Annotated in this window: 54 protein-coding genes (2 of these 54 only partly in view); 28 read left to right on the top strand and 26 right to left on the bottom strand. The window is 72.7% G+C overall.

All coding sequences use genetic code 11. The features are described 5' to 3' along the window. From ITJ48_RS15395 to ITJ48_RS15450, 12 genes are all read right to left on the bottom strand, one after another. A protein-coding gene (locus ITJ48_RS15395) for an HU family DNA-binding protein (RefSeq protein ID WP_043595940.1) crosses the window boundary here: on the bottom strand, positions 1-71 show its beginning. 217 nt of this gene lie to the left of the window's left edge; the window shows 71 of its 288 coding nt (coding positions 1-71); its start codon is at positions 69-71; its stop codon lies beyond the left edge, outside the window. A 138-nt stretch (positions 72-209) separates the two neighbouring features. Beyond that, complete coding sequence (gene rpsN, locus ITJ48_RS15400; RefSeq protein ID WP_056058637.1) at positions 210-515, bottom strand: 30S ribosomal protein S14; 306 nt, start codon at positions 513-515, stop codon at positions 210-212. A 2-nt stretch (positions 516-517) separates the two neighbouring features. Continuing rightward, positions 518-685, bottom strand: coding sequence for a 50S ribosomal protein L33 (gene rpmG, locus ITJ48_RS15405; protein WP_043595944.1), 168 nt, complete (start codon positions 683-685; stop codon positions 518-520). Beyond that, a complete protein-coding gene (rpmB, locus tag ITJ48_RS15410) occupies positions 685-921 on the bottom strand; it encodes a 50S ribosomal protein L28 (protein WP_123548488.1) in 237 nt (78 codons plus the stop codon). Before rpmB ends, rpmG begins: the two co-directional genes overlap by 1 nt. A 252-nt stretch (positions 922-1,173) precedes the next feature. After that, a complete protein-coding gene (locus tag ITJ48_RS15415; protein ID WP_194614317.1) occupies positions 1,174-1,611 on the bottom strand; it encodes a transcriptional repressor in 438 nt (145 codons plus the stop codon). Positions 1,612-1,650: 39 nt separating this feature from the next. After that, positions 1,651-2,571 (bottom strand): metal ABC transporter permease, encoded by a 921-nt coding sequence (locus ITJ48_RS15420; RefSeq protein WP_194614318.1) that lies wholly within the window; start codon positions 2,569-2,571, stop codon positions 1,651-1,653. Beyond that, positions 2,568-3,374: a metal ABC transporter ATP-binding protein gene (locus ITJ48_RS15425; protein ID WP_370544969.1), complete on the bottom strand. Its 807-nt coding sequence runs from the start codon at positions 3,372-3,374 to the stop codon at positions 2,568-2,570. Before ITJ48_RS15425 ends, ITJ48_RS15420 begins: the two co-directional genes overlap by 4 nt. Positions 3,375-3,445: 71 nt before the next feature. Continuing rightward, complete coding sequence (locus ITJ48_RS15430; protein ID WP_194614319.1) at positions 3,446-4,453, bottom strand: metal ABC transporter solute-binding protein, Zn/Mn family; 1,008 nt, start codon at positions 4,451-4,453, stop codon at positions 3,446-3,448. 75 nt (positions 4,454-4,528) lie between these two features. Beyond that, a complete protein-coding gene (locus tag ITJ48_RS15435; RefSeq protein WP_194614320.1) occupies positions 4,529-6,046 on the bottom strand; it encodes a dihydrolipoamide acetyltransferase family protein in 1,518 nt (505 codons plus the stop codon). Positions 6,047-6,059: 13 nt separating this feature from the next. Continuing rightward, positions 6,060-7,025: an alpha-ketoacid dehydrogenase subunit beta gene (locus ITJ48_RS15440; RefSeq protein WP_228507425.1), complete on the bottom strand. Its 966-nt coding sequence runs from the start codon at positions 7,023-7,025 to the stop codon at positions 6,060-6,062. A gap of 92 nt (positions 7,026-7,117) precedes the next feature. Further along, a complete protein-coding gene (locus tag ITJ48_RS15445; RefSeq protein ID WP_194614322.1) occupies positions 7,118-8,275 on the bottom strand; it encodes a thiamine pyrophosphate-dependent dehydrogenase E1 component subunit alpha in 1,158 nt (385 codons plus the stop codon). Positions 8,276-8,305: 30 nt separating this feature from the next. Then, a complete protein-coding gene (locus tag ITJ48_RS15450; RefSeq protein ID WP_194614323.1) occupies positions 8,306-9,376 on the bottom strand; it encodes a histidinol-phosphate transaminase in 1,071 nt (356 codons plus the stop codon). Positions 9,377-9,406: 30 nt separating this feature from the next. On the opposite strand from ITJ48_RS15450, the gene ITJ48_RS15455 reads away from it, so the two are divergent. From ITJ48_RS15455 to purB, 3 genes are read left to right on the top strand one after another with little or no spacing between them, the layout of a single operon-like run. After that, positions 9,407-9,811 carry a phage holin family protein gene (locus tag ITJ48_RS15455; protein WP_123548496.1) on the top strand — a complete coding sequence of 135 codons (405 nt, stop codon included), beginning with the start codon at positions 9,407-9,409 and terminating at the stop codon, positions 9,809-9,811. Positions 9,812-9,861: 50 nt separating this feature from the next. Continuing rightward, positions 9,862-10,311 carry a low molecular weight protein-tyrosine-phosphatase gene (locus ITJ48_RS15460; RefSeq protein ID WP_194614523.1) on the top strand — a complete coding sequence of 150 codons (450 nt, stop codon included), beginning with the start codon at positions 9,862-9,864 and terminating at the stop codon, positions 10,309-10,311. After that, positions 10,308-11,690 (top strand): adenylosuccinate lyase, encoded by a 1,383-nt coding sequence (gene purB, locus ITJ48_RS15465; protein ID WP_194614324.1) that lies wholly within the window; start codon positions 10,308-10,310, stop codon positions 11,688-11,690. The genes ITJ48_RS15460 and purB overlap by 4 nt, the downstream gene beginning before the upstream one ends. A 346-nt stretch (positions 11,691-12,036) precedes the next feature. Here the strand turns inward: purB and ITJ48_RS15470 are convergent, their stop codons facing one another. Continuing rightward, positions 12,037-12,282, bottom strand: a complete 246-nt coding sequence (locus ITJ48_RS15470; protein ID WP_123548498.1) for a hypothetical protein — start codon at positions 12,280-12,282, stop codon at positions 12,037-12,039. Next, positions 12,279-13,061: a DUF308 domain-containing protein gene (locus ITJ48_RS16365; protein ID WP_370544954.1), complete on the bottom strand. Its 783-nt coding sequence runs from the start codon at positions 13,059-13,061 to the stop codon at positions 12,279-12,281. Before ITJ48_RS16365 ends, ITJ48_RS15470 begins: the two co-directional genes overlap by 4 nt. A 322-nt stretch (positions 13,062-13,383) precedes the next feature. Here ITJ48_RS16365 and ITJ48_RS15480 point away from each other — a divergent pair, with 322 nt between their 5' ends. Continuing rightward, a complete protein-coding gene (locus ITJ48_RS15480) occupies positions 13,384-14,499 on the top strand; it encodes an acyl-CoA desaturase (protein WP_192043001.1) in 1,116 nt (371 codons plus the stop codon). A gap of 73 nt (positions 14,500-14,572) precedes the next feature. On the opposite strand, the gene idi is transcribed toward ITJ48_RS15480, so the two are convergent. Next, positions 14,573-15,151, bottom strand: a complete 579-nt coding sequence (gene idi, locus ITJ48_RS15485) for an isopentenyl-diphosphate Delta-isomerase (protein ID WP_194614325.1) — start codon at positions 15,149-15,151, stop codon at positions 14,573-14,575. 18 nt (positions 15,152-15,169) lie between these two features. Here idi and ITJ48_RS15490 point away from each other — a divergent pair, with 18 nt between their 5' ends. The 6 genes from ITJ48_RS15490 to ITJ48_RS15515 are packed head-to-tail and all read left to right on the top strand — an operon-like array spanning position 15,170 to position 20,567. Next, entirely contained in the window at positions 15,170-16,285 is a 1,116-nt protein-coding gene (locus ITJ48_RS15490; protein WP_194614326.1) for a polyprenyl synthetase family protein, read from the top strand. Continuing rightward, complete coding sequence (locus ITJ48_RS15495) at positions 16,282-17,184, top strand: phytoene/squalene synthase family protein (protein ID WP_194614327.1); 903 nt, start codon at positions 16,282-16,284, stop codon at positions 17,182-17,184. The genes ITJ48_RS15490 and ITJ48_RS15495 overlap by 4 nt, the downstream gene beginning before the upstream one ends. Continuing rightward, complete coding sequence (crtI, locus tag ITJ48_RS15500; RefSeq protein ID WP_370544955.1) at positions 17,181-18,863, top strand: phytoene desaturase family protein; 1,683 nt, start codon at positions 17,181-17,183, stop codon at positions 18,861-18,863. The genes ITJ48_RS15495 and crtI overlap by 4 nt, the downstream gene beginning before the upstream one ends. Continuing rightward, entirely contained in the window at positions 18,863-19,228 is a 366-nt protein-coding gene (locus ITJ48_RS15505; protein ID WP_194614328.1) for a lycopene cyclase domain-containing protein, read from the top strand. The genes crtI and ITJ48_RS15505 overlap by 1 nt, the downstream gene beginning before the upstream one ends. After that, positions 19,225-19,668, top strand: a complete 444-nt coding sequence (locus ITJ48_RS15510) for a lycopene cyclase domain-containing protein (protein ID WP_194614329.1) — start codon at positions 19,225-19,227, stop codon at positions 19,666-19,668. Before ITJ48_RS15505 ends, ITJ48_RS15510 begins: the two co-directional genes overlap by 4 nt. After that, on the top strand, positions 19,665-20,567 hold the full coding sequence (locus ITJ48_RS15515; RefSeq protein WP_194614330.1) for a prenyltransferase: 903 nt from the start codon (positions 19,665-19,667) through the stop codon (positions 20,565-20,567). Before ITJ48_RS15510 ends, ITJ48_RS15515 begins: the two co-directional genes overlap by 4 nt. Before the next feature lie 12 nt (positions 20,568-20,579). On the opposite strand, the gene ITJ48_RS15520 is transcribed toward ITJ48_RS15515, so the two are convergent. After that, on the bottom strand, positions 20,580-21,107 hold the full coding sequence (locus ITJ48_RS15520) for a MarR family winged helix-turn-helix transcriptional regulator (protein ID WP_194614331.1): 528 nt from the start codon (positions 21,105-21,107) through the stop codon (positions 20,580-20,582). A 61-nt stretch (positions 21,108-21,168) separates the two neighbouring features. Here ITJ48_RS15520 and ITJ48_RS15525 point away from each other — a divergent pair, with 61 nt between their 5' ends. The 5 genes from ITJ48_RS15525 to ITJ48_RS15545 all read left to right on the top strand — a co-directional run bounded on the left by ITJ48_RS15525 (position 21,169) and on the right by ITJ48_RS15545 (position 25,311). After that, positions 21,169-22,719, top strand: coding sequence for a glycosyltransferase 87 family protein (locus ITJ48_RS15525; RefSeq protein WP_194614332.1), 1,551 nt, complete (start codon positions 21,169-21,171; stop codon positions 22,717-22,719). 125 nt (positions 22,720-22,844) lie between these two features. Next, positions 22,845-23,201, top strand: coding sequence for a YtxH domain-containing protein (locus tag ITJ48_RS15530; RefSeq protein ID WP_194614333.1), 357 nt, complete (start codon positions 22,845-22,847; stop codon positions 23,199-23,201). After that, positions 23,194-23,634 carry a phage holin family protein gene (locus tag ITJ48_RS15535; RefSeq protein WP_194614334.1) on the top strand — a complete coding sequence of 147 codons (441 nt, stop codon included), beginning with the start codon at positions 23,194-23,196 and terminating at the stop codon, positions 23,632-23,634. The genes ITJ48_RS15530 and ITJ48_RS15535 overlap by 8 nt, the downstream gene beginning before the upstream one ends. After that, the gene (locus ITJ48_RS15540) at positions 23,634-23,909 is read left to right on the top strand and encodes a DUF3618 domain-containing protein (protein ID WP_194614335.1); all 276 of its coding nucleotides are present in this window, start codon (positions 23,634-23,636) and stop codon (positions 23,907-23,909) included. Before ITJ48_RS15535 ends, ITJ48_RS15540 begins: the two co-directional genes overlap by 1 nt. Positions 23,910-24,078: 169 nt before the next feature. Next, on the top strand, positions 24,079-25,311 hold the full coding sequence (locus tag ITJ48_RS15545; protein ID WP_228506936.1) for a YihY/virulence factor BrkB family protein: 1,233 nt from the start codon (positions 24,079-24,081) through the stop codon (positions 25,309-25,311). An 82-nt stretch (positions 25,312-25,393) separates the two neighbouring features. Here the strand turns inward: ITJ48_RS15545 and ITJ48_RS15550 are convergent, their stop codons facing one another. From ITJ48_RS15550 to ITJ48_RS15570, 5 genes are all read right to left on the bottom strand, one after another. Beyond that, positions 25,394-26,191, bottom strand: a complete 798-nt coding sequence (locus tag ITJ48_RS15550) for an isocitrate lyase/phosphoenolpyruvate mutase family protein (RefSeq protein WP_194614336.1) — start codon at positions 26,189-26,191, stop codon at positions 25,394-25,396. A 118-nt stretch (positions 26,192-26,309) separates the two neighbouring features. After that, positions 26,310-27,419 (bottom strand): DUF4190 domain-containing protein, encoded by a 1,110-nt coding sequence (locus ITJ48_RS15555; protein WP_194614337.1) that lies wholly within the window; start codon positions 27,417-27,419, stop codon positions 26,310-26,312. A 282-nt stretch (positions 27,420-27,701) separates the two neighbouring features. After that, positions 27,702-28,304, bottom strand: coding sequence for a nitroreductase family protein (locus ITJ48_RS15560; protein ID WP_194614526.1), 603 nt, complete (start codon positions 28,302-28,304; stop codon positions 27,702-27,704). A 213-nt stretch (positions 28,305-28,517) separates the two neighbouring features. After that, on the bottom strand, positions 28,518-30,608 hold the full coding sequence (gene acs / locus ITJ48_RS15565; RefSeq protein ID WP_194614338.1) for an acetate--CoA ligase: 2,091 nt from the start codon (positions 30,606-30,608) through the stop codon (positions 28,518-28,520). 176 nt (positions 30,609-30,784) lie between these two features. Then, positions 30,785-31,729 carry a hypothetical protein gene (locus ITJ48_RS15570; protein ID WP_194614339.1) on the bottom strand — a complete coding sequence of 315 codons (945 nt, stop codon included), beginning with the start codon at positions 31,727-31,729 and terminating at the stop codon, positions 30,785-30,787. A 342-nt stretch (positions 31,730-32,071) separates the two neighbouring features. On the opposite strand from ITJ48_RS15570, the gene ITJ48_RS16370 reads away from it, so the two are divergent. The 7 genes from ITJ48_RS16370 to ITJ48_RS15605 all read left to right on the top strand — a co-directional run bounded on the left by ITJ48_RS16370 (position 32,072) and on the right by ITJ48_RS15605 (position 42,823). Continuing rightward, positions 32,072-34,669: a S8 family serine peptidase gene (locus tag ITJ48_RS16370; RefSeq protein WP_370544956.1), complete on the top strand. Its 2,598-nt coding sequence runs from the start codon at positions 32,072-32,074 to the stop codon at positions 34,667-34,669. A gap of 144 nt (positions 34,670-34,813) precedes the next feature. Continuing rightward, complete coding sequence (locus ITJ48_RS15580) at positions 34,814-36,094, top strand: LacI family DNA-binding transcriptional regulator (RefSeq protein ID WP_194614340.1); 1,281 nt, start codon at positions 34,814-34,816, stop codon at positions 36,092-36,094. A 101-nt stretch (positions 36,095-36,195) separates the two neighbouring features. After that, positions 36,196-37,875: an ABC transporter substrate-binding protein gene (locus ITJ48_RS15585; protein WP_194614341.1), complete on the top strand. Its 1,680-nt coding sequence runs from the start codon at positions 36,196-36,198 to the stop codon at positions 37,873-37,875. 14 nt (positions 37,876-37,889) lie between these two features. Beyond that, positions 37,890-38,870: an ABC transporter permease gene (locus ITJ48_RS15590; protein WP_194614527.1), complete on the top strand. Its 981-nt coding sequence runs from the start codon at positions 37,890-37,892 to the stop codon at positions 38,868-38,870. Further along, entirely contained in the window at positions 38,867-39,829 is a 963-nt protein-coding gene (locus ITJ48_RS15595; protein WP_194614342.1) for an ABC transporter permease, read from the top strand. The genes ITJ48_RS15590 and ITJ48_RS15595 overlap by 4 nt, the downstream gene beginning before the upstream one ends. Beyond that, on the top strand, positions 39,826-41,589 hold the full coding sequence (locus ITJ48_RS15600; protein WP_194614343.1) for an ABC transporter ATP-binding protein: 1,764 nt from the start codon (positions 39,826-39,828) through the stop codon (positions 41,587-41,589). Before ITJ48_RS15595 ends, ITJ48_RS15600 begins: the two co-directional genes overlap by 4 nt. 49 nt (positions 41,590-41,638) lie before the next feature. Further along, the gene (locus ITJ48_RS15605; RefSeq protein ID WP_194614344.1) at positions 41,639-42,823 is read left to right on the top strand and encodes a glycoside hydrolase family 1 protein; all 1,185 of its coding nucleotides are present in this window, start codon (positions 41,639-41,641) and stop codon (positions 42,821-42,823) included. A 73-nt stretch (positions 42,824-42,896) separates the two neighbouring features. Here the strand turns inward: ITJ48_RS15605 and ITJ48_RS15610 are convergent, their stop codons facing one another. After that, complete coding sequence (locus ITJ48_RS15610) at positions 42,897-44,180, bottom strand: GNAT family N-acetyltransferase (protein ID WP_194614345.1); 1,284 nt, start codon at positions 44,178-44,180, stop codon at positions 42,897-42,899. Between the two features lie 100 nt (positions 44,181-44,280). Next, positions 44,281-45,663, bottom strand: a complete 1,383-nt coding sequence (locus ITJ48_RS15615; protein WP_194614346.1) for an MFS transporter — start codon at positions 45,661-45,663, stop codon at positions 44,281-44,283. 277 nt (positions 45,664-45,940) lie between these two features. Here ITJ48_RS15615 and dnaK point away from each other — a divergent pair, with 277 nt between their 5' ends. The 5 genes from dnaK to ITJ48_RS15640 all read left to right on the top strand — a co-directional run bounded on the left by dnaK (position 45,941) and on the right by ITJ48_RS15640 (position 51,327). Further along, positions 45,941-47,821, top strand: coding sequence for a molecular chaperone DnaK (gene dnaK / locus ITJ48_RS15620; RefSeq protein WP_192043057.1), 1,881 nt, complete (start codon positions 45,941-45,943; stop codon positions 47,819-47,821). Between the two features lie 12 nt (positions 47,822-47,833). Then, positions 47,834-48,550 (top strand): nucleotide exchange factor GrpE, encoded by a 717-nt coding sequence (locus ITJ48_RS15625; RefSeq protein ID WP_194614347.1) that lies wholly within the window; start codon positions 47,834-47,836, stop codon positions 48,548-48,550. A 120-nt stretch (positions 48,551-48,670) separates the two neighbouring features. Then, entirely contained in the window at positions 48,671-49,681 is a 1,011-nt protein-coding gene (locus tag ITJ48_RS15630; protein WP_192043055.1) for a DnaJ C-terminal domain-containing protein, read from the top strand. A gap of 5 nt (positions 49,682-49,686) precedes the next feature. After that, the gene (locus ITJ48_RS15635) at positions 49,687-50,094 is read left to right on the top strand and encodes a heat shock protein transcriptional repressor HspR (protein WP_123548604.1); all 408 of its coding nucleotides are present in this window, start codon (positions 49,687-49,689) and stop codon (positions 50,092-50,094) included. Between the two features lie 75 nt (positions 50,095-50,169). Then, entirely contained in the window at positions 50,170-51,327 is a 1,158-nt protein-coding gene (locus tag ITJ48_RS15640; RefSeq protein WP_194614348.1) for a methyltransferase, read from the top strand. Positions 51,328-51,357: 30 nt separating this feature from the next. On the opposite strand, the gene ITJ48_RS15645 is transcribed toward ITJ48_RS15640, so the two are convergent. The 3 genes from ITJ48_RS15645 to ITJ48_RS15655 all read right to left on the bottom strand — a co-directional run bounded on the left by ITJ48_RS15645 (position 51,358) and on the right by ITJ48_RS15655 (position 54,543). Next, positions 51,358-51,759 (bottom strand): pilus assembly protein CpaE, encoded by a 402-nt coding sequence (locus tag ITJ48_RS15645; protein WP_194614349.1) that lies wholly within the window; start codon positions 51,757-51,759, stop codon positions 51,358-51,360. A 107-nt stretch (positions 51,760-51,866) separates the two neighbouring features. Beyond that, positions 51,867-52,295: a DUF3060 domain-containing protein gene (locus tag ITJ48_RS16810; protein ID WP_194614350.1), complete on the bottom strand. Its 429-nt coding sequence runs from the start codon at positions 52,293-52,295 to the stop codon at positions 51,867-51,869. Positions 52,296-52,407: 112 nt separating this feature from the next. After that, positions 52,408-54,543 carry a hypothetical protein gene (locus ITJ48_RS15655; protein ID WP_194614351.1) on the bottom strand — a complete coding sequence of 712 codons (2,136 nt, stop codon included), beginning with the start codon at positions 54,541-54,543 and terminating at the stop codon, positions 52,408-52,410. Between the two features lie 162 nt (positions 54,544-54,705). Here ITJ48_RS15655 and ITJ48_RS15660 point away from each other — a divergent pair, with 162 nt between their 5' ends. Further along, a protein-coding gene (locus ITJ48_RS15660; protein ID WP_370544957.1) for an ATP-dependent Clp protease ATP-binding subunit crosses the window boundary here: on the top strand, positions 54,706-56,055 show its 5' portion. The gene runs 843 nt beyond the window's last position; the window shows 1,350 of its 2,193 coding nt (coding positions 1-1,350); the start codon lies at positions 54,706-54,708; its stop codon lies beyond the right edge, outside the window.

The following is a 56,055-nucleotide window of genomic DNA, read 5'->3' on the forward strand; positions in this document are numbered from 1 at the left end:
GCCTGGCTCTGGCCGGACTCGGAAGCGACAGCTGCGACGAGCTCGGTGCGGTTCAGTGACTTGTCAGCCATGTGGTGTCCTCCTCGGACTTCGTTCGGTGAGACATGACACGGCGTTCACCGTGCCTGTTCGGATCAGACGGCAGGGCCGAGGGCCCTCCGCCCGTGTAGCTCAGCCCCGGGGCCTGAGCCCCGGGAAACGGCTCGAACCTACCAGGAAGACTTCGTGATGCCCGGAAGCTCACCACGGTGCGCCATGTCGCGGAAGCGCACGCGGCTGATGCCGTACTCCTTGAGGTGGCCGCGGGGGCGACCGTCGATCGCGTCGCGGTTGCGGAGGCGGACCGGCGACGCGTCGCGCGGCAGCTTCTGGAGGCCGAGACGAGCGGCCTCGCGGCTCTCGTCGGTGCCGGCCGGGTCGACCAGGGCCTTCTTCAGCTCGAGGCGCTTCTCGGCGTAGCGCGCGACGATGACGGCGCGCTGGTCGTTCTTGGCGATCTTGCTCTTCTTGGCCATGCTTAGCGCTCCTCGCGGAATTCGACGTGCTTGCGGATGACCGGGTCGTACTTCTTGAGAACCAGGCGGTCGGGGTTGTTGCGACGGTTCTTCTTGGTCACGTACGTGAAACCGGTGCCCGCCGTCGAGCGGAGCTTGATGATGGGACGGACGTCCTGCTGACGAGCCATTAGATCTTCTCCCCACGAGCGAGCAGGTCCTTGACGACCGACTCGATGCCACGAGCGTCGATGACCTTGATGCCCTTGGCGCTGAGCTGGAGGGTCACCTTCCGGCGCAGCGACGGCACGTAGTACGTCTTCTTCTGGATGTTCGGGTCGAAACGACGCTTGGTGCGTCGGTGCGAGTGCGAGATGTTGTGGCCGAAACCAGGAATGGCTCCGGTCACCTGGCAGGTTGCTGCCATGATTTCCTCCGTAGGTACCGTAGGAGCTCGCCGTCCGGGGACGACCGAGTCCTACCCAAGGTCACTTGTCGGCGCGCGTCGCCCCGCTCGGTCCGCATGACGGGCCGTGGTGCTCGGGGTTCGGTGCACATGGGCGCAGAGAGCGCCCAACCAAAGGAAGAGCTTACGCGACACGCTCGACCCGGGTCAACTGCGGGCCTGGTGGGCAGAGAAGGCCCAGGACGCCGCGAGCACGAGCCCAGGAGGCGCGGCTCAGCCGGCAGCCCCGCCGCGCGTCACGGCAGGGTCGCGTCCCGCGGCCTTCTCGGCCGTGCACGCCGCGCAGGTGCCGAACACGTCGACGATGTGCTGCGCCTCGGTGAAGCCGTGCTGGGCGGCGACCTGGCGGGCCCAGGTCTCGACCGCGTCGGCCTCGATCTCGACCGTGGTGCCGCAGGTGCGGCAGATGAGGTGGTGGTGGTGCGTGCCCGGCGTGCAGGCTCGGTAGAGGCTCTCGCCCTCCTGCTGCAGCGAGTCGGCGGCGCCGTCGGTGGCGAGGTCCGCGAGCGCGCGGTAGACGGTGGCGAGCCCGATCGGCGACCCCGTGTCGCGGAGCTGCCCGTGCAGCGACTGGGCGCTGACGAAGCCCTCGCTGCGGCCGAGCGCCTCGCGCACGGCCTCGCGCTGCCACGTGTTCCGCTTCGCTACCACTGCGCACCTCCGTGCATCGCTCGGAGAAGTCCGACCACGTCAGGCCGCCTTCGTCGTCGTCGAGGGTACCGGCGCGGCCTGGGGGCGCCCGGTGCCGCCTCCTCGGCCTGTCCGCCCGCCTCCTCGGCTCTCGCGCCGCCCGCCGACGATGCGGCAGACGAGCCAGATGAGGAACGAGATGGTCGTGACGTACGGGCTGATCGGCAGGCCGCCGCCGAGCGCCAGCAGGATGCCGCCCACCACGGACACGACGGCGAAGACGACGCTGAGCACGGGCACGAGGCGCGGGTCGACGGTGAGCCGCAGGGCCGCCGCCGCCGGGGTGACCAGCAGCGCGAGCACGAGCAGGGCGCCCACGATCTGCACCGAGACCGCCACCGCGAGCCCGAGCACGAGCATGAAGACGAGCCCGAGCGCCCGCACCGGGATGCCCGCCGCCGCGGCGACGTCGGGGTCGACGCTCGCGAAGGTCAGCGGTCGCCAGATCACGAGCAGCACCACGATCACGACGGCCGAGATGGCGATGAGCCAGCCCAGCTGCGGGTTGTCGACCGACACGATCTGACCGGTCAGCAGGCCGAACTTGTTCGCCGACCGCCCGCGGTACAGGGCGAGGAACAGGATGCCGAGGCCGAGCCCGGCGGGCATGAGCACCGCGATGATCGAGTTCCGCTCGCGCGCCCGCGACCCGAGCAGGCCGATCAGCAGGGCGGCGACGACGCTGCCGACGACGGAGCCGCCCACGACGTTCGCGCCGATCAGCAGGGCCGCCGAGGCCCCGGCGAACGAGAGCTCGCTGATCCCGTGCACGGCGAACGGCAGGTTGCGGGTGATGACGAACGGGCCGATCAGGCCGCCGACGAGGCCGAGCACGGCGCCCGCGACGATCGAGTTGCGCACCAGCACGACGAGCTCGCCGAAGTCCTGGAACGAGAACAGCTGGGTCCAGAGGTCGGTCACCGCACGAGTCCTTCGTCGTCGTCGTGCTCGTCGGCGTGGTGGTCGTCGTGGCCCTGGCCGCCGACGATGACGATGCGCCCCATGGTCCGCACCACGTCGACGGGCGTGCCGTAGAGCTCGCTGAGCACGGGTGCCTGCAGCACCTCGTCGGGGGTGCCGACGCGGAACTTGCCGCCGGCGAGGTAGAGCACCCGGTCGACGACGTCGAGGATCGGGTTCACGTCGTGGGTCACGAACACGACGGCCGCCCCGCGTGCGCGTCGCTGGCGGTCGATCAGCTCCGTGACCCCGCGCTGGTGCCGCAGGTCGAGCGAGATGAGGGGCTCGTCGCAGAGCAGCAGGGCGGGCTCGGCCGCGAGGGCCTGGCCCACGCGGGCGCGCTGCTGCTCGCCGCCCGACAGGCTGGCGACGGGGGCCGAGGCGAACGAGGAGGCGCCCACCTCGTCGACGAGGGCGTCGATCGTCGCGCGCTCGGCGGCCGACTCGCGGCGCAGGCCCCAGCGGTGCCCGGTGACGCCGAGGGCGATCATGTCGCGGGTCCGCAGCGGGGTGCCCGCCTCCATCAGCCGCTGCTGCGGCACGTACCCGATGCGACGGTGCCCGCGGCCGACGGGGCGGCCGAGGAACTCGAGGGTGCCCTCGGTGAGCTGCTGCTGGCCGAGCACGGCGCGCAGCAGCGTGGTCTTGCCCGCGCCGTTGGGCCCGAGCACGGCGAGGAACTCGCCCGGGGCCACGTCGAGGTCGAGCCCCGACCAGAGCGTGCGGTCCCCGAACGAGACGCCCGCGCCGCGCAGGCGCAGCACGGCGTCGCCGCCGCCCCCGGCCGAGGAGGCGCGGTGGGCGGCGGCGACGGAGGCGTCGGTCGTGCCGGGGGTCACTTGTCGAGCGCCGCCGTGATCGCGTCGATGTTGCTCTGCTGCCACGAGACGTAATCATCCCCTGTCGGGAGCAGCTCCGTCACCGGGACGATCGCGACGCCGGCGTCGGTGGCCGCCTTCTCGACCTGCTCGGTCTCGGGGCTGGAGGTCTGCTCGTTGTAGGCGAGCAGGTCGACGGTGCCGTCCGAGAACAGCTGCAGGGTCTCGTTCAGGGCGGCGGGCGACACGTCGTCGCCCTCCTCGATCGCCTCGGAGAAGTCGGACGGGGTCACGTTCACGAGGCCCATCGCGTCGAAGAGGTACCCGGGCACCGGCTCGGTGTAGGCGACCGACTCGCCGTCGTGGGCGGTCTCGACCTCGGCGGCCTGCGCCTCCAGGTCGGCGATCTGCTCGCCGAACGAGGCGGCGTTCGCGGTGAACGTGTCGGCCTGGGCAGGGTCGACCGCGCCGAGCTCGTCGGCGATCGCGGTGGCGAGGGCCGCCATCGAGGGGAGGCTGTAGAAGACGTGCTCGTTGAACTCGCCGTGGTCGTGCCCGTGGTCGTCGGCCTCGGCCGTCTCGTCGGCGTGCGCCTCGGCCGACTCGTCGGCGTGGGCCTCGTCGCCGTGCTCGTCCGCGTCGAGGCCGCTCACCTCGACGGCGTCGATCACGGCCGCGTCCGACCCGCTGGCGTCGAGCAGCGTGTGCATGAACTCGTCGTAGCCGCCGCCGTTCTGGACCACGACGTCGGCCCGCGAGACGGCGAGCTGCGTGCGGGCGTCGGCCTCGTACGAGTGCGGGTCCTGCGAGGGGTCGCTGATGACGCTGGTGACGTCGACCGCGTCGCCGCCGACCGTCTTCGCGATGTCGCCGTAGACGTTCGTCGAGGCCACGACGGCGATCGCGCCCCCGTCGTCCGACGACGACCCGCCGGCACCGGCGCCGTCGCCCGAGGCGCAGCCGCTCAGCACGAGCACGGCGGCGGCGGGCAGGGCGAGCAGCGACAGGGCGCGCGATGACTTCATGCCGCCACGCTATTGCTACTGATAATGATTGTCAAAACAGGCTGCCGCGACGGGCGGAGCCGAGGAAGCGCGCGCTCAGTCGAGCAGGAGGGCCGGCTCCTCGAGCACGCTCGCCACGTCGGCCACGAACCGGCTCGCCACGTCGCCGTCGACGACGCGGTGGTCGAAGCTCGCGCCGATCGTCGTCACCATGCGCGACCGCACCTCGCCGTCCACGACCCACGGCTTCGCCTTGATCGTGCCGAGGGCGACGATGGCGACCTCGCCCGGGTTGAGGATCGGCGTGCCGGTGTCCATGCCGAAGACGCCGATGTTCGTGATCGTGATGGTGCCGTCGCGCATGTCGGCCGGGCTCGTCTTGCCGTCGCGAGCCGTGAGGGTCAGCTGCTCGAGCGCCTGGGCGAGCTCGAGCAGGCTCATCGACTGCGCCTCCTTGACGTTCGGCACGATCAGGCCGCGGGGCGTCGCCGCGGCGATGCCGAGGTTGACGAAGTGGTGCACGAGGATCTCGCGGTCGGTCCAGGCCGAGTTCACCATGGGGTTGCGGCGCACGGCCCAGATGATGGCCTTGGCCATGATCAGCAACGGCGAGACCTTGACGCCCGCGAACTGCGGCGACGCCTTGAGGCGCTTGACGAACTCCATCGTGCGGGTCGCGTCGACGTCGACGAAGAGGCTGACGTGCGGCGCGGTGAAGGCCGACGAGGTCATCGCCGCGGCGATCGCCTTGCGGACGCCCTTGACGGGGATGCGCTCGACACGCTCCTCGCTCCACTCGGGGGTCTCGATGTTCCGGAACACGCTCGCCTGCTGCGCGTGGCGGATGACGTCGTCGCGCGTGACCTCGCCCGCGAGGCCGGTCGGCTGCACGGTCGCGAGGTCGACCTCGAGGTCCTTCGCGAGCTTGCGGATCGGCGGCTTCGCGATGATCGGCAGCGCGAGCGCGGCGGGCACCGAGGTCGTCGGCCGGCGGCGGGCCTGCTCGGCCACGCGCAGCTGGCGCGCGTCGACCTCGCCCTGCGACGGCTTGCGGCGACGGGTCTGGCCGTGGCCGCCCGCGGCGCCGTAGCCCACGAGCACCGCTCCCGAGCCGGAGTCGACGTCGGCCGACGGGGACGACGCAGCGGCCGTCGACGCGGCGGACGGCACGGAGCCCGTGCTGCCGGACGCGGCCACCTCGTCGGCCGAGGGCGCAGGAGGCGCGGGCGGGGCAGCAGGGGCGGGCGCGGACTGGCGAGCGCGCTGCTCGGAGAGCGCCGCCTCCTCCTGCGCGATGATCTGGGCGGTGCGGGCCAGCGCGCCCGACTCGCCGGACGCGGCCTCGGCGGCCCGGTCGGACGGCGTGGCCGGCCCGGTGCCGTCGGCGATGGTGATGATCGGGGTGCCGACGTCGACGGTCTCGCCGCTGGCGACGAGCACGCTCTCGACGACGCCCGCGTAGGGCGAGGGCAGCTCGACGAGCGACTTGGCGGTCTCGATCTCGACCAGCACCTGGTTGATCTGGACGGTGTCGCCGGGGGCGACCTTCCACTCGACGATCTCGGCCTCGGTCAGGCCCTCGCCGACGTCGGGAAGGGAGAACTCACTGGTCACGGAGGTGTTCCTCTCAGTACGCGAGAGCGCGGTCGACGGCCTCGAGCACGCGGTCGGCGTCGGGCAGGTAGAGGGTCTCGAGCTTGGCGGGCGGGAAGGGCGTGTCGAACCCGCTCACGCGCAGCACCGGGGCCTCGAGCGAGTAGAACGCCTTCTCGGCGACGGTCGCGGCGATCTCGGAGCCGACGCTGACGAAGCCGGGCGCCTCCTGTGCGACGACGAGGCGGCCGGTCTTGCGGACCGACTCGAGGATCGGCGCGTAGTCGATCGGCGACAGCGACCGCAGGTCGACGACCTCGGCCGAGATGCCCTCGGCGGCCGCGATCTCGGCGGCCTGCAGCAGCACGCTCACCATGGCGCCGTGGCCGAGCAGCGTGACCTCGGTGCCGGTGCGGACGACGCGGCTGGCGTGCAGGGGCGCGTGCGGCTCGGCGAGGTCGACCTCGCCCTTGGGCCAGTAGCGGCTCTTGGGCTCGAAGAACATGACCGGGTCGTTCGACGCGATCGCCTCCTGGATCATCCAGTAGGCGTCGTGCGGCGTGCTCGGGCTGACGACCCGCAGGCCGGCCGTGTGCGCGAAGTACGCCTCGGGGCTCTCCTGGTGGTGCTCGACGGCGCCGATGTGCCCGCCGTAGGGCACCCGGATGACCACGGGCATCGTGACCGAGCCCTCGTGGCGGTTGGTCATCTTCGCGAGCTGCGACACGATCTGGTCGAAGCCGGGGTAGATGAACCCGTCGAACTGGATCTCGACGACGGGGCGGAAGCCGGCCATCGCGAGGCCGATGGCGCTGCCGATGATGCCCGACTCGGCGAGGGGCGTGTCGATGACCCTGTTCTCGCCGAACTCGGCCTGCAGGCCCTCGGTGACGCGGAACACGCCGCCGAGCGTGCCGATGTCCTCGCCCATGAGCAGGACGCGCGGGTCGTCGGCCATGGCGCGGCGGAGGCCGGCGTTGATCGCCTTGCCGAGCGGCATGGTCTCGAGGGAGGCGCGGGTCGGCTCGTCGGCGCCGGCGCCGCCCTGCGGACCGGCGGCCGGCGCGGCAGCGGTGGTGGTCGTCACGTCGCTCATGCGCGTCCTCCTGCAGAGTCGGAGCCGGCGTCGCCGCCGAGGCCCTGTTCGTAGTGGGTGAGCCACTCGTGCTGCTCGCGCATGACGGGGTGCGGCTCGCTGTAGACGTGCTCGAACATCAGCGACGGGTCGGGCGCGGGCAGCGACGTCGTGCGGGTGCGGACGTCGTGGCCCAGGTCGTCGCCCTCGGCCTCGAGCCCGGCGAAGAACGCGTCGCCCTCGCCGCGCGACCGGAGGAACGCCGCGAAGCGGTCGATCGGGTCGCGGGCGATCCAGCCCTGCAGCTCGTCGTCGGTGCGGTACTTCGTCGGGTCGTCGGACGAGGTGTGCGCGCCGATGCGGTACGTCATCGCCTCGATGAACCGGGGGCCGGAGCCCGAGCGGGCGGCCTCGAGGTCGCGGCGGCTGACGGCGTAGCTCGCGAGCACGTCGTTGCCGTCGATCTGGGTCGCGGGCAGGCCGAAGCCGGCGGCGCGGTCGACGAGCGGCGTGCGCGACTGGCGCGAGACCGGCACGCTGATGGCCCACTGGTTGTTCTGCAGGAAGAACAGCTCGGGCGTCCGGAAGCTCGTCGCGAAGATCATCGCCTCGTTGACGTCGCCCTGGCTGGTCGCGCCGTCACCGAAGAAGGTGACGACGGCCTGGTCGACCTCGGGGTCGCCGGTGCCGCTCTTGCCGTCGAGGCCGAGGCCCATCGCGTAGCCCGTGGCGTGCAGCGTCTGCGAGCCGATCACGAGCGTGTACACGTGGAAGTTCTGGTGCTCGGCGGGCACCCAGCCGCCGTGCGTGTGGCCGCGCAGCAGGCGCAGGATGTCGACCGGGTCGACGCCGCGGGCGAGGGCGACCGCGTGCTCGCGGTACGACGGGAACAGGTGGTCCTGCGGGCGGGTGGCGTGCGCCAGGCCGACCTGGGCGCCCTCCTGGCCGTGGCTCGGCACCCAGAGGGCGAGCTGGCCCTGACGGGCGAGGGCGGCGGCCTCGCGGTCGAAGCGCCGCGTCAGCACCATGTCGCGGTGCATCGCGCGCAGCTGGTCGTCGCTCAGGGCGTCGACCCAGGGCAGGAACTCGGCCGTCTCGTCGGTGCGGACCAGCTCGCCGGCGGGCGTCAGCAGCTGGACCGTGCCGGGGTGCCGGCTCGTTTCGCTCAGGGACATGCGGACCAATCTACTGGCGCTCTCATGCCCTCACACGGATGTAGTGCCCAGCACCTCCTGCGCGGCCTGCAGGAGGCGGTCGACGGACGCCGGCTCGCCGATCGTGACGCGGATCCCCTCGGGCGCGAAGGCGCGCACGACGAGGCCGTGGGTCTCGAACACCTCGGCGGCGTGGGCGGTGTGCTCGCCGGTCGGCAGCCAGACGAAGTTGCCCTGGGCGAGCGGCGGCTCCCAGCCCTGGTCGACGAGGGAGCGCCAGACCTGGTCGCGCAGGACCGCGATCCGGTCCACCCGCGCGAGCAGCTCCTCCTCGTGGGCCAGCGACGCCAGGGCGGCGGCCTGGCCCTGCGCGGTCACGGCCAGCGGGATCGCCGTCGAGCGCGCGGCGTCGAGCACCGAGGAGGCGCCGATCGCGTACCCGACGCGGAGCGCCGCCAGTCCGTGCGCCTTGGAGAACGTGCGCAGCACCACCAGGTTCGGGTGCCGCTCGGTGAGCGACGGGCCGTCGACGGCGTGCTCGTCGGTGACGAACTCGGCGTAGGCCTCGTCGAGCACGACCAGGAGGTCGTCGGGGACGGCGGACATGAACTGCTCGAACTCGCTCGTCGTGACGACCGTGCCGGTGGGGTTGTTGGGCGAGCAGACGATCACCAGGCGGGTGCGCTCGCCGACGGCCGCGGCCATCGCGACGAGGTCGTGGCTGCCGTCCTCGCGCAGGGGCACCTGCACGCTGGTCGCGCCGCTGACGGTGACCAGCCCGGGGTAGGCCTCGAACGAGCGCCAGGCGTAGACGACCTCGTCGCCGGGCGCCGCGGCGGCGAGCACGAGCTGCTGCAGCAGCGAGACGCTGCCGGCGCCCACGTGCACCTCGTCGGTGGTGACGCCGAACTTGTCGGCGAGGGCGGCGCGGAGGCCGGCGGCCGTCGCGTCCGGGTAGCGGTTCACCGCGACGGCGTCACGGAGCGCGTCGACGACGGCGGGGAGCGGCTCGAACGGGTTCTCGTTCGACGACAGCTTGAACGCGTCGGGCGCGGCCTGCTTCCCCTGGCGGTAGGCGGGCAGGGCGGCGATCTCGGGACGGAGCCTGACGGGAGCGTTCACCCGGCCACCTTAGGACGGCATGATGGACCCATGCGATTCCTCGTGCGGCTGCTGATCAACGCCCTCGCCCTGTGGGCGACCACGTTCGTCGTCGGGGGAGTGCGGGTCGACGCGTACGGCGACGGCGGCACGACCGAGACCGTGCTGACCTACCTGCTCGTCGCGCTCATCTTCGGCATCGTCAACGGGGTCGTCGGCACGGTCATCCGCGTCGTCGCGTTCCCCCTCTACGTGCTGACCCTCGGGCTGCTCTCGCTGATCGTCAACGGGCTGCTGCTCGGCATCGTGGCCTGGATCTCGGGGCAGATCGGCTTCGGCCTGGTCGTCGACGGCTTCTGGTGGGGCGTGCTCGGCGCGCTCGTCCTCGCGGTCGTCGCCTGGCTGATCGGGATCGTGATCCGCCCGATCGTCGAGCCGAGCGACCGCCGGCGGTGAGCCGCCTCAGCGTCGTCTTCGTCTGCACCGGCAACATCTGCCGGTCGCCGATGGCCGAGGTGGTCCTGCGCGAGGTCGCCCGCCGGGCCGGCCACGCCGACTCGCTCGACGTGTCGTCGTCGGGCACGGGCGACTGGCACGTCGGCGAGGGGGCCGACCCGCGCACCGTCGAGGCGCTGCGGGCCCGTGGCTACGATGGCTCCCGGCACCGCGCCTCCCAGTTCTCGACCGCCGACTTCGCTCGTCACGACCTCGTGGTCGCGCTCGACCGGGGCCACGAACGGGTGCTCCGGTCGTGGGCCGAGGACGAGTCGGACCGCTCGAAGGTGCAGCTGCTCATGTCGTTCGACCCCCAGGGCGCGGCGCAGGGCGGCTCCGACGTGCCCGACCCCTACTACTCGGACCCGGCCGTGTTCGACGACGTGCTCGCCATGGTCGAGCGAGCCTGCACCGCCCTCTTCCGCCAGATCGAACCCGCACTCCGCAAGGGACCCTCATGACGTTGCCCCCTCAGCCCCTCAGCCCGCTCGACGGCCGCTACCGCGCCTCCGTGGGGCAGCTCGGCGACCACCTCAGCGAGGCGGGCCTCAACCGGGCCCGCGTGCACGTCGAGGTCGAGTGGCTGATCGCCCAGACCGACCGCGGCGCGTTCGGCGCCGAGGCGCTCACGTCCGACCAGAAGGAGGCGCTGCGAGCGGTCGTCACCGACTTCGGGCAGCCCGCGATCGACGAGCTCGCCGGGCTCGAGGCCACGACCCGTCACGACGTCAAGGCGGTCGAGTACTACGTCCGCGCCCGTCTGTCCGAGCTGGGCCTCGACCCGATCGCCGAGCTCACCCACTTCGCCTGCACGAGCGAGGACATCAACAACCTCTCGTACGCGGTGACCGTCAAGGCCGCCGTCGCCGAGGTCTGGCTGCCCGCGCTCGACGCCGTCGTCGACGCCCTGTCGACCTGGGCCGCGGACGCCCGCGACGTGCCGATGCTCGCGCACACGCACGGCCAGCCCGCGACCCCCACGACCGTCGGCAAGGAGTTCGCGGTCTTCGTGCACCGCCTCCAGCGCCTCCGCGCCCAGGTGGCCGGCACCGAGTACCTCGGCAAGTTCAGCGGCGCCACCGGCACGTTCTCGGCGCACGTCGTCGCCGACCCGTCGGCCGACTGGCCCGAGATCTCTCGGGCCTTCGTCGAGGACGCGCTGGGCCTCAGCTGGAACCCCCTCACGACCCAGATCGAGTCGCACGACTGGCAGGCCGAGCTCTACTCGCGCATCGCCCACGTCAACCGCGTGCTGCACAACCTCGCGACCGACATCTGGTCGTACATCTCGATGGGCTACTTCACGCAGATCCCGCAGGCGGGCGCCACCGGGTCGTCGACGATGCCGCACAAGATCAACCCGATCAAGTTCGAGAACGCCGAGGCCAACCTCGAGCTCTCGTGCGCCCTGCTCGACTCGCTCGCGGCGACCCTCGTCACCTCGCGTCAGCAGCGCGACCTCACCGACTCGTCGGCCCAGCGCAACATCGGCGTCGCCCTCGGCCACTCGGTGCTCGCGCTCGACAACCTGCGTCGCGGGCTCGGCGAGATCGCCGTCGGCACCGCTGCCCTCGAGGCCGACCTCGACGGCAACTGGGAGGTGCTCGGCGAGGCGATCCAGACGGTGATCCGCGCCGAGGTGGTCGCCGGGCGCTCGTCGATCGCCGACCCCTACGCGATGCTCAAGGAGCTCACCCGGGGCAAGCGCGTCTCGCAGGCCGACCTCGTCGCGTTCGTCGAGGGGCTCGACATCGGCGCCGACGCGAAGGCCCGCCTCGTGGCGCTCACCCCCGCGACCTACACGGGCCTCGCCTCGGACCTCGTCGCCCGCCTGGGCTAGTCGCACGGCGCGGCGCGGCGCGGCGCGGCGCCGCACGCTGTGAGCCGCACGCAGGTCTCGCGTGCAACGAGGGGCCGGGTCCGCAAATGCCGACCGCGGCCTCCCCGATAGTGGCATTTCGCTGTTCTCGAGCGTGCTCAGGGTCCGATCAGTCGGCATTTGCGCTGCGGACCGTCCGCACGAGCAGCCCGCACATGATCAGTGGCGGCAAATGCCGACTGCAGAGCACGCAATAGTTGCTTTTCCCGGTACACGGAGTGGCTCCGAGCCTGACCGGTCGGCATTTGCGACAGGTGGTCGCGAGGAGGCGCGCTGGGGTAGTCGGCGGGGCGGCGGCGGGCCCGGGTCAGTGGCCCTTGGGACGGTCCGACTCGTCGATCTCGTGGCGCTCGTCCTCGTTGGGCTTCGCGGCGAGGGCCAGCATCGCGATCACGACGAGCGCGACGATGAAGGCGATGCAGAGGAAGATCAGCGCGAGCTCGAGCTCGCGGGTCGTCATCAGCACGACGAGTCCGACGAAGACGGCGAACACGCCGCTGAGGCCCAGGAACTCGGCGGGACGGACGCGCTCGCGCCAGCTGGGTGTGGTCATGCGTGCTGTCCCTCGTCCGATGTCGGGTCGATGCTGCTGTCAGTGCTCGTGCTCGTGCGGTAGCCGGCCGGCCCCGCGTCGGTCCGTCCTGCGGCACCGTGTCCGGCCGCGCCGTGCCCCGCGTCCGTCTGCCACCGCAGCGACAGCCCGGCGATCACCAGGAACACCCCGACGACCGCGGCCCAGGCGCCGAGGACCCCCACCAGAACCGTGGACGAGGTGAGCTCGCCCTCGATCTGCTCGACGCCGCCGAGCGGCTGCGCGTAGTCGAGAGGCACCACCAGGAACACCACGCCCAGCGCCAGCGTGAGCACCCCGACGCTGATCCAGTCACGGGCGAGCGGCGAGCGGCCGCGGCGACGCAGGCCGGTGACGAGCTCGAGGGCGCCGGCGACGAGCGCCCAGCCCGACACGAGCGCGACGAAGAACGCGAGCCCGGCCGACGAGGCGGCGAGGGCGACCGCACCGGCGACGACGGTCGTCACGCCCTGGACGACCTGCAGCGTGCGGCTGCTGCGGTCGTCGAGGCGCAGCAGCACGCCGACGGTCAGCAGCAGCCCGCCCACCAGGGCGGCGACGCCGAAGGACACGAGGCCGACGAACGGGGAGTGGTCGCGCGAGAAGGTCACGACGGCGGCCGTCACGAGGAGGGGCACCGCACGCACCAGGGGCACCGGCCAGTACGACGAGGAAGCCGCCGGGGAGCCAGCCGAGGAGGCGCGGCCCCGGTCGGCCGTGTCGCCGCCGGACGGCACGGGGGGCACGGAGGCAGACGGCACGGTACTTCTTCCTTGGCGGGGCGGACCCGAGGAGTTTACCGCCCCCTCCTGGCAGGTCCCGCGCCGGACGGCGAGGGTCGCTCGCCGTCGAGCGAGGGCCGCCCGCGCGCCGCCCGCGCACCCGCGCACCGGCCCGCGCGCCCGCGCGCCCGCGCGAGCGCCCGCCCGCGCGACCGCCCGTTCCACCTGTGCATCCGCCCGGCATCGCTGTGCATCGCCGCGTGCGCTGGCGCTGACCCCGACCGTGCCCCTAGCGTCAGAGGCATCTGGGGCGCACCGCTCACCTCCACGGCTGGGAAGTCGACACACCCGCGGGAGCTCCATGTCCGTCATCGCACCCCCCACCGGCGCCTCCGGCCCGGTCTCGTCCGGCTTCCGGCCGACCGTCGCCGGTCGTGCCAGCAAGCCGACCAGCACCTACTCGGCCCTGCTCGCCAGCGTGCGCGAGGCGGGCCTGCTCCGCCGCCGCACCGGCTTCTACGTCACGGTCTTCGTCATCCTCGTGGCCTGCCTCGGCGGCGCCGCGACCGGCTTCGTCCTGCTCGGCTCGAGCTGGTTCCAGCTGCTCATCGCCGCGGCCCTGGGGATCATCCTCACGCAGTTCGCGTTCCTCACCCACGAGGCCGCGCACCGCCAGGTCTTCGACTCCGGCACGCGCAACGACAAGGTCGGCCGCGTCCTCGCCGCCGGCGTCGTCGGCATGAGCTACGCGTGGTGGATGTCGAAGCACACCCGTCACCACGCCAACCCGAACACCAAGGGCAAGGACCCGGACATCGCTTTCGACACGGTCTCGTTCCTCGAGGAGGACGCGGCGAAGCAGACCGGCCTCATGAAGCACCTGACGCGTCGTCAGGGCTACTTCTTCTTCCCGCTGCTGCTCGGCGAGGGCGTCAACCTGCACGTGCACTCGTTCAAGGTGCTCCTCACGAAGGAGAAGATCGAGGGCCGCGCGCTCGAGATCTCGCTGATCGCGACGCGCATGGTGCTCTACTTCGGCGCCGTGTTCTTCTTCCTGCCCGTCGGGATGGCCTTCGCCTTCATCGGCGTGCAGATGGCCGTCTTCGGCCTCTACATGGGCTCGTCGTTCGCGCCGAACCACAAGGGCATGCCGATCATCCCCGAGGGCGCCAAGGTCGACTTCCTCAGCAAGCAGGTGCTCACCTCGCGCAACATCACGGGTCGCTTCTCGACCGCGTTCATGGGCGGCCTGAACTACCAGATCGAGCACCACCTGTTCCCGAGCATGGCCCGGCCGCACCTGCGTGCCGCGTCGAAGCTTGTCAAGGCGCACTGCGCCGCGCACGAGATCCCCTACCAGGAGACGACGGCCGTCAAGTCGTACGGCATCGTCATCCGCTACCTGAACCGCGTCGGCCTCGCCGCGGGCGGCGACCCCTTCGACTGCCCGGCAGCGGCGCAGCTCCGCCCCCGCTGACCCGCGTCCGGTCCTGAGCACGACGGCGCCTGTCCCCTCGGGGCAGGCGCCGTCGTGCTGTCCGGTTCGGCAGCTAGCCCTGCGGCGTCGGCCAGGCCTCGAGCTGCCAGCCGAGCCACGGGCTGAACGCGAACGGCGTCGCGGCGACCGCGTCGCGCAGCGCCGCGGGGTCGGTCCAGGCCCACTCGGCCACCTCGTCGGGCGACGGGTCGGGCACGCCGACGGCGCGGGCGGTGAAGACCGGGCAGATCTCGTTCTCGACCACGCCGGAGGCGTCGGTCGCGAGGTACCGGAAGTCCGGCAGCACGCTGGTCACGTCGGTGACCTCGATGCCGAGCTCCTGCGACGCGCGCCGGGCCACCGCCTCCTCGGGGGTCTCGCCCGGGGCAGGGTGGCCGCAGAAGGAGTTGGTCCAGACGCCGGGCCAGGTCTTCTTTGACAGGGCGCGGCGGGTGACGAGCACGCGACCGCGGTCGTCGAGCACGTGGCAGCTGAAGGCGAGGTGCAGCGGCGTCGTCGTCGTGTGCACCGTGGCCTTCAGGTGCGTGCCGCAGGGCTCGCCGGCCTCGTCGAGCAGTACCACGAGCTCGTCGCCGCCGCTCGCGACGGGGCTGCGGAGCGCCTGGGGATGCACGGAGGTCTCGGGTGTCATGAGAGGTAGTCTGCCCTGGTGAGCGGTGAACACCAGCGTGCGGCGGCGCACGACCGGCAGGGCCGCGTCGACGGCGACCTCGTCGAGCGTGAGGCGCGGGACCAGTCCCGGGTCGACGCCGTCCTCGACGACTTCTTCCGGCTCGCCAAGCGCCGGGCCGAGTCGGTCGGCTACCGCTACGTCGACCTCTGGAAGGTCCTCGAGCGCAACACGAGCGGCGGCAAGCGGTTCCGCCCGCGCATGGTCTTCACCACGTACACGGCCCTCGGCGGTCGAGACGACGAGGCAGCGGCCCGCGTCGGCGCCGCCTTCGAGCTGCTGCACACCGCGCTGATCGTCCACGACGACGTGATCGACCGCGACTTCTCGCGCCGCGGCATCCCGAACGTCTCCGGCAGCTACCGCGACGAGGCGACCACGGCCGGCATCCCCACGCCGACCGCCGAGCACCGCGGCATGTCGGCCGCGGTCATCGCCGGCGACCTCGCGCTGACGGGTGCGAGCCGCCTCCTGCTGCAGGTGCCCTGCGACGGCCCGGTCCAGGCGCGCCTCCTCGACCTGCTCGACGAGGCCGTGTTCGTCAGCGCCGGCGGCGAGATGATCGACGTCGAGCTCTCGCTCTCGGACGACCTGCCGACCGTGGACGAGATCCTCGCCATGGAACGCGCGAAGACCGCCGTCTACTCGTTCGAGGCGCCGCTGCAGGCCGGCGCCGTGCTGGCCGAGGCGCCGGAGGCGGTGGTCAGGGCCCTGGGCGAGTTCGGCCGCGAGGTCGGGGTCGCGTACCAGGTCGTCGACGACCTGCTCGGCGTCTTCGGCACGCAGTCCGACACCGGCAAGACGACGCTCGGCGACCTCCGCGAGGGCAAGCGCACGGTGCTCGTCGCGCACGCGGCCACGACCGACGACTGGTTCGGCATCCGGCCCTTCATCGGCAAGGCCGACCTGTCCGAGGTCGAGGCCGAGGTCGTGCGCGGCCGCCTCGAGGCCTGCGGCGCGCGGCGCTTCGCCGAGCAGCTCGTCGAGGATCATGCTCGTCGCGCGCTCGACGTGCTCGACGGGCCCGACGTCGGCGAGGCCCTGCGCGACGCGCTGGCCCCCCTCGTCCAGGTCGTGCTGGAGCGCGTGCGGTGACCGGTCTCTCCCTCTACGACGCGACCGCCGACGGCACCGCGTCCGGCGTCATCCGCCGCTACTCGACCTCGTTCGGGCTCGCGTCGCGGCTCCTCGGCCCCGCCGTGCGCCAGCACGTCGAGAACGTCTACGCGCTCGTCCGGGTCGCCGACGAGGTCGTCGACGGGCCGGCGACGGAGGCGGGCCTGACGGCCGACGAGTCGCGTCGCTGCCTCGACGAGCTCGAGGCCGACACCGAGCGCGCGATGGCCCAGGGCTTCAGCGCCAACCTCGTCGTCCACGCCTTCGCGCGCACCGCGCGGGCGACCGGCTTCGGTCCCGAGCTGACCCGCCCGTTCTTCGAGTCGATGCGCGCCGACCTGAGCGCCAGCGAGCACGACCAGGAGTCGTTCGACCGGTACGTGCACGGCTCGGCCGAGGTCGTCGGGCTGATGTGCCTGCGTGCGTTCCTCACCGGCCACAGCTACCCGGAGTCGACGCGGGCGCTGCTCGACGAGGGCGCCACGCGGCTCGGGGCGGCGTTCCAGAAGGTGAACTTCCTCCGCGACCTGGCGGCCGACTTCGAGCACCTCGGCCGCAGCTACTTCCCCGGGGTCGACGTGACGACCTTCGACGAGGCCACGAAGCGGCGCCTCGTCGCCGACATCGACGACGACCTGCGCGTCTCGGGCGAGGTGATCCCGGTGCTGCCCGCCTCGTCGCGCCGCGCGGTGGCGCTCGCCCACGGGCTGTTCGCCGAGCTGAACCGGCGTCTCGAGGCGACCCCCGCCTCCTCGCTCATCCGGGCGCGCGTCCGCGTGCCCGACTCCGTCAAGGTGCGGATCGCGCTGCAGGCCACGGCCGGCCGCGTCGCTTCCGTCCCCGACCACCGACCCCCACCTCCTGGAGCCTCCCTGTGACGACCCCCTGGCTGAAGCGCGCCGTCGGCGACACGAGCGTCGAGCGGCACGGCCGCCGGGTCGTCGTGATCGGCGGCGGCATCTCCGGGCTCGCCAGCGCCGCGCTGCTCGCCCGCGAGGGCCACGACGTCACCGTGCTGGAGAAGAACGACCAGGTCGGCGGTCGCGCCGGCAGCTGGGAGCAGGACGGCTTCCGCTTCGACCTCGGCCCGAGCTGGTACCTGATGCCCGAGGTGTTCGACCACTTCTTCAAGCTGATGGGCACGTCCGCCGACGAGCAGCTCGACCTCGTGCCGCTCGACCCCGGCTACCGCGTGCTGTTCGAGCCCGGCGCCGACGGCACCCGCGAGGAGCCGATCGTCGTCCCGCGCGGCCTCGAGGAGAACATCGCGCTCTTCGACGGCATCGAGCCCGGCAGCGGCGACCGCATGCGCGGCTACCTGCGGTCGGCGCGCGACACCTACGAGCTCGCCAAGCAGCGGTTCCTCTACACGAGCTTCGAGACCGTCGGCCCGCTGCTGCGCGGCGATGTCGTCGTCCGGCTGCCGAAGCTCGGCCGCCTGCTGCTGCAGGACCTGGACGCGTTCGCCTCGCGGGCCGTCAAGGAGCCGCGTCTGCGGCAGATCCTCGGCTACCCGGCCGTGTTCCTCGGGTCGTCGCCGTTCGCGACCCCGAGCATGTACCACCTGATGAGCACGCTCGACCTCGACGACGGCGTGCTCTACCCGCAGGGCGGCCTGACGACGGTCATCCAGCGCATCGCGGCGGTCGCCGAGGAGGCGGGCGTGCGGATCGTCACGGAGGCGCCCGTCACGCGGGTCCTCACCTCGCCCGGGCCCGGGCGCTCCGCCGTCGTGCGCGGGGTCGAGCACGGCGACGCCGAGGGCGGGCAGCACGTGCTCGAGGCCGACGTCGTCGTGGGCGCAGCCGACCTCGAGCACCTCGAGACGCAGCTGCTGCCCGACGACCTGCGCACCTACGACTCCGACTACTGGGCCACCCGCGACCCGGGGCCGAGCGCCCTGCTGCTGTACCTGGGCGTCGAGGGCGAGGTGCCCGAGCTCGAGCACCACACGCTGTTCTTCGCGCGCGACTGGCACGAGAACTTCGACCGCATCTTCGGCGACGACAAGCGGATCCCCGACCCGCCCTCGCTCTACGTCTGCAAGCCGAGCACGGTCGACCCGTCGACGGCGCCCGCCGGGCACACGAACCTCTTCGTGCTCGTGCCGCTGCCTGCCGACCCGTCCCTCGGCCGCGGCGACGTCGGCGGCGACGGCGACCCGCTGATCGAGCGGCTCGCCGACCAGGTCATCGAGCAGATCGCCGACTGGGCCGAGATCCCCGACCTCGCGTCGCGCGTCGTCCTGCGCCGCACCCGCGGGCCGCGCGACTTCGTCGACGACGTCAACGCCTGGAGCGGCAGCATGCTCGGCCCGGCGCACACGCTGTCGCAGAGCGCGATGTTCCGCGCCGGCAACACCTCCGAGCACGTGCAGGGCCTCTTCTACGCCGGCGGCTCGGTGCGCCCGGGCATCGGCCTGCCCATGTGCCTGATCAGCGCCGAGATCCTGCTCAAGAACATGCGTGGCGACACGAGCACGGGCCCGGTGGCCGAGCCTGCCGTCAGCGCGGGCTCGGGATCCGGGGTCGTGCCCGGCGCGAGCGGCGACGCCTGATGGGCGCCGCGTACCTCGTCGCCCTGCTGATCTCGATCTTCGGCATGGCGATGCTCGACCGGCGCTTCGGCCTGTTCTTCTGGCGCGACGGCTGGCGCGCGTTCGTCACGCTGCTCGTCGGCGTCGTGTTCTTCCTCATCTGGGACATCGTCGGCATCGACGCGGGCGTCTTCTTCCGTGGCGAGACGTCGTTCATGACGGGCGTGCAGCTCGCGCCCGAGCTGCCACTCGAGGAGGTCTTCTTCCTCGTGCTGCTCTGCTGGCTCACGATGAACCTGCTCGCCGGCTCGCGCCTCGTGCTCGACGCGCTGGAGCGCCGCCGGGCGGCGTCGGCCGCCCTCTCGACGGGCGGTGACCGCTCGTGACCTACTGGGCGATCAACGCGGTCTTCCTGGGGCTCGTGGCCGTGACGGCGGGGGCCGCGCTGCTGCTGCGCTGGGCGCGCACCCGGTCGACCCGCGCCTCCTCGGGTCGCGCCTCCTCGACCCGCGGCTCGCTCGCCGCCGTCGTGCGCGCGGCCGGGCTCTCGACGGCGGTGCTGCTCGTGATGACCGCCGTCTTCGACAACGTCATGATCGGCGTCGGGCTCGTCGGCTACGACGAGTCGCGCATCAGCGGGGCGTTCGTCGGCATCGCCCCGCTCGAGGACTTCGCCTACGCGGTCGCGGCGCTCGTGCTGCTGCCGAGCGTCTGGACGCTGCTCGGATCGCGGAGCGAGACGGAGGCCGCGAAGGCCGCGAGGGCGTCCCGTCGCGCCGGCAGCGGCGCCGGCACCAGCACGGCGGACGCCGAGGAGGCGCGGTGACCGCGACCCTGAGGGCCCTGTTCTGGTCGTCCCGGCCCCTCAGCTGGATCAACACGGCGTTCCCGTTCGCCGCGGCGTACATCCTCACCGCGGCCAGCCGGGGAGCCGGCCCTGGCTTCGACTTCTCGTCGGTGAACTGGCTCGTCGCGGTCGTCGGCATCCTGTTCTTCCTGGTGCCCTACAACCTCGCGATGTACGGCATCAACGACGTCTTCGACTACGAGAGCGACCTGCGGAACCCGCGCAAGGGCGGCGTCGAGGGCGCGCTGCTCGACCGGAGCATGCACCGCACGACGCTCTGGGCAGCGGTGGTCACGTGCGTGCCGTTCGTGCTGTTCCTGGTCGCGGTGGGCAGCCCGCTCAGCTGGCTGGTGCTCGCCGTCAGCCTGTTCGCGGTCGTCGCCTACTCGGCCAAGGGCCTGCGCTTCAAGGAGCGCCCGTTCGTCGACTCCGTCACGTCGAGCACGCACTTCGTCAGCCCCGCCGTCTACGGCCTCGTGCTCGCGGGGGCCACCTTCACGCCGGCGCTCTGGGCGCTGCTGGGGGCGTTCTTCCTCTGGGGAGCGGCGAGCCACGCCTTCGGCGCCGTGCAGGACGTCATCGCCGACCGGGAGGGCGGCATCGCCTCGATCGCGACCGTGATCGGCGCCCGCACCACCGTCCGACTCGCCGTCGTCGCCTACCTGCTCGCGGGCATCTTGCTCACGTTCACCGACGCACCCGGGCCGTTCGCGGCCGTCATCCCGGTCGCCTACGCCCTGAACTGCGCGCCCTGGTGGAACATCACGGACGCCGAGGCGGAGGGCGCGAACAAGGGCTGGAAGAGGTTCCTCTGGCTCAACTTCGTGTCGGGGTTCGTCACGACGATGCTGCTCATCGGCTGGGTCGCGCTGGCGTAGCGGGGCAGCTGGTCAGCCGCCGAGGTTGCCGACGGCCCGCCGCAGCACGCGGAGCGCCGTCTCGCGGTCGTCGGGGCTGACTCCCGCGAAGGCGTCCGCGCCGATGCCGAGCACCACGTCGCGCAGCTTCGCGTGCGCCACCGTGCCCCGCTCGGTGAGCGAGTGCCGGCTGGCGCCGAGGCCGTCGGTCTCGACCGCCACCCAGCCGCTCTCGACGAGCTCGCCGAGGTCGTCGACCAGCGACTGGTCGTCGTCGGCCGGCCCGTTCGACGACGCGGTCGACCCGGTCGCGGCCGCGGCGGACTCCTCGGCGCCCGGCTCGACTCCGCGCTCGAGCGCCTCGAGCACCTGCCACTGGCGGCGCGTGACGCCGTGCTCGTCGAGCGCCTCGGCGAACCGCTGGTCGAGCAGCCGCTCGACCCGGGTCAGCCACCAGCCGACCGGCCTGTCGTCGGCACCCTCGTCGTCGCGCGTCGGCTGGTCGTCCTCGGGCCCGGGCGCAGCCGTGCGCGGGTCGTCGTCGGAGCTCCGTCGGTCCATGCGCGGCATCGTACGCCCGACGTTCACCTCGTCGAAAGGTGCGCGCCCTAGCGTCCGCAGGGTGAGCTCGCGCGCGCCCTGGACCACCGCCTCCTCGTCCCGGCGTGCCCGGGGCACAGCGACCGCTCCCGACGGGGGCGGCGGGCCTGCCGCTCGTCTCCGCGACGGAGTGCGGCACCTGCGCCGGGTCTGGGGCGTGTTCCGCCGGCAGCCCCGCGCGATCTGGTGGACCTTCGCCGCCCTGCACGCCGCCGTCTTCGTCGCCCTGACGCCGCTGATGCTCCGAGGAGGCGCGGAGGGCGACCTGCCCCTGTACCGCACCTGGGCCACCGGCGCCCTCAGCGAGGGCCGCTGGCCCGTCATGGACTTCGCCTGGGTCTACCCGGCCGGCGCGCTGCTGCCCGTCGTGCTGCCGAACGTCCTGGGCGAGTCGCTCTACCAGCTCGTCTGGCTCCTCCTCGTGACGGCCGCGAACGCCGCGTCGCTCTGGCTGCTCACCGACCGAGGTCGCCGCACGGTCGACGCCCCCGCGGCGTGGTGGTGGCTGCTCGTGCTGTTCCTGCTGAGCCCGGTGGCGTTCCTCCGCCTCGAGGCGTTCAGCGCCCCCGCCGTGGTCGCGGCCCTCCTCCTGCTCGCCACCCGGCCTCGCGTGGCGGGCGCGCTGCTGGCCGCGGCGACGTGGGTCAAGGTCTGGCCGGCCGCCGTCATCGCCGCCGTCGTGGTCGCGAGCCGGGGACGCGCGACGGTCGTGCGGGCGTGCCTCTGGGTGACGCTCGTCGTCGTCGCGGTGGTCGCCGTCGGCGGGGGCCTGTCGTCGGTCGACAGCTTCGTCACGATGCAGTCGGACCGGGCGCTGCAGCTCGAGGCCCCGCTCGCGACCCCGTGGCTGTGGATGGCGATGCTGGGGGTGCCCGGCGCCTCCGTGTACGAGAACGTCGGGCTCGCGACCCGCGAGGTGATGGGGCCGGGCGACACCTGGGCGGTGCACGGCAGCACGCACGCCATGGGCGTCGTGATGGTCGTGCTCGTCGGGCTGCTGGCGGTCGCGGCGGCCGGACGTGCCCGGGCCGGGCGCGCGGGTGCTGCGCCTGCGGGGGCCGACGGGGCTGCCCGCGCCGGGCACGAGTCCCGCCTCGTCCTGCTCGGGGCCCTGACCCTGACGATCACGCTGATCGTCTTCAACAAGGTCGGGTCGCCCCAGTACGTCCTGTGGATCGCACCGGTCGTCGCGGCGGGCCTGTGGGCGGACGCCGCCGCGTTCCGCGCCCCGGCGAGGATCGTCGCGTGGGCGGCCGGGCTGACGACGCTGGTGTTCCCGGTGCTCTACCTGCCCTTGATCGACCTGAACCCCGTCGCCGTGGCGGTGCTCGGTGCTCGCAACGTGCTGCTGGTCGTGCTCTTCGGCTGGTGCGTGCTGCGCCTGGTCGAGGAGGCGCTGGCCGCGTGGGGCCGCGAGCTCCCGCCCCGCTGGTGGTCGCGGCGGGTGCGGTCCGTCCGCGTCCCCGTCCCCGTGGCCGTCCTGGCCGACGCGACCGCCGCCTCCTCCGCGACCGCCGCCTCCTCTGCGTCGTCGTCGGCCGTCCACAGCCGGGGCGCTCGCCGCTCCTCCTGACCGGCGTCGCTGTACCCCTGGCCGCGCCGCTGTACTGGGAATCTGGTCTGTACCCGGGGGTCTGTGCCAGCGTTGGTGTCCTGGGCCGCTGAGGCCCGGTCGACCTCGAACTGAATGGAGCACTCATGAAGGGCAAGATCCTCTTCGTCGCCGGAGCAGCTGTGGGCTACGTGCTGGGAGCACGTGCCGGACGCGGTGCCTACGTCAAGATCAAGTCGCAGGCCGAGAGCCTGTGGGAGAACCCCTCCGTGCAGAAGACGGTCCACCAGGCCGAGGACTTCGTGAAGGAGAACGCCCCCGTCGTGGGCAAGAAGCTGCAGGGCGCCGCCGGCGACGCGGCCTCCAAGGCCAAGTCCGTCGCCTCGAAGGCGTCCGACAAGGCCGACGACGTCGCGGACTCCGCGAAGAGCGCCGCGTCCGACGGCGCCCGCTCCGACAGCGAGGGCGCCGCGAAGCTGCCCGGGGTGAACGTCGGTGAGTGACCTCAAGGCACCGGAACAGAGCACCAAGAAGTCGCTCGGCTCGCTGCTCGGCAGCCTGCCCGAGCTCATCTCCCGTCTCATCAGGGGCGAGATCCAGCTCGCGAAGACCGAGCTCGTCACCAAGCTGAAGGAGGCGGGGGTCGGCGCAGGGCTGCTGGTCGGCGCCGCGCTCTTCGGCTTCTTCCTCCTCGCCGTGCTGATCACCGCCGGCGTGCTGGGGCTCGCCACCGTGGTGGCGCCGTGGCTCGCCGCCCTGATCGTGGCGGCCGTGCTGCTGGTGATCACCGGCGTGCTCGCGCTGCTGGGCGTCAAGGCGCTCAAGAAGGGCGTCCCGCCCGTGCCGCAGCAGGCCGTCGACAGCGTCAAGGCCGACGTGGCCGCGCTGAAGGGGACCAGCACGAGGAGCACGAGCACGAAGGGCACGAGCGACTGATGAGCGACGAGAAGAGCGACCAGAAGCCCGGCCCGCGCGAGGGCGCGAGCATCCCCGAGATCGAGCTGGACATCGCCCGCACCCGCGAGCAGTTCAAGGAGACCCTCGACGCCATCGAGGACAAGCTGAGCGTGCCGGCCCACGCCCGGCGCCTCACGGCGAGCGTCAAGCGCCGCCTCGACGACGACCCGGCACCCGTGATCGCCACCGCGGCCGCAGGCGTGGCCGGCGTCGCCGCGATCATCGCGGGCGTCGTCAAGATCGCCCGCCGCTGACGCGACGCTGACGGACGGCAGGGGGTGCGCCTCCTGCCGTCTTCTGCATCACCGGCACCGCATCACCGGCCCGGCACCTGCCCGGCAGCACCCACCCGGCGACGCACCCCACCCGGCGACACCCCTCTCCGCATCACCTTTCGTCCACAGGACAGGAACACGAGACCCCATGGCACAGACCAGCACGCGCCGGGATCAGACGGCGCCCGAGCCGAACGACTCCCGCAAGCCCGACAGCCCCGACGACCTGCACGCACGGTCCTGGGGCTACGTGCTGAAGAAGACCCTGCGCGAGTTCGGGTCCGACCAGTGCACCGACCTGGCTGCGTCGCTGACGTACTACGCCGTGCTCGCGATCTTCCCCGGCCTGCTGGCGATCGTCGCCCTGCTGGGCGTGGTCGGCCAGGCCGGGCCGACGACCGACGCCGTCCTCGAGCTCCTGACGCAGCTCGGCGGCGCCTCCGTGGCCGCCACCCTGCGCGGCCCCATCCAGGAGCTGATCGGCTCGCAGGCGGCCGGCTTCGCCCTCGTCGCCGGTGTGCTCGGCGCCCTCTGGTCGGCCTCGGGCTACGTCGGCGGCTTCGGCCGGGCGATGAACCGCATCTACAACGTCGACGAGGGGCGCCCGATCTGGAAGCTCCGCCCGACGATGCTCGCCATCACGGCCTTCACCGTGGTGCTGATCGTGGTCGCCGGTCTCATCCTCGTGCTGAGCGGCGACGTCGCTCAGACGGTCGGCGACGTGGTCGGCCTCGGCTCGACGTCGGTCTTCGTCTGGAGCATCGTCAAGTGGCCCGTGCTGCTGGTCATCGTCGTGGTCGTCGTCGCGGTGCTGTACTACTTCTCGCCGAACGTCCGCCAGCCGAAGTTCCGCTGGATGAGCCTCGGCTCGGTCACCGCGATCGTCATCTGGGGCCTCGCCAGCGCCGGCTTCGGCTTCTACGTCGCGAACTTCTCGAACTACAACAAGACCTACGGCTCGCTCGGTGCCGTGATCGTGTTCCTGCTGTGGCTCTGGATCACCAACCTGGCGCTGCTCTTCGGCGCCGAGTTCGACGCCGAGATCGAGCGCGGCCGCGAGCTGCAGGCCGGCATGAAGGCCGAGAAGGACATCCTGCTGCCACCGCGCGACACGGCGCAGAGCGAGAAGAAGCAGGCGGTCGCGGCGCAGGACGAGCTCGACGGACTCCGGCTCCGTCAGGCCGCCGCGGAGTCGATCGAGCGACAGGAGGCGGAGGAGGCGCACGACGGGAACGGCCGTCGCGGCGACGACCACGCGGACGCCGACTCCGACGACCTCGACCGGGCCAAGGCGGAGGACGACGCCGCCGACGACACCGCGAAGGCGAAGCGCAAGGCCGACAAGGCCGAGGCGAAGGCCGCCGCGAAGGATCGCGACTGAGCCCCGCTCCGCACACGCAGGAGGCCCCGACGACGTGAGTCGTCGGGGCCTCCTGCGTGTGCGCCGGCGGGGTCGGTTCCCCCTAGAAGCTGAAGCCGAGCTCGCTCGGGTACTCGCCGCGGGCGGTGAGCTGCTCGGCGGCGTCGCGCAGGTGCGACAGGGTCAGGCCCATCGTCATCGGGCCGAAGCTGACGCGCGAGACGCCGAGCTCGGCGAGGCGCGCGAGCGGCACCGAGTCCGGCCCCGAGATGACGCTGATCTTGCCGTGGATCTCGTCGAGCGCGCGCTCGACGAGGTCTTCGGTGCCCAGGCCGAGCACGAACGCGCAGTCGGCGCCGGCGTCGAGGTAGGCGTTCGCGCGACGGACAGCGTCGTCGAAGAGCGAGGGGTCGCCGGCCAGGGCGTCCACACGGGCGTTGATGACGATCGGCACGCCGGCGCGGTCGCCGGCCTGACGAGCGGCCGCGACCTTGGACACCTGGGTGTCGATGTCGTAGAGCTCCGTCTTGGACTTGCCCGTGCTGTCCTCGAGGTTGAGGCCGGCGGCGCCCTCCTCGATCAGGCGCCACACGTTGTCGAGGGTGCCGGCCGCGTCGGTCGCGTAGGCCTTCTCGAAGTCGACGGAGACGGGCAGGTCGACCGCGCGGATCACGAGCCGGACGGCGTCGAGCATCTGGTCGACGTCGAGCCCCTCGCCGTCCTCGACGCCGTGGGCCTCGCTGATCGAGTGCGACGCGGTGGCGAGGGCCTTCACCCCGGGGGCGCCCGCGACGACGCGGGCGGTGATGCTGTCCCACACGTTGGTGACCACGAGCGGGTCGCCGGGCACGTGCAGCGAGCGGAGCAGGTCGGCCTTCGCGGCCGTGGAGGAGATCGACATGGTCCCAGCCAACCGCACCCGCGCCTCCTGCGCCATCAGGGGACGAGGAGGTGCGCGTGCGGTGCGCGCCCCGGCCGGCTCAGCAGCCGGCCCGGTCCCGTGTCGGCGGCGGGGCGGCTCAGCGGCCTGCCCAGTGCCAGGTGCCGGTGAGGCTCGTGAGCGTGCGCTCGGTCGCAGCGGCGCGGGCGGCGGCGGACGCGTCGTCCGCCGAGCCGTCGCCGAGGTCCGCGTCCGCGTCCGGTCCGACGCTCACGAGGGTGAGCGAGGAGGCGCCGGTCGCGTCGGCGGGGGACCAGGCGACGACCACGGCGGCGGGCGTGCCGAGGTCGTCCCCGGTCGCGAGCCGGACGAGGGCGGCGGGCTCGCCGTCGAGCGTGGTCTGCTCGGGCTCGCCGACGACCGTGCCGACGCCGGGCAGCCAGCTCGGGCGGAGGGCCGCCACGGCGTCCGCGACGCGGTCGGTGCTCGTCGCGGGGACGAGGCCCTCGGCGACGGCGGCGGGCACGGTCACGACCTCGACGGGCGTGACGGCGATGTCGTCGGCCACGCCGAGGGACGTGGCGCAGGCGTCGGCGTCGGTGGCGTCGCCGGAGACCCAGGCGTCGTCGGGGAGCGAGAACGACCAGCACGAGGTCGTCACCGCGGCGGGGTCGGCGTCGCCGTCGCCGTCGCCGTCGGCGTCGTCGTACCCGTGGCCCTGGCCGGGGCCGTACGGGTCGCCGTCGAGGCCCTGCCCGGTGTCCCCGCCGTACCAGCTGCTCGCGGCCTCGTCCGCGAGGCGGGCCCCGACGGGCACGGCGACGACGAGCATGGCCACCACGGCGACGTTCGTCACGGCGGCGAGACCCGACAGCGCCAGGCCCGTGACGCCCAGGCCGAGACCCGACTGCGCCCGACGACGGCGCACCAGCGCGACGACCCCGAGGGCGACGCCGACCAGCGCGACCAGCAGGCCGACCACGGGCACGAGCCCGACGAGGAACGCACCGATGCCGACGACGAGCGCCGCGATCGCCCAGCCGCTCGCGCCGCTGCGGGCCGGCGGCAGCGCCGGTCCTGCGGGCTGCGCGGGCTGCGCCGGTCCTGCGGGCTGCGCCGGCTCTGCGGGCGGTGCGGACTGAGCCGGCGGTGCGAGGGGTGCGTCAGGTGCGGGGCGGCCGAGCTCCTCGGTCGCGTGTCGGTCGGCGTCGTCGGCGGTGCCCTCGGCAGGTGTGCGGTCGTCGGTCATGCTGTCTCCTCGCGTGCGCGGCCGGCGTCCACCGGCACGTCCTCGACGCTACGGAGCGCCGCCTCCTCGGTCGTCCGTCGCCGGTGGCGCGGGTGCGGTCCTGCAGGATGACCCGCGCCTCCTGCGCCGTCGCCCGTGCGGACGACCTGCGCGCGGCCGGATCACGACGAGACCCCTCGGACCCGCGCACGCCCTCGCTCGCGCGGAGGGGTGCGCGCGGGTCCGAGGGGTCGGGACGCGCAGCGCGCGGGCAGCGGCAGGGCCAGCCGCCGCAGCGGCGGGCTAGTCGCGGCGCAGCACCAGCTCGTCGAGCGACAAGCGGACGCGCGGCGCGGTCTCGCGCTCGGCCAGCGCCTCGATCAGCTTGTCGGCCTCGTCGACGACGCCGACGGCGGTGACGGTGACGGGCTTCAGGTTCGCGGGCAGGTCGAACGCGGCGACGAGCTTCTCCCACTCGACGCCGGCCATCTGGTGGGTGTGGAAGCCCTCGGCGTGAGCCTGGACGCTGAGGTGCGCGACGGCCTGGCCGAGGTCGTACTCGGCGGTCGGGCGGTCGTCGCCCTCGACGGTCGAGGTCTCGGCCAGCGCGACGACCAGGGCGGAGGCGTTGCCGGCCCACATGGCGTTGAAGCTGAGCAGGGCGCCGACGATCGTGTCGAAGGTCTCGGTGCCGCGGCGGGCCACGACGAAGCGGCGGGGCTGGTGGTTCTGGGCCGACGGGGCCCAGCGGGCGGCCTCGAGCAGGGCGTCGAGCTGCGCGTCGCTGATCGTCGCGGTCGGGTCGAACGAGCGGGGGCTCCAGCGCTCGTCGAGCAGGTCGACGATCGGCACGCTGGTCTCGGCGGTGCGGACGGTGGAGGGGGCTGCGGAGGTGGTCTCGGAGATCGACACGGTGGACCGGCTTTCGTGGTGGTGGGGGAGGGGGCCGGCGCGACGTCGGGCCACCGAGGTGAACCGTTGCCCTGCGCGCAAGATTCCCGGCGCACCCCGGGGCACCCCGGGGCGTCGCGGCCGAGCCGAGTGGTCAGGAAGTGTCCCCCTCGGGCCCCGGGAGGACAACTCCTGACCACTCGGCGGCCCGCGAGACGGAGGGCGACCCTAGGAGGCGCCCCGCACCTCCGCGAGGACGGCCGCGATCCGACCCGGCACCGACGCGTCCTGCAGGCTGGTCGTGTCGCCGAGCTCGCGCCTCTCCGAGACGTCGCCCAGCAGGCGCCGCATGATCTTGCCCGAGCGGGTCTTCGGCAGGTCGGGGACGACGAGCACGGTCGCGGGCTTCGCCACGGGGCCGATCTGGTCGGCGACGTGGGCGCGCAGCAGGGGCGACAGCGAGCCCGGCGCCGACCTCGAGAGCGCGGCCCAGACCTGCGGTTCGGAGGCGTCGCCGGCGTCGCGCACGGCACCTCCTGCGGGGCGGGTCGCGGGCACGACGAAGGCGGCGATCGCCTGCCCGGTGCGCGCGTCCGAGACGCCGACGACCGCCGCCTCGGCGACGAGGGGGTGGGCGACGAGCGACGACTCGATCTCGATCGTCGACAGGCGGTGACCCGACACGTTGATGACGTCGTCGACGCGGCCGAGCAGCCAGATGTCGCCGTCGTCGTCGTACTTGGCGCCGTCTCCGGAGAAGAACCAGCCCTGCCGCCAGTACTTCGCCCAGTAGCTGTCGCGGTAGCGCCCGGGGTCGCCCCAGACCGTGCGGGCCAGCGACGGCGGCGTCCGCTGCACGACGAGGTAGCCGCCCGAGCCGTTCGGCACGCGTTCGCCGGCCTCGTCGACGACGGCGGTGGAGACGCCGGGCAGCGCGCGCAGCGACGACCCGGGCTTGAGCGTGTCGACGCCGGGCAGCGGCGCCATCACGGCCGCGCCCGTCTCCGACTGCCACCACGTGTCGACGATCGGCAGCTCGCCCCGGCCGAGCTGCTCGCGGAACCAGACCCACGCCTCCGGGTTGATCGCCTCGCCGACGGTGCCGAGGAGGCGCAGCGAGCTCAGGTCGTGGTCGGTCGGCAGGCCGTCGGGGAACCACGACGCCAGCGTCCGCACGAGGGTGGGCGCCGTGTAGTAGGTCGTGACGCCGTAGCGCTCGATGATCTCGAGGTGACGGGCCGGGTGCGGGGTGTCGGGCGTGCCCTCGTAGATCACCTGCGTGAGCCCGTTCGAGAGGGGGCCGTAGATCTCGTAGGTGTGCGCCGTGACCCAGGCGAGGTCGGCCGTGCACCAGTGCACGTCGTCGGGCTTCGCGTCGAAGACGGCCCAGTGCGTCCAGCTCGCGGCCGTGAGGTAGCCGCCGCTCGTGTGCACGAGGCCCTTCGGCTTCCCGGTCGTGCCGCTCGTGTACATGATGAAGAGGGGCGTCTCGGCGTCGAACGCCTCGGGCTCGTCCGTGTCGGGCTGCGGGTCGACGACGTCGTGCCACCAGAGGTCGCGGCCCTCGGTCCACGGCACGTCGGGGGTCTCGTCGCCGGTGCGCCGCACGACGAGCACGTGCTCGACCTGGTTCTCGCCGCTCACCGCGTGGTCGGCGTTCGCCTTGACCGGCACCGCGGCGCCCCGCCGGAACTGCCCGTCGGTGGTGACGAGCAGCTTCGCGCCCGTGTCCTCGACCCGGAACTTGAGGGCCTCGCCCGAGAATCCGCCGAAGACGAGTGAGTGGATCGCGCCGATCCGCGCGATCGCGAGCGTCACGACGATCGTCTCGGCGATCACGGGCAGGTAGACGACGACGCGGTCGCCCTCGCCGACCCCCAGGCTGCGGAGCCCGTTGGCGGCCTTGACGACCTCCCGCTGCAGCTGGGCGTAGGTGACGTCGCGCCGGTCGCCGCGCTCGCCCTCGACGTGCAGCGCGACCTTCTCGCCGTTCCCGGCCGCGACGTGCCGGTCGACGCAGTTGACGGCGACGTTGAGGCGGCCGCCCGCGAACCAGGTCGCCTCGGGCACCGTGAGGCTGCCGTCGGCGAGCTCGCGGACCGGCTCCCACGTGTGCGCCGTGTGCCACGGGCTCTCCCACTGGAGGCGGCGGGCCTGCTCCTCCCAGAAGGCGACGGGGTCGGCCGCGGCGCGCGCGTGCTCGGCGCTCGTGACGTTCGCGGCGGCGGCCAGAGCAGGAGGCGCCGGGAACGTCCGCCGCTCGTCGAGCAGGTTCGAGATGGTGTCGCGGGTGGTCGTGGTGGTGTCGCGCGGGGCCATCACCCGAGCGTACGGAGGCGCGGGCCGGCCCACCGGGCCTCCCGTCACGTCGCGTAACCCCGCGCCGCCCCGGTGCCCCGCTCCCGTCCCGTCTCGTTCCGAGCATCCCGTCCGACCGCGGCGCGACGGGATGCTCGGAACGAGACGGGACATGACGCGGTGGAGCCGGCCCGGGGTCACCGGCTGCACGGCACGCCTGCGCTCTCGAGCAGCGACCGGAGCCGCCGCGGGTCGCCGAGGTGCCAGGCGGTGCACCGCACGAACGCGCGCACGTCGGCCTGGCGACGGATCGCGTCCTCCCGGAGCTTCTCCTTCACGACGACCTGCTCGGGCGTCAGCGACCCGCGCCACCGGCTCTGCGTGTACTTGCTCACGCCGTCGAACTCGAGGACGCAGCCCTGGTCGGGGAACCAGAAGTCGACGTGCGGGTCCCACCGGCCGCGTCCGAGCTCGAACCGTCGTTGCAGCACGGGCACGGGCGCGCCCAGCCGGTGCAGCAGCACCCGGGTGCGCGACTCGCCCGCCGAGTCGGAGCGGCCGTCCGCGAAGGCGAGGGCTCGGCGGGCCCCGGCCTGGCCGCGCGCCCGCGGTCGGCGGTCCAGTGAGGCGAGCACCGCCTCCTTCGTGGTCAGCTCCCGGTGCAGCAGGTCGTCGAGGACCACGGTGACCTCCTCGAGCGACCGTGTGCCGAGGGCGAGGTCGGCCGCGGTGCGGGCGGGCGTCGTGAGCCGGACCCCGCGGAGCGACGACACCTCGTCGTCCTCGAGCGGTCCCTGGTGCTTCACGAGGGCGACCGTGGACTGCGGGCCGAGAGCGTCCGGGTCGGTGACGTGCACCCGGTCGGGCCAGTCTCCGAGCACCGGCGTGCGGAGCAGCGCGGCCGCCGACAGGTGGGACACCGCGTGGCGGGCGCCGGTGCGGCCGAGGGCGGACTCGACCATCAGCACGTGGCGTCGACGGGGCGTCAGTGCGTCCCACTCGTCGGCCCGGACGTACGAGCCGGGATGGAGGCGCCGCCAGCGACCGGCGGACGCGGCCCGTCGCAGCCTGGTCGCCTCGCGCGAGTCCGAACCGAGGCTCGGCACCCGGACCAACAGGGGAAGGGGCTCGTCGTCGATCACCCGACGACCCTGCCCGAACGCGCCCCTCGACGTCGGATCCTCTCCACAGGCCGCGTCGCCCCGGGTGCGCCGCCCGTCGCGTTCGTCTGCGTCCCGTCTCGTTCCGAGCGTCCCGTCCCGTCGTGGCGAGACGGGATGCTCGGAACGGGACGGGACGTCTCGCGGGGTGGTGCGCGGGGTACGGGCGGGCAGGCCACGTGGCGCACACGTAACGCGTCCGAAACAGCAGGCCCGTACCCTGGGGTACATCCGGCCTCGGGGGCCGCTCGACCAGGGGGCCGGGCGACCTGGTTCCCCGCGGCTCGCGCCCGTCGCCGTGCGCCCGACATCAGGAGTCACCACGTGATCAGATCCACCCGAGGCCGGGGAGCGCGCTGGGCGACCGCCCTGGCGCTCACGAGCGCCCTCGTGCTCGCACCCACCGCCGCGTTCGCCGCCGACCCGGCCGTGTCGCCGGTCGGCGCCGACGGCACCGGCACCGACGCTGGGGCGTCGGGTGCGTCCGACACGGCCGCCGCGGCTGCCGCCCCGACGGAGGCCGAGACGCCCGCCGTCGAGGCACCGGTCGAGTCGCCCGCTGCTGAGGCCCCCGCCACGGAGGCGCCCGCCGCCGAGACGGAGGACGTGACCGCCGAGGTCCCCGCCGCGTCGGCCCGCGTGGCCGACGGCATCGTCATGAACTACGTCGTCAACACCACCGTCCGGAGCGCGGACGCCGTCGCCGACGCCTCCGCCGCGGTCGCCGCCGCCGGCGGCGTGGTCCTCTCCCTGTACCCCGAGATCGGCGTCGTCACGGCGCAGTCCCGCGACGGCGGGTTCCTCGCCGCGATGCGCGCGACGCTCGGCGTCGAGTCGGCGGGCCCGACCCGCACGGCCGCGGTCGCCGGGGCGGAGGTCGTGGCCCCGGCCGAGGCCCCCGTGGCGGCCGTCGACCAGGCGGCCGCCGACCAGGCGTCCGCCGGCGCCACGGGCTCCGGCACGCAGTCGATCGAGCAGCCCCTCGACGCGCAGGCAGCCCCGGCCGACCCCCTCGAGGGCGTCCAGTGGGACATGGCCGCCATCGGCGCCCCCGAGGCGCGCGAGGTCGAGGCGGGCGACGGCATCGTGGTCGGCGTGCTCGACAGCGGCATCGACGTCGCGCACCCCGACCTCGCCGGCCAGGTCGACGCCTCCCGGTCCGTCGGGTGCACGGTGAACGGCCTCCCCGACACGGCGCCGGCCGCGTGGGTCCCCACGACGAACGACCACGGCACCCACGTCGCCGGCACGATCGCGGCCGCCGACAACGGCCTGGGCATCGTCGGCGTCGCGCCCGGCGCGACGCTCGCCAGCGTCAAGGTCGTCGGCGACGCCGGCTTCATCTACCCCGAGTACGCGCTCTGCGGCTTCATGTGGGCCGCCGAGAAGGGGTTCGACGTGACGAACAACAGCTACTACGTCGACCCGTGGGAGTTCTGGTGCTCGACCGAGGCCGACCAGGCCCCGGCGCTCGAGTCCGTGACCCGCGCCGTCGAGCTCTCCGAGCAGCAGGGCGTGCTCAACGTGGCCGCCGCGGGCAACTCGGACTACGACCTCGCGGACAAGACGACCAGCGACTCGAGCCCCAACGACACGACGGCGATCAAGGACCGTGACGTCTCGCAGGGCTGCTCCGACATCCCCGCCGAGATCCCGGGCGTGGTCACCGTCGCGTCCGTCGCTCAGCAGGTCGACGGCTCGATCGTGAAGGCGCCGTCGTCGAACTACGGCGAGGGCGTCATCGACGTCGCCGCCCCGGGAGAGGGGATCGTCAGCACCGTCCCCGGCGGGTACGGGCTCAAGGGCGGCACCTCGATGGCCTCCCCGCACGTCGCCGGCGTCGCTGCCCTCCTCGCCGCGACCCACCCGGAGGCGTCGCCCACCGAGCTGCAGGCGCTGCTCGAGCAGCAGGCGACACCCGTCGCCGGTGCCGGCGCCCTCACCGGCTCGCGCTACTTCGGCGCGGGTCTCGTGAACGCCTTCGCGGCGGTCACCGAGGACGTCGTCCCGGCCCTCGGCCCGGTCGCGGCGGTCGCCGACGGCACGGTGCAGGCCGGTCGTTCGTTCCGCGTCCTCGGCGCGAACTTCGTCCCGGGCGAGATCGTGACGGTCATCGGCCCCGACGGGGAGCCGCTCGAGGACGAGTTCACCGCCGACGGCGAGGGGCGACTCGTCGGCCCCGCGGTCCTCAGCCCCTTCCTCCCGGCCGGCGCGAGCACGCTCGTCCTGAGCGGCGACGCGGGCAGCCGCACGACGCTCGACCTGCTGGTCGAGGAGGCGCTGGCCGGGCCGAAGATCACTGCTCCCGTCGCCGGGTCCACCGTCGAGGTCGGCACCGTGACGGTGACCGGCACCGCACAGCCGGGTGCCCTCGTCACCGTCGTCCTGGGGGAGGCCGACCAGTTCGACGGCCTCCCGCAGCTCGCGACGCCTTCGCCGGCGTCCGTCACGTCGCTCGACCTGGACGGCGCGCCGGTGGCCTTCGACCCGGAGCTCGGGTACTCGGCGTCCACCGTCCAGGCCGCCGCGGTGGGGGCGTTCACCGCCTCCTTCACCGGGGTCCCGCCGGGCGACTTCGGCGCCACGGCGCTGCAGGTCCTCAGCGACGGCACCTCGTCGACGTTCACCGACCCGGTGCTGTTCACCGTCGCCGCGGCCGGCGTCGTGCCGCCGGTCACGGTGCCGGGCGCCGGCGTCGTCCCCGTCGCCGGCCCGGCGGGCGCGGGCGTCGTCCCCGTCGCCGCCCCGGCGGGCACGGGCGTCGTGCCGGCCGCCTCGACGCGAGCCGGGGCCCTGGCGTACACCGGCTCGGAGCCGGTCGTGCCCCTGTCGGCCGCGCTGCTCCTCCTCGTCGCCGGCGCCGGCGCGCTCGTCGCGGCCCGTCGCCTGCGCCGTCGCTCGGCGCCGCGGGTCGAGGGCTAGGCCGGCGGGTCGCCCTGCGGCCCGTGCTCGCGACGGAGCCGCCCGTCCCTCCCGGACGGGCGGCTCCGTCGCGTCGGGCGCCTCCGCGGCCCGAGCGGCACCCGTGCCTAGGATGGACGCCATGCCCTGTGCCGGACGGACCCCGTGACCAAGGCCCCCACCGTCTACGACGTGGCCGCCCACGCGGGCGTCTCGATCGCCACCGTCTCCCGCGTGCTCCGTCGCCCCGACGACGTCCGCCCCGAGACGCGGGCCCGCGTGCTCGACTCGGTCCGGTCGCTCGGCTACGTGCCGAGCGGCGCCGCGCGCGGCCTCGCGGGTCGCCGCCACGGCGTGCTCGGCCTGTTCCTCCCCGGGCACGACGGCATCGACCTGCCCGAGCCCGACTGGGAGCGCGTCGCGGACGCGAGCCGCATCCCGCTGATCGACGACCGCGAGGGGCGACCGACGCCTCCTGCGCCGACCGGCACCGGCACCGGCACCCGCACCGGCACCGGCACCGACGCGCCCCGCACCGCGTCGAACCCGGCGAACCTCTACTTCGACGAGGTGCTCCGCGGCGCGGAGGTCGAGTCCTGGAGGCGCGGCTTCGCCCTCATGGTCGCCGCCGGTCGGGGCTCCAGCCGGGAGGTCATGCTCAACGACATCGCGGGCCGCGTGGACGGCCTCGCCGTCCTCGCCCAGACCGTGCCCGACGACCTGCTCGCGCACGTGTCGCGCCGCATCCCCGTCGTGGTCCTCGCCGACTCCCGTCCGGGCGACGAGCTCGACCACGTCAGCGTCGACAACGCCGCGGGCATGCGCGCCCTGACCGAGTTCGTCCTCGGGCGCGCGTCGGGCGGGCCGGGCGCAGCGGGCGAGCCGCGCGCCGCGGGCGAGCCGCGCGAGCGGGGCGACGGGCGCGAGTCGGCCGAGCCGCGCGGCCGGGTCGCCGACCTCGTCTACGTCGCCGGCCCCGGCGACTCTCCCGACGAGGCCGACCGGCACCGAGGCTTCGACCAGGCCGTCGCCGCGGCCACGGCGGCGGCCACGCGTCAGGGCCACGGCCCGGTGCGCGTCCGCGTCGAGCGCGGCGACTTCTCGCGCGAGGGCGGCAGGCGAGCCGGGGAGGCGCTGGTCGCGTCCCCGGACCCGCTCCCGCAGGCCGTCGTCTGCGCCAACGACCAGTCGGCGCTCGGAGTGCTCGACGCGTTCGTCGCGCACGGGGTGGACGTGCCGGGCCGGGTCGCCGTGACGGGCTTCGACGGCATCGAGGCGGGCCGCTTCTCGACGCCGCGCCTCACGACGGTGCGCCAGCCGATGAACGACCTCGGCCGGGTCGCGGTGCGCACGATCGTGACGCGGCTGACCGACCCGACCGCGCCTCCTCAGCGGGTGACCCTGCCCGTCGAGGTCCTGCTGCGCGAGAGCTGCCCTGCCCGCTGACCCGTCGCGGTCGACGTCGCCGCCATCGCCGTTGCGTCGCAGCGATGTATGCGCTTACACTGGCGATGCTCACCTCGACGACGAATGAGAGAACCGTGGCGATGACGCACACGCACAGACACCGCGCCCGAGCGCGCACCGCCGTGGCGGCCCTGGCCGCCGCCACCGCCGTGGTGCTCGTGGCCACCGGCTGCAGCATCCAGATCCGCAGCGAGCCCGACCCGACGATCGGCGCCGACACGATGCTGATCAACGCCGACAAGGGCAACCCGCAGTTCGAGCGGAACTTCAACCCGTTCCTCACGAACAAGCGCACCGCCTCGACGTGGATCTACGAGCCCCTGCTCGAGATCAACCCGCTCGACGGCGAGATCACGCCGTGGCTCGCGAGCGAGACGACGCTGCCCGACGCGCGCACGGTCGACATGACGATCCGCGACGGGGTCGAGTGGTCCGACGGCGAGCCGATGACGCCCGACGACGTCGTGTACACGTTCGACCTGATCAAGGCGAACCCGGCTCTCGACCTCAAGGGCGCCTGGCAGCACATCGACACGGTCGAGCAGCAGGGCGACCACGTCGTCTTCCACCTGCAGACCGACGACGTGCCGGCGATGGAGATCATCGGCCAGACGACGATCGTCCCCGAGCACCTCTGGAGCGAGGTCGACGACCCGGCGACGTACCGCAACCCGGACCCGGTCGGCACCGGCCCGTTCACGCTCGGCAACTACTCGGCGATGCAGTACTCGATGGACAAGAACGAGTCCTACTGGCAGGCCGACAAGATCGACATCGCGCACCTGATCCTGCCCGCGACGAACAACCAGCTCGACACCGTCACGCGCGGCTACGACTGGGCGTACTCGTTCATCAGCGACGTCGAGGGCACCTGGGGCGCGGCGAGCGACACCAACTCGTACTGGTTCCCGCCGGGCGGCGTGATCGGCCTGATGCCGAACCTCACGAAGGCGCCGTTCGACGACGTGGACGTGCGGAACGGCATCGCGCTGGCGCTCGACCGCGACCAGATCGCCGAGTCGGCCACCGAGGGCTACCTCGAGCCGGCCGGGCAGACCGGCCTCATCCTGCCCAACCAGCAGGACGACCTCGACCCCTCGATCCCCGACGAGGGAGTGATCGGCCAGGACGTCGACGGCGCCCTCGCCGCGTTCGCGCAGGCCGGCTTCACGCAGCAGGGCGACCAGCTGGTCGGCCCCGACGGCCAGCAGCTGCGCATCACGATCCTCACCGCGAACGGCTACACCGACTGGCTGAGGGCCGTGCAGGAGGTGCGGGCACAGCTGGGCGCGATCGGCATCGACGTGCAGATCCAGGCTCCCCAGCCTGCCGGCTACCAGTCGGCCATCGCGAACGGCGAGTTCGACATGGCGCTCGGCGGCATGGGCAACGGCAACACGTACCAGACCTACAACACGCTGCTCAACAGCGGGTTCGCGACGCCGATCGGCGAGACGACGGCCTCGAACTTCGGCCGCTTCAGCGACCCTGCCGTCGACGAGCTGCTCGACGAGTGGAAGGCCGCGATCGACCCCGCCGAGCAGCAGCGGCTGTCGTACGCGCTGCAGAACGTCGTCTACGAGCAGAAGCCGGTCATCGGCCTCTACTACGGCGGCCTCTGGGGCCTGTTCAACGACTCGAAGTTCACCGGCTGGCCCAGCGAGAAGGACCCGTACATGGCCCCGCAGAACTACGACCAGGCGCCGCTGCTGATCTTCACGAAGCTCAAGCGCGTCGACCAGGGCGGTGACGACCAGTGAAGCAGAACGGCCCCCTGAGGTACGGAGCCCAGAAGCTCGGCCTCTTCGTCCTCACCCTGTGGGCGGCGGTGACGCTCAACTTCATCTTGCCGCGGCTGATGCCCGGCGACCCCACCGACGCCGCGATCGCGAAGCTCTCGCAGAACGGCCCGGTCACCGAGGCCACCCGTGCCGCCATCGAGGCCCAGCTCGGCGTGCCCGACGGCAACGTGCTGCAGCAGTACGTCGCCTACCTCGGCCAGGTCGTCCGGCTCGACTTCGGGACGAGCTACACGTTCTTCCCCGAGACGGTCGGGCACCTCGTCGGGCAGGCGCTGCCGTACACGCTGATCCTCGTCGGCGCGTGCACCGTGATCGCCTTCGTGGTCGGCACCCTGATCGGCGTCGCCGCGGCCTGGAAGCGCGGCACCTGGCTCGACTCGCTGCCGACGCTCTCCGGCAGCTTCATGAGCACGTTCCCGTACTTCTGGACGGCCCTGCTCCTCCTCTTCTTCCTCGGCTACGTGCTGCACTGGTTCCCGACCACCGGGGCCTACGGCGCGACGACCACGCCGGGCTTCACGCCCGCGTTCGTCGGCGACGCCCTGCTGCACGCGGTGCTGCCGGCGGTGACGATCCTCGTCACGAGCCTCGGCGGCTGGATCCTCGGCATGCGGAACGCGATGATCAACACGCTCGGCGACGACTACGTCACCTTCGCGGAGGCGAACGGCCTGAAGGGCCGGACGGTCGCCGTCCGCTACGCCGCCCGCAACGCGATCCTGCCGAACCTCACCGGCTTCGGCCTCGCCCTCGGCGGGGTGGTCGGCGGATCGATCCTCGTCGAGCAGGTCTTCGGCTACCCCGGCATCGGCTACCTGCTGTTCAACGCCGTCATCGGCCAGGACTACCCGCTGATGCAGGCCCTCTTCCTGATGATCACCGTGAGCGTGCTCGTCGCCAACTTCCTCGTCGACATCTTGTACGGCGTGCTCGACCCAAGGACCCGCCGATGACCTCCACCGTGTCCGTCCGCCTCCCCGAGGGCGGCGACCCTGCCGGCCCCGCCGCCGAGCAGGCCGCGCCCAGCACCTGGAAGACCGTGCTGCGCACCGCCGGCGTCGTCTGGTCGAACCCCAAGGCCAAGATCGGCATCGTCGTCCTCGGCGTCTTCGTCCTGATGGCCGTCTTCGCCCCGCTGATCGCCCCGTACGGCGGCAGCGAGAACGGGTTCGAGCGCAACCAGGACGCCTCCTGGGCCCACTGGATGGGCACGACCGCCGCCGGCGAGGACGTCCTCAGCCAGCTGATCTGGGGCGCCCGCATCAGCGTGTTCGTCGGCTTCGTGGCCGGCATCGCGGCGACGCTCGTCGCCGTCGCGATCGGCCTCAGCTGGGGCTACATGCGCGGCCCCGCCGCCGAGGTGGTCGGCTTCGTCGTCAACCTGTTCCTCGTCATCCCCGGCCTGCCGCTGATGATCGTCATCGCGGCCTACCTGCAGAACGGCGGCATCGCGGTCATCATCGCGGTGATCGTCGTGACCGGCTGGGCCTGGGGAGCTCGCGTGCTCCGCAGCCAGACGCAGTCCCTGCGCTCGCGCGACTTCGTCGAGGCCGCCCGGTTCTCGGGCGAGGGCGCGACCCGCATCGTGTTCCGCGAGATCCTGCCGAACATGACGTCGCTCATCGTCGGCTCGTTCTTCGGAGCGGCCACCAGCGCGATCCTGGCGGAGGCGGGCCTCGAGTTCCTGGGGCTCGGCGACTCGTCGATCGTCAGCTGGGGCACGATCCTCTACTGGGCGCAGAACTCGAACGCCCTGCTCACCGGGCAGTGGATCCTCCTGTTCGCCCCCGGCCTCTGCATCGCCCTGCTCGCGATGAGCCTCACGCTGATCAACTTCGGCGTCGACGCCGTCAGCAACCCGCGCCTGCGCGAGGGCACGTCCAAGAAGACGAAGAAGGAGGCGCGTCGATGACCGCCGCAGACCTCACGAACCAGCCCGCCGCCTCCTCGACGACGACGACGACCGCCGGTGACGCCCCGTTGTTGGACGTGCGCGACCTCAGCGTCGTCTACGAGTCGGCCGCCTCGACGCCGGTGCAGGCCGTGGACCACGTCTCGTTCTCGCTGCGCCGCGGCGAGTTCGTCGGCCTGGTCGGCGAGTCCGGCTCGGGCAAGTCGACCCTCGGCTACGCGCTCACGCGGCTGCAGAAGCCGCCGGCGCGCACCAACGGCGGCAGCATCGTGTTCGACGGCGCCGACATCCGCGACCTCGACGCCGAGGCCCTGCGGCAGCAGCGCCAGGGCGGCTTCGCGATGGTGCTGCAGTCGGGCATGAACGCGCTCAACCCGGTGCGGACGATCCACAAGCACTTCGTCGACATCTTCAAGGCCCACGGCCACGTGCCGCGCGAGCGCTGGGACTCCCGCGCCGCCGAGCTCGTGCAGAAGGTCGAGCTCGACCCGAAGGTGCTCGCGCGGTTCCCCGGCGAGCTGAGCGGCGGCATGCGCCAGCGCGTCTCGATCGCCCTCGCCCTGTCGCTCGAGCCGCAGCTGATGGTCTTCGACGAGCCGACGACGGCGCTCGACGTGCTCGTCCAGCACGCCGTGATGGACACGATCATCTCGCTGCAGCAGAGCGAGGGCTTCACGGCGGTGCTGATCAGCCACGACCTCGGCATCGTGCTCGAGGCGACCGAGCGGGTGCTCGTGATGCACGAGGGCCGCATCGTCGAGGACGGCCGCTCCGCCGACGTGCTCGCCGACCCGCAGCACGAGTACACGCAGATGCTGCTGTCGCACTACGCCGACCCCCGCGCCGAGGTCGTCTCGCTGCCCGGCTTCGAGGACCGCGCGGTGCGGCGGGCCCGGGGCGAGCGCCGCGTCGACACGACCACCAGCACGCCGAGCGTCGGCACGCGCAGCACGAAGGTGGCCCAGAGCGCGATCACCGTGACCGGCGTCAGCAAGACCTACGCGCCTCCTCGTCGCGGCGAGGACCCCGTGCGGGCCGTCCGCGACGTGTCGTTCACCCTCGAGCCGGGGCAGTCGCTCGCCCTCGTCGGCCAGTCGGGCTCGGGCAAGAGCACCATCGCGCGCATGGTCACCGGCGTCGAGAAGCCGAGCGAGGGCACCATCACGTTCGGCGACGTCGACGTCACGAAGGTCCGCGGACGCGGCCTCCGCGACCTGCGCAGCGACGTGCAGATGGTGTTCCAGGACCCGTACTCGGCCCTGAACCCGCTGCACACCGTCGAGTACACGCTCACCCGGCCGGTCGTGAACTACACGGGGCTGCGAGGGCAGGAGGCGCGGCGCCGCGTCCTGGAGCTGCTCGAGACGGTCGGCCTGACGCCGGTCGAGCAGTTCGCGGCGAAGCTGCCGCACCAGCTGTCCGGCGGTCAGCGGCAGCGCGTCGTCATCGCCCGGGCGCTCGCGAGCGACCCGCAGGTGATCATCGCGGACGAGCCCGTCTCGATGCTCGACGTGTCGCTGCGGGCCGGCGTGCTCGCCCTGCTCGAGGACCTGCGCGAGCAGTGGGGCGTCTCGATGCTCTACATCACGCACGACCTGCTGAGCGCACGGCTGATCACGGACGACGTGATGGTGCTGCACGACGGCGCCGTGGTCGAGCGCGGCCGCACCGCCGAGGTGCTGCAGCGGCCGACCGACCCGTACACGGTGCGCCTGCTCGACGCCGTGCCGAACCCGCGGCGCACGCACCGCGCCTCCTAGCCCGCCCGACCCCGCTCGCCCGACCACGCACCACCAGAACGGACACCTGATGCTGACCTTCCCCGACGGCTTCCTCTGGGGCGCCGCGACCGCCGCGCACCAGATCGAGGGCAACAACGTCAACTCGAACTGGTGGGTGCACGAGCACGCCCCCGGCACGACGATCGTCGAGCCGAGCGGCGACGCCGCCGACAGCTACCACCGGTTCCGCGACGACATCCGGATCCTCGCCGAGCTCGGCCTCAACAGCTACCGCTTCAGCATCGAGTGGGCGCGCATCGAGCCCGAGCGCGGCGTCGTCTCGAAGGCGGAGATCGCGCACTACCGCCGCATGGTCGAGACCTGCCACGAGTTCGGCGTCGAGCCGATCGTGACGCTGATGCACTTCACCGTGCCGCGCTGGTTCGAGCGCGACGGCTTCTGGCGCGCGCCCGACGCCGCCGACCTCTTCGCGCGGTACACCGAGCTCGCGCTGCCCGTCGTCAGCGAGGGCGTCCGGTACGTCTGCACCATCAACGAGCCGAACATCGCCGCGATGCTGGCCGGGGGAGAGGACGCGTCGAACCTCGTCGCGTACGGCCTGCCGAACCCCGACCTGCAGGTCGCCGACGCGCTGCTCGCGTCGCACCGGCGCAGCCGCGAGGTGCTGTCACAGGTCGACGGCCTGAAGTCGGGCTGGACGGTCGCCACCCAGGCGTTCAAGGCCGTCGACGAGCCGGGCGCCGCCGAGAAGACCCGCGAGTACGGCTACGTGCGCGACGACTGGTACAGCGAGATGGCGGCGGGCGACGACTTCGTCGGCGTGCAGGCCTACACGCAGACCTTCGTCGGCCCCGAGGGCCCGCGACCGGTCGCCGAGGGGCTCGAGACGACCCTGACCGGCTGGGAGTTCTGGCCCGCCGCGGCCGCCGAGGGCATCCGCAGCGCCTGGGAGCTCAGCGGCCACGTGCCCGTCATGGTCACCGAGAACGGCATCGCGACCGCCGACGACAGCCGTCGCATCGCCTACACGCAGGGCGCGCTCGAGGGCGTCCACGCCACGATCGAGGAGGGCATCGAGGTGCTCGGCTACCAGCACTGGAGCGCCCTCGACAACTACGAGTGGGCCAGCGGCTTCCGCCCCACCTTCGGGCTCATCGGCTGGGACAGGGACACGTTCGAGCGCACGCCGAAGCCCAGCGCCCGCTGGTACGGCGAGGTGGCGCGGGCGAACGGCCTGCCCGCCGCGTCGTAGGGCGGGCGCACCGCAGCGACGGTCGGGCCGCAGCGACGGCCGCGCCGCCGCGGCGGTCAGGCGCCGACGCCGGTCAGAACGACGTGACGCCGTACAGCGGCCGCTCGGGCCTGAGCATCGCGCGCAGCGTCTGCACGGCGCCGGCCCGTCGCTCCCGCACGAGCCCCGCGGCGGCGAGCGTCACCGGGTCGACGCCGCCGAGCCACAGGCTGCCGAGGGTCGCGACGTCGACCTCGAGGTCCGCGCGACGGACGGCGGCGCGCTCGACCGTGCCCGCGCCTCCTGCGCTCGTCAGCCGCCACGTGCCCGCGGCGTGGCCGAGGTCGTCCGAGACGGCGACGGTGACGACGCCGTCGGCGGCCCACGGTCGCGCCGAGAAGGCGGCGGGCACGTCGAGAAGGCGCAGCCAGACGTGGTCCTGCTCGTGCGTCGTGGTGAGGGCCCGTGCGTCGTCCAGCGCGTGGACGAGCGGGTCGTCGAGCGGCGCGGCCGCCCACGTGATCGACGTCACGAGGTCGATCGCGAGCAGCAGCTCCCACAGCGCGAGGTACGCCTCGTCGGTCGCCGTCACGAGGTCGGTGACCTCGAGCACGGTCTCGGTCGGCTTCTCGGTGACGCGGTAGACGACGTACCCGTCGACCCGACCCGAGGAGGCGCGGTGCACGGCCCCCCGCAGGCTGCGGTCGGGCTTCTGGTCCTCGCCCGTCGCGAGCCCGAGCCGTCGGTCCCAGCTGCCGACGGGCCGGTCGATCGAGCCGGGCGTGCGGGCGTGGAACCGCGCGAACACCTCGCGCGCGACGGGCTCGAGGCGGGCGGTCGGGACGAGCTCGACGGTGCCCGTGGTCGGCGCGAGCAGGCGGACCGGACGGCGACGGTCGATCGTCACGGTGCGCTCGCGGGTCGCCGTGCCGAAGCCGAACCGGCGGTAGATGCTCGCCTCGCTCGCGGTGAGCGCCGCGACGGCGAGGCCCGCCTCGGCGGCGCGGGCGAGGTCGTCGGTCATCATGCGCCGCAGGATGCCTCGACGGCGGTGGGTGGGCTGCACCGTCACGCCCGAGATGAGGTGCGCGGGCAGCAGCGTGCCGCCGCCGACGTGCAGGGTGCGCTCGAACGACTCGAAGGTGGCGACGGGCCACTGCTCGTCGTCGAGGGTGCCGGGCCGCGGCTCGCGGGGGTACGCGCCCGTCAGCACGCGGGCGTCGGCGACCGTGCGTCGGGCGTCGCCGGCCGCGCCCTCCGGGGTGTCGATGCTCTCGTGGAACCCCAGCCGGCAGGCGGCGAACCAGGCGGCGGTCGCGTCGTCGTCGATCGCGGCGGGGAAGATGCGGAGCTCGTAGGCGTCGTCGAAGGAGGTCACCCGTTCACGCTAGGGGGCGAGCGCCTGCCGGGCCACCATCGTGAGGAGGAGGAGCGAGTCCCGGGGCGCCGACGATCCTGGACGACGCGGCCCCCCGGGGTCAGTCGATGGCGCGCTGCACCGTCTTGACCGGCAGCATCAGCACGAGGCCGGCCAGCAGCACCAGCGCGATGCCGATGATCCCGAACCGGGTGTCGCCCGTCAGCCCGACGAACAGCGTGAAGAGCCCCGGCGCCAGGAAGCTCACCGCGCGCCCGGTCGTCGCGTAGAGGCCGAAGATCTCGCCCTCGCGGCCGGGAGGCGTCACGCGCGCCAGGAACGACCGGCTCGCCGACTGGATCGGCCCGACGAACAGGGCGAGGGCGAGCCCGAACACCCAGAACAGGTTCGTGGCCGTGCCGATCGCGAGCACCGCGAACGCGGCGACGACGAGCCCGGCCAGCGCCCCGACGATGATCGTCTTGGCGCCGACCTTGTCGTCGAGCCAACCGCCGACGAAGGTGCCGATGCCGGCGACGAGGTTCGCGCCGACGGCGAAGTAGATCACCATGCTCGGCGTGAAGCCGAACACCTGGGCCGCGATGATCGCGCCGAACGTGAACACGGCCGCGAGCCCGTCGCGGAACACCGCGCTCGCCAGCAGGAACAGCAGCACCTGGCGGTTGGCGCGCCAGAGCCTCGCGATGGTCGAGCCGAGGAGGCGGTACGACCCCACGATCCCGACCCGGGGCCGTCCCGGCGCGGCGGGCAGCTCGGGGACGCTGAGCAGCACCGGCACCGCGAAGACGGCGAACCACACGGCCGCGACGACGATCGACAGGCGGACGTCCCACGCGCCGCCCTCGGTGCCGGTGGCGACGCCGAACAGGCCGCCCCGCCCCTCCTCGCCGAAGCTCTGCAGGAACGCGACGAGCAGCAGCAGCAGCAGCACGATGCCGCCGACGTAGCCGAGCCCCCAGCCGAAGCCGGAGACCTTGCCGATCGTCTTCGGCGTCGAGACCTGCACGAGCATCGCGTTGTAGCTGACGCTGGCGAACTCGAAGAAGAGGTTGCCGACGGCGAGCAGCGCGGCGCCGAAGACGAGGTAGCCGGGGGCAGGTGCCACGAACACCATGGCGAGCATCGCCAGCACGACGAGGCCCGTGTTGATCGCGAGCCAGAGCTTGCGGCGCCCGGAGCCGTCGCTGCGCTGGCCGAGCACGGGCGCGAGCAGGGCGATGAGCACGCCGGCGATCGTCAGCGCCGTCGAGATGACGGTCGCGTTCTCGGCCTTGGCGAGCACGAGCGCGGGGTTGCGGGTGTCGTCGCCCGCCGCCGCGACGATCTCCGGGTCGACGAAGGCGCCGCTCGCGAGGTAGGTGCTGAACACGAACGAGGTGACGACGGCGTTGAACGCGGCGGAGCCCCAGTCCCACAGCGCCCACGAGACGACCCGGCGGCGGGGGATCGGGGTGGCGTCGGCGAGCGTCTGCGCTGCGGTCATGGGGGTCAACCTAGTCGGCGCCGGTGTCGTGGAGGAGGCGGCGCCTCCCTCTGGGGGCACGGCGCGGGTCGGGCGCCGGTCCCGCCGACCCTCACCGCACCTCCTTGAGTCGTTCTGGCTCAACTTTCAGGTTCAGAACTTGACTCGTCCGACGCCGCGAGTAAAGTTGATGCCAGCGGACTCAAGGTCCGCGGCAGTCTTCCCGGTCCGCCGGGCCCTCGCCCGGTCAGCCGGGCACCCCCAGACAGCACCGCACCAGAACGAAGGAGCGCCACCCATGGCACGTGCAGTAGGAATCGACCTCGGAACCACCAACTCGGTCGTCAGCGTCCTCGAGGGCGGCGAGCCCACCGTCATCGCGAACGCCGAGGGCCTCCGCACGACACCCTCGGTCGTCGCCTTCACGAAGGACGGCGAGGTGCTGGTCGGCGAGACCGCCAAGCGCCAGGCCGTCACCAACGTCGACCGCACCATCGCGAGCGTCAAGCGCCACGTCGGCACCGACTGGAAGGTCGAGATCGACGACAAGAAGTACACCCCTCAGGAGATCTCGGCGCGCATCCTCGGCAAGCTGAAGCGCGACGCCGAGCAGTACCTCGGCGAGGACGTGACCGACGCCGTCGTCACCGTGCCCGCGTACTTCAACGACTCCGAGCGCCAGGCCACGAAGGAGGCCGGCGAGATCGCGGGCCTCAACGTGCTCCGCATCATCAACGAGCCCACCGCGGCGGCCCTCGCCTACGGCCTCGACAAGGGCAAGGAGGACGAGCTCATCCTCGTCTTCGACCTCGGCGGCGGCACGTTCGACGTGTCCCTCCTCGAGGTGGGCAAGGACGACGACTTCTCGACGATCCAGGTCCGCAGCACCTCGGGCGACAACCGCCTCGGCGGCGACGACTGGGACAACCGCATCGTCGAGCACCTCATCAAGAAGTTCAAGGACGCCCACGGCGTCGACCTGTCGACCGACAAGATCGCGAAGCAGCGCCTGAAGGAGGCGGCCGAGCAGGCCAAGAAGGAGCTCTCGTCGAGCACCTCCACCTCCATCCAGCTGCCCTACCTGACGCTCACCGCCGACGGCCCGCTCAACCTCGACGAGACCATCTCGCGCTCGCAGTTCGAGCAGTGGACCAGCGACCTGCTCGACCGCACCAAGAAGCCCTTCAACGACGTCATCAAGGAGGCGGGCGTCAAGGTCTCCGACATCGCGCACGTCGTGCTCGTCGGCGGCTCCACCCGCATGCCCGCCGTCACCGAGGTCGTCAAGTCGCTGACCGGCGGCCAGGAGCCCAACAAGGGCGTCAACCCGGACGAGGTCGTCGCCGTCGGCGCCGCGCTGCAGGCCGGCGTGCTGAAGGGCGAGCGCAAGGACGTCCTGCTGATCGACGTCACCCCCCTGAGCCTCGGCATCGAGACCAAGGGCGGCGCGATGACCAAGCTCATCGAGCGCAACACGGCCATCCCGACCAAGCGCAGCGAGACCTTCACGACGGCCGACGACAACCAGCCGTCCGTCGCCATCCAGGTCTTCCAGGGCGAGCGCGAGTTCACCCGCGACAACAAGAACCTCGGCACCTTCGAGCTGACCGGCATCGCACCGGCCCCCCGTGGCGTGCCGCAGGTCGAGGTCACCTTCGACATCGACGCCAACGGCATCGTGCACGTGTCCGCGAAGGACAAGGGCACCGGCAAGGAGCAGTCGATGGTCATCTCGGGCGGCTCGTCGCTCTCGAAGGACGACATCGAGCGCATGGTCCGCGAGGCCGAGGAGAACGCTGCAGAGGACAAGGCGCGTCGCGAGGCCAACGAGACCCGCAACAACGCCGAGCAGCTCGTCTACTCGATCGAGAAGCTGATCAAGGAGAACGACGACAAGCTGCCCGACGACGTCAAGTCCGAGGTCCAGGCCGACGTCGACGCGCTCAAGACCGCGCTCGCCGGCGACGACGACTCCGCGATCAAGCCCGCCTTCGACAAGCTCAACGAGAGCCAGTCGAAGCTCGGGCAGGCGATCTACTCGCAGAGCCAGGGCGAGCAGGCCGGCGCCGCGGGTGCGGCCGGCGCCGACGGTGCCCCCGCCGACGGCCAGGCCCAGGGCGACGACGAGGACATCGTCGACGCCGAGGTCGTGGACGACGACGACAACGACAAGAAGTAGGACGGTCTCCCCATGGCAGACGAGAACGGCAACACGCCTGACGAGCCGGTGGTGAACGACAAGCGCCGCATCGACCCCGAGACGGGCGAGGTGCGTCCCGAGCCGGCCGCCCCCTCCGAGGACGGCGGCACCGCCGCGGTCACCGACCCCGACGAGCTGATCGAGGCCGAGGCCCCCGACGTCGAGGTGCCCGCGGGCGCCGAGGCGCCGGCGGGCGCGGCCGAGGCGGCAGCCGAGATGGCGGCCGAGGGCGAGGCCGAGGGCGCCGAGCCGCTCAGCGCCGACGACGAGGCCATCCTCGACGCCGCCAGCCGCGACCTCGTCGCGGACATGCGCCAGGACATGCTCCGGGCGCAGGCCGAGCTGGTCAACTTCCGGAGGCGCGTCGAGCGCGACCGCGAGGCGAACCGCGAGGCCGTGGTCGCCGAGGTCGTGCGCTCGCTCCTCCCCGCGCTCGACGACCTGGCCCGTGCCGAGAAGCACGGAGACCTGGCCGAGGGCCCGATGGTGATCGTGGCGCAGAAGATCCGCGGCGGGCTCGACAAGTTCGGGCTCGTGCAGGTCGGCGAGAAGGGCGAGGTCTTCGACCCCACCATGCACGACGCCCTGGTCCAGCTGCCGAGCGCCGACGTCACGGTGAACACCGTGGCCGACGTGATCGAGCCGGGCTACAAGATCGGCGACCGGGTCATCCGGGCCGCGAAGGTCGCGGTGCACACGCCGCAGTAGCGGCATCCGCGACGCGAGTCGCGACGGGCGGTGGGCTCCTCGAGAAGGGGCCCGCCGCCTCCCCCATTCCCCGGCGGTCGCTCCCGAGCGACGGCACAGAGACAAGAGAGGAGGTGCCGGATGGCCAGCCAGGACTGGTTCGACAAGGACTTCTACGCCGTTCTCGGTGTCTCCAAGGACGTCACGGCGGCAGAGCTCAAGAAGGTCTACCGCAAGCTCGCCCGCAAGTACCACCCCGACTCCAACCCCGGCGACGCGGCCTCGGAGGCGAAGTTCAAGGAGGTGAGCGAGGCGAACTCGGTCCTCTCCGACCCCGAGCAGCGCCGTGAGTACGACCAGATCCGGGCCATGGGCTCGGGCGCGCGCTTCACCGCGGGCAGCGGAGGCCCCGGCGGCGGCGGGGGCGGCTTCGAGGACGTCTTCGGCGGCATGTTCGGCGGCGGCCAGCAGGGCGGCGCTCGCCCGCAGTACCGCCAGCAGGGCGGCGGCGGCTTCGACGACATCTTCGGCGGCATGTTCGGCGGCGGCGGCTTCGGCCAGACGAGCGGCGGCTACCGCGGCTACGGCGGTCCGCAGAAGGGCCGAGACATGACGGCCACGACGACGCTCGACTTCCAGACGGCCGTCGTCGGCGAGACGATCTCGCTGCAGGGCGCCAACGGTCGGCCGATGAAGGTCCGCATCCCTGCGGGCGTCCACGACGGCCAGAAGATCCGGCTGCGCGGCAAGGGCGAGCCCAGCCCCGACGGCGGCGAAGGCGGCGACATGGTCCTCACCATCGCCGTGCGCAAGCACCCGGTGTTCGAGCTCGACGGCCAGAACCTGCGCCTCGACGTGCCCGTGACGTTCGCCGAGGCGGCGCTCGGCGCGACCATCGAGGTCCCGACGCTCGGCGGCGACCCCGTGCGGCTGCGCGTCGCACCCGGCACCCCCTCCGGTCGGGTGCTGCGCGTCAAGGGCCGCGGCGTCGTCACCAAGTCGGGCACCGGCGACCTGCTCGCCACCGTCCAGGTGGCCGTGCCGTCGCACCTCAGCGACAAGGCGAAGGAGGCGGTCGAGGCCCTGGCCGCGGCCCTCCCGGCCGAGAACCCCCGCGACGACCTCATCGTCAGGGCCCGCGCGCAGGCGTGACGACCATGGACGAGAACTCGCCGCTCTTCGCCATCGCGACCGCCGCCGAGCTCGCGGGCATGCACGCCCAGACGCTGCGGCAGTACGACCGGCTCGGCCTCGTCGTCCCGCAGCGGACGGCGGGCAAGTCGCGTCGTTACTCGATGCGCGACGTCGTCCAGCTCCGGGAGATCGGCCGGCTGGGCGGCGAGGGCGTCTCGCTCGAGGGCATCAAGCGGATCCTCGAGCTCGAGAACCAGGTCACGTCGCTGCAGTCGCGAGTGCGCGAGCTCGAGCGTGCCCTGGCCGACGAGCTGGTCAACCGGCCCGGCGCGCGGGTCTTCGCGGCCGGCGAGAGCGGCGTCGTGCCGCTGCGGCAGGGCATGCGCCCCCGGCGACAGACGGCCGTGGTCGTCTGGCGCCCGGAGCGCTGACCGGAGCGCTGGCCCGGGCGCTGACCCGGTCCTGACCGTCGGCCGCGACGAGTGCCGGCCCGTATCCTCGACGACGTGCCCGACTCAGACCCTGCGCCTGCTCCCGACCGCGGAGCCCTCGACTTCGGCGCGCTGCGCCGATGGCCCGACGTCGAGGCCCCCGACCTCGTCGCGGTCGACGCGACCGACATCTTCGTGCTCGACGAGGCGCGGGAGGCGGTGGCCGCCCACCCCGAGCGCGTCGCCGTCATCGGCGACCACCACGGCGCCCTGACCCTCGGCGCCGTGGTTGAGCTCGGCGCCCGCGGCGTCCGCGTGCACCAGGACGCCCTCACGGGCGAGCGCGCCCTCGACGCCAACGCCGAGCGGCTCGGCGTCGCACGCTCCTGGGCCCACCACGCCCTCGACTCGTCGCTGCTCGAGGGCGCCCGGGTGGTGCTGCTCCAGCTGCCCCGCTCGCTCGACGCCCTCGACGAGATCGCCGGCACGGTCGCACGTCACGCCCACCCGGACGTCGTCGTGGTCGCCGGCGGCCGGGTCAAGCACATGACGCTGACCATGAACGACGTGCTCCGGACGCACTTCGGCACCGTCGTGCCCTCGCTCGCGAGACGCAAGTCCCGCCTCCTCGTCGCGACGGGCCCCCTGCAGGAGGCGGTGGACCCGTCGTGGCCGCGTCGTGCCGTCGACGGGGCGACCGGCCTGACCGTGGTCGCCCACGGTGCGGCCTTCGCCGGCAGCCGGGTCGACATCGGCACGCGGCAGCTGCTCGCCGTGCTCGACCAGGCCGTGCCGACCGCCGTCGACGTGGTCGACCTCGGCTGCGGGACGGGTGTCCTCGCCGCGGCGATCGCTCGCGAGCGGCCGTCGGTCCGTGTCGTGGCGACGGACCAGTCCGCCGTAGCTGTGGCGTCGGCGGCCGCGACGGCGGAGGCGAACGGGGTGGCCGACCGGGTCTCGGTCCTACGGGCCGATTCCGGCGACGCGCTGACCGAGGCGAGCGCGGACCTCGTGCTGCTCAACCCGCCGTTCCACGCGGGGGCGGCCGTCGTCGACGACCTCGCCTGGTCGATGTTCACGGCGGCCGCGCGTCTGCTGCGACCGGGCGGTGAGCTGTGGGTCGTGTTCAACTCGCACCTCGGGCACCGGGCCGCCCTCGAGCGGCTCGTGGGGCCGACTCGTCAGGTGTCCCGCTCGCCGAAGTTCACGGTGGTCGCGGCGACCCGTCACTGACGCCGGTCGTCGCCAGCCGGCGTCCGGCCGTCACTCGAGGGTGAGCGCCGCCTCGATGTAGGCGAGCAGGGCGCGGCCGTAGGCGTCCTCGGCCTCGGTCGACGTGAACGAGTCCGTCGTCGTCGTCACCGTGAGGGAGGCGCCGTCCGCCGACAGCGAGACGAACGCGGGCCCGAGCAGCGTCCGCAGCTGGTCCTCGCGGGGCAGCCACAGCGCGTCGTCGGCGCTGACGGAGTCGAGGGCCCACTCGGTGGTGCCGTTGAACCCCAGCTCGGTGCCGGAGGGGAAGTGGTGGGCCTCGATGGTCATGTCGCTGAGGGTGAACACGTCGTCGGCGAGCTCGCCCCGGTCGATCACGAAGCGGTCGCCCGACGCCGGACGCCACCGCAGGCCGGCGTCACGGAGGCGGCGGGCGAGGTCGACGGAGATCATCCCGTCAGTATGCCCAGCGGACCTGTGCCGGGAACGCCGGAGGGGCGGGCCGTCGAGATCCGACGGCCCGCCCCTGCGGTCGTGTGTGGTGCGGTCGTGTCAGGCGGTCAGCGAGCGGTGACCGTGTTGCCGGTGCCGTCGGTGTTGAGGACGGGCTCGGCGGTGCCGCCGTGGGTGACGGCGTTGCGGTCGCCGTCGAGGTCGGCCTGGGCGAGGGTCTCGACGTCGATGCTGTTGTCGCTGCCGGTGACGAAGACGACGTTCGTGGGGCCTGCGGTGAGGGTGCCGCCGTCACCGGTGACGACGATGGTGTCGCAACCGTCGGGCAGGGCCTTGGTGAGCTCGCCTCCTTCGGTGAAGGTGACGAACGCGATGCCGTCGGTGCAGACGTCGTCGGGCTGGCCCGCGTCGGCGGCGGCGCTGGCGGTCGGGCTCGGCGTGGGCGTCGAGTCGTCGGAGCCGCTGGTGCAGCCGGCGAGGACTGCGGTGAGCGCTCCGGTGACGGCCAGGGCGGTGAGCAGGGTCTTGGTGTTCACGGGGTGCCTTTCGGGCGGCGTTCGGGAAGGAGGCGTGGGGGAGGTGCGGGCCGCCCGGAGGCGGCCCGGACCGTATCGGGCTCAGCGCGGTGCGTGGGCCCGGGGAGGTGGATCAGCGGGTGGGGCCGAAGTTCAGGACCTCGGCGACGGCCTCGCCGGGCTGGTCCTTGTCCTGGACGAAGCGGAGCTGCCAGATGGTGCTGGTGCCCATGTTGGCTCGGGTCCAGTTCCAGCTCTCGTCCTCGTCCACGGGGACCGTGGCGATGCGGGTGCCGAAGATGTTCTCGACGGTGATCGTCTTGCCTGCGGTGGCGGTCCCCTCGAAGGTGAACGCCGCGTTCGGGGTGTAGCCGTCGGCCGGGTCCGCCGGGTTGGTGACGACGACCAGGGGTGCGGGAACGACGGCGTTGGGCTTGAAGTCGAGGACCTTCGCGGTGAACTCGGCCGGGAGGCCCTTGTCCTGCACGAAGTGCAGCTGCCAGGTGGTGGTGCCCATGTCGGCGCGGGTCCACGACCAGGTGCCGTCGCTGGCAGGGGTGGTGGCGATGCGGGTGCCCCACTTGTTCTCGACCGTGATGGTCTTGCCGGCCGTGGCGGTGCCGCGGAAGGTGAACGAGGTGTTCGGGGTGTAGCCGTCGGTCGCCTTCGCGGGGTTGGTGACGACGACGAGGGGTGCCGGGGCGGCGTTGGGCTTGAAGTTCATGACCTCGGCGACGGACTCGGCGGGCTGGCCCTTGTCCTGGACGAAGCGCAGCTGCCAGGTGGTGGTGCCCATGTCGGCGCGGGTCCACGACCAGGTGCCGTCGGTCACGGGGGTGGTGGCGAGACGGGTGCCCCACTTGTTCTCGACGGTGGTCGTCTTGCCGGTGGTGCCGGTGCCCTCGAAGGTGAAGGCGGTGTTCGGCGTGTAGCCGGCGGCCGGGTCTGCCGGGTTCGTCACGACGACGGGCGTCGCGCCTTCGGCCTCGGGGTTCAGGGTGACCGTCGACGTGGTGACGTTGTTGCCCTTGCCGGTCTGGGTCGCGGTGTAGGTCGCACGCTTGTCCGAGACGGCCACGTCGGAGATGGTCCAGACGCCGCCCGTCACCGTCGCGGCGCCGACGGCGTCTGGCTCGCCGTCCTCGTGGAGCTCCACCTGGCCGCCGTCGACGCCGCGTCCCTGGAAGCGGACGGCGCCTTCGTGCTCGCTGCCGTCAGCCGGGGTCACGATCGAGACCGCGGCGCCGAAGTCGGCCGTGATGGTGACGGGTCCGTTCGGCTCGCCGCCGATGACCTGCTGGACGGTGTAGGTCTGCATGCCGCCGACGTTCGGTGAGGGGAGCGTCGTGCTCCACTCACCGGTCATCGCGTCGGCCGAGGCGGCCTTGACGGACTTGCCGGACGCATCGAGGATGTCGATCGCTGCGCCCGCCTGGGCCGTGCCACGGATCGTGGCAGGCGTGGCCGGGTCGCTGCCGAACGCCACGTCCGCCGTCACGGGCGAGACGGCGAGGTCGACCTCGACGTCGCGGGTGCCGGTCTTCGTGCCGTCCTCGTACTGGTCGACCACGGCGGTCTGCGTGCCGAGCGCGAGACCGAGGAGCGTGTGCGACCACGTGCCGTCGTCCGCGTTCGCGGTCGCGACGTCGACGCCGTCGACCCAGATGTGCGAACCAGGACGGGCCGATCCGCTGAGGACGGCCGTGCGGTCGGAGATGCTGATCTCGGACACGTGCGCCTGGAACGTGCTGAAGTCGTCGTTCATCTGCAGGGGGGCACCTGCGCTGAAGGTGAACATCTTGTTCGAGGTCGAGTATCCCGCCAAGCTCCACGTCGCCGGTACGGACTTGTTGCGGAGGACGCCCTTCCCGTCGAACTTGAACTGCTGCCGGTCACCGGCGCCGCACGACACCGTCTTCACCCAGTCGAAGCTCGTCGCACCGGACAGCGAGATGCACGAATTGGTGTCCTTGATCCGCATGGGCCCCCACTGGTTCGTCGGGACCGACACCAGCACGGAAGCCGCCCGCGCGGCCTCGAGCGTCGGGTACTGACGGACGCTCATGTCACGAGCGCTGTTCTGGGCCGCGAAGCCGCCGGGGACCGTGACGACGAAGGGCGCGTAGGTGACCGAGGTCGTCGCGGCGGACGGGGAGGCCGTTGCGGCGGCGGGGGCAGCGGAGGCCGCCGCGGGGCCGAAGCTGAGGCCGGTGAGGATCGTGGCCGCGGCCAGGCCGATCGCTCCTGCCCGGGTGAGGGTCTTCTTCATGTGTGCGTGGTTCCTTCGAATGAGATCGATGCCGAAATGGGTATTTGGAATATTAGACACACGAAGGTGGAGCCCACAACCTGACGGGTGCCGCGCCTTGCGCATCGACGCGGGCGGCGTAAAGTTGAGCCAGATCAACTCAAGTTCGAGAAAGGCACACCCGTGGCGAACATGCAGGGCGCTCCCGCCTCCACCGAGAAGCAGAAGAGCGCGCTCGAGAAGTACGGCGTCGACCTCACGGCGATCGCCCGCAGCGGCAAGCTCGACCCGGTGATCGGGCGCGACGCCGAGATCCGGCGCATCAGCCAGGTGCTCACCCGCCGCACCAAGAACAACCCCGTGCTGATCGGCGAGCCCGGCGTCGGCAAGACCGCCGTCGTCGAGGGGCTCGCGCAGCGCATCGTCGAGGGCGACGTCGCCGACTCCCTGAAGGAGAAGCGGCTGATCAGCCTCGACCTGGCCGCCCTCGTCGCGGGCGCGAAGTACCGCGGCGAGTTCGAGGAACGCCTGAAGGACGTCCTGAAGGAGATCACCCAGAGCGACGGCCAGGTCATCACCTTCATCGATGAGCTGCACACCCTCATGGGCGCGGGCGGCGGCGAGGGCTCGGTCGCCGCCTCCAACATGCTCAAGCCGATGCTCGCCCGCGGCGAGCTCCGGCTGATCGGCGCCACCACCCTCGACGAGTACCGCCAGTACATCGAGAAGGACGCCGCCCTCGAGCGCCGGTTCCAGCAGGTCTACGTGGGCGAGCCGACCGTGGAGGACACGGTCGCGATCCTCCGGGGCCTCAAGGAGAGGTACGAGGCTCACCACGGCGTCACCATCACCGACGGCGCCCTGGTGGCTGCCGCCTCCTTGTCGAACCGGTACATCCCGAGCCGCCAGCTGCCCGACAAGGCCATCGACCTGGTCGACGAGGCGGGCTCCCGCCTCAAGATGGAGATCGACTCGTCGCCGGTCGAGCTCGACCAGCTCTACCGCGGCCTCGTCCGCCTTCAGATCGAGGAGCTCGCTCTCAAGAAGGAGAAGGACGACGCCTCGCTCGCGCGGCTCGCCACGCTGCGCGAGACGATCGCCCAGCAGCAGGCCGCGTTCGACGACCTCAACGCCCGCTGGCAGGCCGAGAAGGCCGCGCTGCAGGGCGTCGGCACGCTCCGCAGCGACCTCAACGAGGCCCGCATCGACGCCGACCGTGCCCTCCGCGAGGGCCGTTACGAGGACGCGGCGCGCATCAGCTACGAGCGCATCCCCGACATCGAGAAGCGGCTCGCCGACGCCGAGTCGTTCGAGCAGAGCGACGAGCGCCTCGTCAGCGACAGCGTGACCGACTCCGACATCGCCGAGGTCGTCGCCGCCTGGACGGGCATCCCCGTCGGCCGGCTGCTCAGCGGCGAGACCGAGAAGCTGCTGCACCTCGAGAGCGAGCTCGGGAGGCGCCTCATAGGCCAGCGGGCCGCGGTCCAGGCCGTCAGCGAGGCCGTCCGCCGCACCCGCGCGGGCATCAGCGAC

It is taken from the genome of Frigoribacterium sp. VKM Ac-2530, from assembly GCF_015350835.1.
Taxonomy (GTDB): domain Bacteria; phylum Actinomycetota; class Actinomycetes; order Actinomycetales; family Microbacteriaceae; genus Frigoribacterium.

What these genes read in the sequence shown, in the direction of transcription:
- rpsN (WP_056058637.1), bottom strand. Translation starts at nt 515, where the DNA reads ATGGCCAAGAAGAGCAAGATCGCCAAGAACGACCAGCGCGCCGTCATC.
- rpmG (WP_043595944.1), bottom strand. Translation starts at nt 685, where the DNA reads ATGGCTCGTCAGCAGGACGTCCGTCCCATCATCAAGCTCCGCTCGACG.
- rpmB (WP_123548488.1), bottom strand. Translation starts at nt 921, where the DNA reads ATGGCAGCAACCTGCCAGGTGACCGGAGCCATTCCTGGTTTCGGCCAC.
- ITJ48_RS15430 (WP_194614319.1), bottom strand. Translation starts at nt 4,453, where the DNA reads ATGAAGTCATCGCGCGCCCTGTCGCTGCTCGCCCTGCCCGCCGCCGCC.
- ITJ48_RS15440 (WP_228507425.1), bottom strand. Translation starts at nt 7,025, where the DNA reads ATGCCGCTCGGCAAGGCGATCAACGCCGGCCTCCGCCGCGCCATGGCC.
- ITJ48_RS15445 (WP_194614322.1), bottom strand. Translation starts at nt 8,275, where the DNA reads ATGTCCCTGAGCGAAACGAGCCGGCACCCCGGCACGGTCCAGCTGCTG.
- ITJ48_RS15455 (WP_123548496.1), top strand. Translation starts at nt 9,407, where the DNA reads ATGCGATTCCTCGTGCGGCTGCTGATCAACGCCCTCGCCCTGTGGGCG.
- ITJ48_RS15460 (WP_194614523.1), top strand. Translation starts at nt 9,862, where the DNA reads ATGGCCGAGGTGGTCCTGCGCGAGGTCGCCCGCCGGGCCGGCCACGCC.
- purB (WP_194614324.1), top strand. Translation starts at nt 10,308, where the DNA reads ATGACGTTGCCCCCTCAGCCCCTCAGCCCGCTCGACGGCCGCTACCGC.
- ITJ48_RS15470 (WP_123548498.1), bottom strand. Translation starts at nt 12,282, where the DNA reads ATGACCACACCCAGCTGGCGCGAGCGCGTCCGTCCCGCCGAGTTCCTG.
- ITJ48_RS15480 (WP_192043001.1), top strand. Translation starts at nt 13,384, where the DNA reads ATGTCCGTCATCGCACCCCCCACCGGCGCCTCCGGCCCGGTCTCGTCC.
- idi (WP_194614325.1), bottom strand. Translation starts at nt 15,151, where the DNA reads ATGACACCCGAGACCTCCGTGCATCCCCAGGCGCTCCGCAGCCCCGTC.
- ITJ48_RS15505 (WP_194614328.1), top strand. Translation starts at nt 18,863, where the DNA reads ATGGGCGCCGCGTACCTCGTCGCCCTGCTGATCTCGATCTTCGGCATG.
- ITJ48_RS15520 (WP_194614331.1), bottom strand. Translation starts at nt 21,107, where the DNA reads ATGGACCGACGGAGCTCCGACGACGACCCGCGCACGGCTGCGCCCGGG.
- ITJ48_RS15530 (WP_194614333.1), top strand. Translation starts at nt 22,845, where the DNA reads ATGAAGGGCAAGATCCTCTTCGTCGCCGGAGCAGCTGTGGGCTACGTG.
- ITJ48_RS15540 (WP_194614335.1), top strand. Translation starts at nt 23,634, where the DNA reads ATGAGCGACGAGAAGAGCGACCAGAAGCCCGGCCCGCGCGAGGGCGCG.
- ITJ48_RS15545 (WP_228506936.1), top strand. Translation starts at nt 24,079, where the DNA reads ATGGCACAGACCAGCACGCGCCGGGATCAGACGGCGCCCGAGCCGAAC.
- ITJ48_RS15550 (WP_194614336.1), bottom strand. Translation starts at nt 26,191, where the DNA reads ATGTCGATCTCCTCCACGGCCGCGAAGGCCGACCTGCTCCGCTCGCTG.
- ITJ48_RS15555 (WP_194614337.1), bottom strand. Translation starts at nt 27,419, where the DNA reads ATGACCGACGACCGCACACCTGCCGAGGGCACCGCCGACGACGCCGAC.
- acs (WP_194614338.1), bottom strand. Translation starts at nt 30,608, where the DNA reads ATGGCCCCGCGCGACACCACCACGACCACCCGCGACACCATCTCGAAC.
- ITJ48_RS15585 (WP_194614341.1), top strand. Translation starts at nt 36,196, where the DNA reads ATGACGCACACGCACAGACACCGCGCCCGAGCGCGCACCGCCGTGGCG.
- ITJ48_RS15595 (WP_194614342.1), top strand. Translation starts at nt 38,867, where the DNA reads ATGACCTCCACCGTGTCCGTCCGCCTCCCCGAGGGCGGCGACCCTGCC.
- ITJ48_RS15600 (WP_194614343.1), top strand. Translation starts at nt 39,826, where the DNA reads ATGACCGCCGCAGACCTCACGAACCAGCCCGCCGCCTCCTCGACGACG.
- ITJ48_RS15605 (WP_194614344.1), top strand. Translation starts at nt 41,639, where the DNA reads ATGCTGACCTTCCCCGACGGCTTCCTCTGGGGCGCCGCGACCGCCGCG.
- ITJ48_RS15615 (WP_194614346.1), bottom strand. Translation starts at nt 45,663, where the DNA reads ATGACCGCAGCGCAGACGCTCGCCGACGCCACCCCGATCCCCCGCCGC.
- dnaK (WP_192043057.1), top strand. Translation starts at nt 45,941, where the DNA reads ATGGCACGTGCAGTAGGAATCGACCTCGGAACCACCAACTCGGTCGTC.
- ITJ48_RS15625 (WP_194614347.1), top strand. Translation starts at nt 47,834, where the DNA reads ATGGCAGACGAGAACGGCAACACGCCTGACGAGCCGGTGGTGAACGAC.
- ITJ48_RS15630 (WP_192043055.1), top strand. Translation starts at nt 48,671, where the DNA reads ATGGCCAGCCAGGACTGGTTCGACAAGGACTTCTACGCCGTTCTCGGT.
- ITJ48_RS15635 (WP_123548604.1), top strand. Translation starts at nt 49,687, where the DNA reads ATGGACGAGAACTCGCCGCTCTTCGCCATCGCGACCGCCGCCGAGCTC.
- ITJ48_RS15645 (WP_194614349.1), bottom strand. Translation starts at nt 51,759, where the DNA reads ATGATCTCCGTCGACCTCGCCCGCCGCCTCCGTGACGCCGGCCTGCGG.
- ITJ48_RS15655 (WP_194614351.1), bottom strand. Translation starts at nt 54,543, where the DNA reads ATGAAGAAGACCCTCACCCGGGCAGGAGCGATCGGCCTGGCCGCGGCC.